This window comes from Nostoc paludosum FACHB-159 (assembly GCF_014698835.1).
Lineage (GTDB): Bacteria > Cyanobacteriota > Cyanobacteriia > Cyanobacteriales > Nostocaceae > Nostoc > Nostoc paludosum.
In genome coordinates this window covers 1-42,847 of sequence record NZ_JACJTU010000057.1, presented here as the reverse complement: position 1 = coordinate 42,847, position 42,847 = coordinate 1, and the positions used below count along the sequence as shown (strand labels likewise).

At 40.8% G+C, this 42,847-nt stretch carries 37 protein-coding genes, 1 tRNA gene, 1 other RNA gene and 2 pseudogenes; 27 read left to right on the top strand and 14 right to left on the bottom strand.

The window, feature by feature from the left end:
- Nucleotides 1–42 precede the first annotated feature (42 nt).
- A complete protein-coding gene (locus H6H03_RS33145; protein ID WP_190959275.1) occupies nt 43–3,690 on the bottom strand; it encodes a response regulator in 3,648 nt (1,215 codons plus the stop codon).
- A gap of 346 nt (nt 3,691–4,036) precedes the next feature.
- Here H6H03_RS33145 and H6H03_RS33140 point away from each other — a divergent pair, with 346 nt between their 5' ends.
- Nucleotides 4,037–4,270: a hypothetical protein gene (locus tag H6H03_RS33140; protein WP_190959274.1), complete on the top strand. Its 234-nt coding sequence runs from the start codon at nt 4,037–4,039 to the stop codon at nt 4,268–4,270.
- Between the two features lie 91 nt (nt 4,271–4,361).
- On the opposite strand, the gene H6H03_RS33135 is transcribed toward H6H03_RS33140, so the two are convergent.
- Together H6H03_RS33135 and H6H03_RS33130 are read right to left on the bottom strand one after the other, a co-directional pair.
- Nucleotides 4,362–5,219 carry a hypothetical protein gene (locus tag H6H03_RS33135; protein WP_190959273.1) on the bottom strand — a complete coding sequence of 286 codons (858 nt, stop codon included), beginning with the start codon at nt 5,217–5,219 and terminating at the stop codon, nt 4,362–4,364.
- Nucleotides 5,220–5,273: 54 nt separating this feature from the next.
- Nucleotides 5,274–5,552 carry a GlsB/YeaQ/YmgE family stress response membrane protein gene (locus tag H6H03_RS33130; RefSeq protein ID WP_190959272.1) on the bottom strand — a complete coding sequence of 93 codons (279 nt, stop codon included), beginning with the start codon at nt 5,550–5,552 and terminating at the stop codon, nt 5,274–5,276.
- Between the two features lie 814 nt (nt 5,553–6,366).
- On the opposite strand from H6H03_RS33130, the gene H6H03_RS33125 reads away from it, so the two are divergent.
- A complete protein-coding gene (locus H6H03_RS33125; RefSeq protein WP_190959271.1) occupies nt 6,367–6,549 on the top strand; it encodes a CsbD family protein in 183 nt (60 codons plus the stop codon).
- 220 nt (nt 6,550–6,769) lie between these two features.
- Nucleotides 6,770–6,979 carry a photosystem II assembly protein Psb35 gene (gene psb35, locus H6H03_RS33120; protein WP_190959270.1) on the top strand — a complete coding sequence of 70 codons (210 nt, stop codon included), beginning with the start codon at nt 6,770–6,772 and terminating at the stop codon, nt 6,977–6,979.
- Nucleotides 6,980–7,342: 363 nt separating this feature from the next.
- On the opposite strand, the gene H6H03_RS33115 is transcribed toward psb35, so the two are convergent.
- Entirely contained in the window at nt 7,343–8,437 is a 1,095-nt protein-coding gene (locus H6H03_RS33115; protein WP_190959269.1) for a hybrid sensor histidine kinase/response regulator, read from the bottom strand.
- Nucleotides 8,438–9,030: 593 nt separating this feature from the next.
- On the opposite strand from H6H03_RS33115, the gene H6H03_RS33110 reads away from it, so the two are divergent.
- The 3 genes from H6H03_RS33110 to H6H03_RS33100 all read left to right on the top strand — a co-directional run bounded on the left by H6H03_RS33110 (nt 9,031) and on the right by H6H03_RS33100 (nt 11,008).
- On the top strand, nt 9,031–9,750 hold the full coding sequence (locus tag H6H03_RS33110) for a response regulator (protein WP_190959268.1): 720 nt from the start codon (nt 9,031–9,033) through the stop codon (nt 9,748–9,750).
- Between the two features lie 286 nt (nt 9,751–10,036).
- A tRNA-Leu gene (locus H6H03_RS33105) sits at nt 10,037–10,118 on the top strand.
- 110 nt (nt 10,119–10,228) lie between these two features.
- On the top strand, nt 10,229–11,008 hold the full coding sequence (locus H6H03_RS33100) for a TrmH family RNA methyltransferase (RefSeq protein WP_190959267.1): 780 nt from the start codon (nt 10,229–10,231) through the stop codon (nt 11,006–11,008).
- 65 nt (nt 11,009–11,073) lie between these two features.
- Here the strand turns inward: H6H03_RS33100 and H6H03_RS33095 are convergent, their stop codons facing one another.
- From H6H03_RS33095 to H6H03_RS33080, 4 genes are all read right to left on the bottom strand, one after another.
- Nucleotides 11,074–11,310, bottom strand: coding sequence for a hypothetical protein (locus tag H6H03_RS33095; RefSeq protein WP_190959266.1), 237 nt, complete (start codon nt 11,308–11,310; stop codon nt 11,074–11,076).
- Between the two features lie 567 nt (nt 11,311–11,877).
- Nucleotides 11,878–14,511, bottom strand: coding sequence for a serine protease (locus H6H03_RS33090; protein WP_190959265.1), 2,634 nt, complete (start codon nt 14,509–14,511; stop codon nt 11,878–11,880).
- Between the two features lie 307 nt (nt 14,512–14,818).
- A complete protein-coding gene (locus H6H03_RS33085) occupies nt 14,819–16,222 on the bottom strand; it encodes a tyrosine phenol-lyase (RefSeq protein ID WP_190959264.1) in 1,404 nt (467 codons plus the stop codon).
- A 262-nt stretch (nt 16,223–16,484) separates the two neighbouring features.
- Nucleotides 16,485–16,721: a hypothetical protein gene (locus tag H6H03_RS33080; RefSeq protein WP_190959263.1), complete on the bottom strand. Its 237-nt coding sequence runs from the start codon at nt 16,719–16,721 to the stop codon at nt 16,485–16,487.
- Between the two features lie 534 nt (nt 16,722–17,255).
- On the opposite strand from H6H03_RS33080, the gene H6H03_RS33075 reads away from it, so the two are divergent.
- Complete coding sequence (locus H6H03_RS33075) at nt 17,256–17,570, top strand: S-layer protein (protein ID WP_190959262.1); 315 nt, start codon at nt 17,256–17,258, stop codon at nt 17,568–17,570.
- Nucleotides 17,571–17,714: 144 nt separating this feature from the next.
- On the opposite strand, the pseudogene H6H03_RS40775 reads toward H6H03_RS33075, so the two are convergent.
- Together H6H03_RS40775 and H6H03_RS33070 are read right to left on the bottom strand one after the other, a co-directional pair.
- Nucleotides 17,715–17,795, bottom strand: a pseudogene (locus H6H03_RS40775) (DNA-binding response regulator); the annotation flags it as partial.
- A complete protein-coding gene (locus tag H6H03_RS33070) occupies nt 17,792–18,340 on the bottom strand; it encodes a 2'-5' RNA ligase family protein (RefSeq protein ID WP_190959261.1) in 549 nt (182 codons plus the stop codon). The pseudogene H6H03_RS40775 and the gene H6H03_RS33070, both read right to left, overlap by 4 nt.
- 391 nt (nt 18,341–18,731) lie before the next feature.
- On the opposite strand from H6H03_RS33070, the gene H6H03_RS33065 reads away from it, so the two are divergent.
- The 6 genes from H6H03_RS33065 (at nt 18,732) to H6H03_RS33040 (ending at nt 21,064) form a co-directional block, all read left to right on the top strand.
- Nucleotides 18,732–18,998 (top strand): YciI family protein, encoded by a 267-nt coding sequence (locus H6H03_RS33065; protein WP_190959260.1) that lies wholly within the window; start codon nt 18,732–18,734, stop codon nt 18,996–18,998.
- Between the two features lie 37 nt (nt 18,999–19,035).
- Nucleotides 19,036–19,132: signal recognition particle sRNA small type (gene ffs, locus H6H03_RS33060), an RNA gene on the top strand.
- A gap of 25 nt (nt 19,133–19,157) precedes the next feature.
- Nucleotides 19,158–19,541: a phasin family protein gene (locus tag H6H03_RS33055; protein WP_190959259.1), complete on the top strand. Its 384-nt coding sequence runs from the start codon at nt 19,158–19,160 to the stop codon at nt 19,539–19,541.
- Nucleotides 19,542–19,700: 159 nt separating this feature from the next.
- A complete protein-coding gene (locus tag H6H03_RS33050) occupies nt 19,701–20,102 on the top strand; it encodes a hypothetical protein (protein ID WP_190959258.1) in 402 nt (133 codons plus the stop codon).
- 77 nt (nt 20,103–20,179) lie between these two features.
- Nucleotides 20,180–20,599, top strand: coding sequence for a preQ(1) synthase (queF, locus tag H6H03_RS33045; protein WP_190959257.1), 420 nt, complete (start codon nt 20,180–20,182; stop codon nt 20,597–20,599).
- 216 nt (nt 20,600–20,815) lie between these two features.
- Entirely contained in the window at nt 20,816–21,064 is a 249-nt protein-coding gene (locus tag H6H03_RS33040; RefSeq protein ID WP_190959256.1) for a hypothetical protein, read from the top strand.
- Nucleotides 21,065–21,263: 199 nt separating this feature from the next.
- Here H6H03_RS33040 and H6H03_RS33035 read toward each other — a convergent pair whose 3' ends face one another.
- Both H6H03_RS33035 and H6H03_RS33030 read right to left on the bottom strand, forming a co-directional pair.
- Nucleotides 21,264–21,974 carry a GDYXXLXY domain-containing protein gene (locus H6H03_RS33035; RefSeq protein WP_190959255.1) on the bottom strand — a complete coding sequence of 237 codons (711 nt, stop codon included), beginning with the start codon at nt 21,972–21,974 and terminating at the stop codon, nt 21,264–21,266.
- A gap of 209 nt (nt 21,975–22,183) precedes the next feature.
- On the bottom strand, nt 22,184–23,605 hold the full coding sequence (locus H6H03_RS33030; protein ID WP_190959254.1) for a DUF2157 domain-containing protein: 1,422 nt from the start codon (nt 23,603–23,605) through the stop codon (nt 22,184–22,186).
- Between the two features lie 222 nt (nt 23,606–23,827).
- Here H6H03_RS33030 and H6H03_RS33025 point away from each other — a divergent pair, with 222 nt between their 5' ends.
- Both H6H03_RS33025 and H6H03_RS33020 read left to right on the top strand, forming a co-directional pair.
- Nucleotides 23,828–24,787 (top strand): RsmB/NOP family class I SAM-dependent RNA methyltransferase, encoded by a 960-nt coding sequence (locus tag H6H03_RS33025; protein WP_190959253.1) that lies wholly within the window; start codon nt 23,828–23,830, stop codon nt 24,785–24,787.
- A gap of 205 nt (nt 24,788–24,992) precedes the next feature.
- The gene (locus H6H03_RS33020) at nt 24,993–30,476 is read left to right on the top strand and encodes a trifunctional serine/threonine-protein kinase/ATP-binding protein/sensor histidine kinase (protein WP_190959252.1); all 5,484 of its coding nucleotides are present in this window, start codon (nt 24,993–24,995) and stop codon (nt 30,474–30,476) included.
- Between the two features lie 149 nt (nt 30,477–30,625).
- Here the strand turns inward: H6H03_RS33020 and H6H03_RS33015 are convergent, their stop codons facing one another.
- Entirely contained in the window at nt 30,626–31,381 is a 756-nt protein-coding gene (locus tag H6H03_RS33015; protein ID WP_190959251.1) for a DeoR/GlpR family DNA-binding transcription regulator, read from the bottom strand.
- Between the two features lie 274 nt (nt 31,382–31,655).
- On the opposite strand from H6H03_RS33015, the gene H6H03_RS33010 reads away from it, so the two are divergent.
- The 5 genes from H6H03_RS33010 to hetL all read left to right on the top strand — a co-directional run bounded on the left by H6H03_RS33010 (nt 31,656) and on the right by hetL (nt 36,819).
- The gene (locus tag H6H03_RS33010) at nt 31,656–33,569 is read left to right on the top strand and encodes a transketolase C-terminal domain-containing protein (protein ID WP_190959250.1); all 1,914 of its coding nucleotides are present in this window, start codon (nt 31,656–31,658) and stop codon (nt 33,567–33,569) included.
- Between the two features lie 127 nt (nt 33,570–33,696).
- Nucleotides 33,697–34,122, top strand: coding sequence for a hypothetical protein (locus H6H03_RS33005; RefSeq protein ID WP_190959249.1), 426 nt, complete (start codon nt 33,697–33,699; stop codon nt 34,120–34,122).
- Between the two features lie 243 nt (nt 34,123–34,365).
- On the top strand, nt 34,366–34,728 hold the full coding sequence (locus tag H6H03_RS33000; RefSeq protein ID WP_190959248.1) for an ArsR/SmtB family transcription factor: 363 nt from the start codon (nt 34,366–34,368) through the stop codon (nt 34,726–34,728).
- Between the two features lie 223 nt (nt 34,729–34,951).
- Entirely contained in the window at nt 34,952–36,091 is a 1,140-nt protein-coding gene (locus H6H03_RS32995) for an NAD(P)H-dependent flavin oxidoreductase (protein ID WP_190959247.1), read from the top strand.
- Between the two features lie 14 nt (nt 36,092–36,105).
- The gene (gene hetL, locus H6H03_RS32990) at nt 36,106–36,819 is read left to right on the top strand and encodes a heterocyst differentiation pentapeptide repeat protein HetL (RefSeq protein WP_190959246.1); all 714 of its coding nucleotides are present in this window, start codon (nt 36,106–36,108) and stop codon (nt 36,817–36,819) included.
- A gap of 296 nt (nt 36,820–37,115) precedes the next feature.
- On the opposite strand, the gene acsF is transcribed toward hetL, so the two are convergent.
- Entirely contained in the window at nt 37,116–38,192 is a 1,077-nt protein-coding gene (gene acsF, locus H6H03_RS32985) for a magnesium-protoporphyrin IX monomethyl ester (oxidative) cyclase (RefSeq protein WP_190959245.1), read from the bottom strand.
- A gap of 311 nt (nt 38,193–38,503) precedes the next feature.
- Here acsF and H6H03_RS32980 point away from each other — a divergent pair.
- From H6H03_RS32980 to cobJ, 7 genes and pseudogenes are all read left to right on the top strand, one after another.
- A pseudogene (locus tag H6H03_RS32980) lies at nt 38,504–38,779 on the top strand (coproporphyrinogen III oxidase); the annotation flags it as partial.
- A gap of 29 nt (nt 38,780–38,808) precedes the next feature.
- The gene (locus tag H6H03_RS32975; protein ID WP_390842913.1) at nt 38,809–39,129 is read left to right on the top strand and encodes a biliverdin-producing heme oxygenase; all 321 of its coding nucleotides are present in this window, start codon (nt 38,809–38,811) and stop codon (nt 39,127–39,129) included.
- Nucleotides 39,113–39,361: a hypothetical protein gene (locus H6H03_RS40770; protein WP_242057886.1), complete on the top strand. Its 249-nt coding sequence runs from the start codon at nt 39,113–39,115 to the stop codon at nt 39,359–39,361. The genes H6H03_RS32975 and H6H03_RS40770 overlap by 17 nt, the downstream gene beginning before the upstream one ends.
- Nucleotides 39,362–39,372: 11 nt before the next feature.
- Entirely contained in the window at nt 39,373–39,552 is a 180-nt protein-coding gene (locus H6H03_RS40765; RefSeq protein ID WP_242057887.1) for a hypothetical protein, read from the top strand.
- Nucleotides 39,553–39,636: 84 nt separating this feature from the next.
- Nucleotides 39,637–39,765 carry a hypothetical protein gene (locus H6H03_RS41590; protein ID WP_277926159.1) on the top strand — a complete coding sequence of 43 codons (129 nt, stop codon included), beginning with the start codon at nt 39,637–39,639 and terminating at the stop codon, nt 39,763–39,765.
- A gap of 454 nt (nt 39,766–40,219) precedes the next feature.
- A complete protein-coding gene (locus tag H6H03_RS32965) occupies nt 40,220–40,609 on the top strand; it encodes a hypothetical protein (protein ID WP_190959244.1) in 390 nt (129 codons plus the stop codon).
- 143 nt (nt 40,610–40,752) lie between these two features.
- Nucleotides 40,753–42,483 carry a precorrin-3B C(17)-methyltransferase gene (cobJ, locus tag H6H03_RS32960; protein ID WP_190959243.1) on the top strand — a complete coding sequence of 577 codons (1,731 nt, stop codon included), beginning with the start codon at nt 40,753–40,755 and terminating at the stop codon, nt 42,481–42,483.
- Nucleotides 42,484–42,847 lie beyond the last annotated feature (364 nt).

Here is a 42,847-nt window from a genome sequence, read left to right as displayed (position 1 = left end):
AGTCCCCAGTCCCCAGTCCCCAGTCCCCAGTCCCCAGTCCCCTTACCTATACAGCCAAACCCGGAGCAGTGAAAGCAGTTGTTCGGTATCCACGGGTTTGGTGATATAGTCGGAAGCTCCGGCTTCGATGCATTTTTCGCGATCGCCTGGCATGGCTTTGGCGGTTAAAGCAATGATTGGTAGCGAGCGAAATTGGGGTTGCTGGCGGATGGCCTGGGTGGTTTCGTAACCGTCCATTTCTGGCATCATGATGTCCATCAAAACTATGTTGATGTCGGGATTCGCTTGCAGTTTCTCAATGCCATCTGTGCCATTTTCGGCAAACAGTACTTCCATGTGATAACTTTCTAAAAAGCTGGTGATGGCAAAGATGTTTCTGAGGTCATCATCGACAATCAAAATTTTCCGATTGGCCAGCACTGGGTCGGTTTGGTGTAGCTGTTCGAGTATTTGCCGCTTTGGTGCTGGCAGATTTGCCTGGACGCGATGCAAAAACAAGGCAGTTTCGTCTAATAACCGTTCTGGCGATCGCACGTTTTTAATGATAATTGTCTCTGCTAGCCCTCGTAGTTGGGTTTCTTCTTGGCGGCTGAGTTCTTTGCCTGTGTAAATAATTATTGGCAGTTTCATCAGCCTGGGTTCTAGCTTGATTTGCTCAATCAGTGCAAATCCGGTCATGTCGGGCAGACCTAAGTCCAGTACCATACAATCAAAGTGCTGCGATCGCAATATCTGGAGTGCTTCTTTTCCCGTACCTACTGCTGTACTGTGGACATCGCCATTACCAATGAGTTCGATAATACTTTGGGCTTGTCTGGGGTCATCTTCTACGATTAAAAGATTTTTTACCTGACGTTCAACAAAACTTTTAATCTCGGTCAAGACTTCATTTAGGGCTTCTGGAGAAACAGGTTTTTGCAAGTAGGTAATTGCTCCTAGCTTTAATCCCCGTTGCTGTCTTTCATCCACAGAAAGTATATGCACTGGGATGTGTCTGGTGCTTGGGTTATGCTTGAGACGATCCAGCACTGTCCAACCATCCATCTCTGGCATGTGGATATCCAGCATAATGGCGTTCGGCTCGAATTGTTGCGCTAGTGCTAGACCTTGTTTGCTTTGTAAGGCAACGATTCCTTTAAAGCCCTGCTGACGTGCCATGTCTAGTAAGATGCGGGCGAATTTATCGTCATCTTCGATAATCAACAAAACGCGATCGCCTGATTCAATTGTTAGCCGATCGTCTGGGATTTCGTTGACGCTGGAAACCATTTTTGGTGCTGGAGAAATGTCCCCAGACGTATTTCGGCTTTCAACCGTCAGCACTTTTGAGATGGGGGGCGTAAATTTAGTTGGAACATTTTTCGCCCTTTCCCCATTGACTTCAAAGCTTTTTTGTGGTAATACAGGCTTTAATGTTAACGGTAAGTAGAGAGTAAAAGTACTTCCCAGATCTGGTTGGCTGATTAGTTCAATCCTTCCGCCTAAAAGTTGAGCTAGTTCGCGGCTGATGGATAAGCCCAAGCCAGTGCCGCCATACCTGCGGCTAGTTGTGCCGTCTGCTTGCTGAAATGCCTCGAAAATAATTTTCTGCTTTTCGGGTGGAATGCCAATGCCGGTATCGCTGACTGCAAAAGCGATCGTTGGCTGTTCGGCTGGGGCTGTTTCAGTTACCATGCTAATTTGTAACTTCACGCCTCCCTGTTCGGTAAATTTAAAGGCGTTAGCTAAAAGATTTTTTAATACTTGTTGCAGACGCTTGGAGTCGGTAGAAATTACTGGGGGTAATTTATTATCTAGTTCAATGGCGAAACTGAGTTTTTGATTTTCGGCAACTTGACGGAAAGTTTGCTCTATAGATGTCCGCAAATCCACAAAGGCAATTTGCTCAATATCTAAAGACATTGTACCGGACTCAATTTTTGCCAAATCTAAAATGTCATTAATTAGTTCCAGCAAATCAGTTCCAGCAGAGTAGATGGTGCGGCTGTACTCTACCTGTTTCTCGGTTAAGTTGTTCAGAGAATTATCTGATAGCAGTCTTGCTAAAATTAACAAGCTATTTAGCGGTGTCCGTAACTCGTGGGACATGTTCGCCAAAAATTCTGATTTATATTTGGAAGATAGTGCCAGCTGCTCGGCTTTTTCTTCTAATGACTGCCTAGATTGCTCGATTTCCCGGTTTTTGCGGGCAACTTCCTGATTTTGGATTTCTAAAAGTTCTGCTTTTTCTTCTAATTCTTCGTTGAGTTGCTGCAATTCTTCGTTAGACTGCTTGATCGTGAATTGTGATTCTTGCAATTCGTGGGCTTGTTCTTCTAGCAGTTGATTGCTTTTTTGTAGTTCTTCTTGCTGGCTTTGCAGTTGTTCTGTTAAAGCAACAGATTGGGCAAGGAGTTGCTGAGTTTGCAATTGTGAGGCGATGTTATTTAAAAATACACCCAAAATGTCACTTAATTGCTCTAGAAATGTCAGGTGTAAGTCCTTAAAAGCTGTAAAAGAAGCAAGTTCAATTACGGCGGTGACTTTATTTTCAAATACTATAGGCAATACAAGAATATTTAGCGGTGGAGCTTCTCCCAAGCCAGAACTTATGCGGATATAGTCGCTGGGAACTCCAGTTAAGAGGATTCTTTGTTTTTCTAGGGCGCATTGTCCCACTAATCCCTCGCCCAAGCGAAACTGATTTGCCAAGTTTTTACGCTCTTTGTAAGCATAACCACCCAACAACTTCAGCACTGGCTCGTCGTTCATTGAGTCCATGAGATAAAAAACGCCAGCAGACGCCCCAACCAAGGGTGCTAGATTTGACAAGATCGTGCGAGACACACTTTCTAAATTTCGCTGCCCTTGGAGCATTTGAGTAAATTCAGCCAAATTGGACTTGAGCCAGTTTTCCTCGTCATTTTTTTGAGTTGTGTAGCGCAGATTGACAATCATCTGGTTGAAGGTTCGCTTCAGGACGCCAATTTCGTCTTGGCGATCGGTATCTGGTAAATTGACCGATAAATCCCCATCTGCCACTTTTTGAACTAAATCAGAAACTCGCTTAAGCGGTAGTGAAATGTGCCTGGTGAGGATAATTCCAATCAAAACCAAGATCGCACCAAATAGAGGAATACTATAAACAATAGTGGCGAGTGTTTGCCGTGCAGCTACCTGTGCCCGCTCAGAACGCTGCTTGAGAAGTAGATTTTCCTCATTTTTCATCGCTTGGAGCAGTTTCTGGATCTGATCCATTAGCCGCTTACCCTCGTCTGTCTTGACGCCTTGCTGGGCAACCTCTAAACCCTGGGTCTGCCGTAGTTCGATGACATTTTTCATTACAGCCATTCTCTGGATTACCAGTGGCTCTAACATCTCAAGCCGATTTTGTTGGTTGGGGTTATCTGCTGTTAAGCTTTGAAGTTCCTTGATTTTTTGATTAAGTAATTGGGCGGCAGTGTTGTAAGGTTCTAAATAACGCTGTTCTCCAGTAATAATGTAACCACGTTGCCCAGTCTCAGCATTTGTCAATTGCAAGTTGAGGTCTTCAATCTCACGTAATACCTCATAGGTGTGGCTTTCTTGGCGCGAACTTTCAATTAGCTCATTGGTACTTTGGTAGGAGATTAAACCAATTGAGGTCAGAATTGCTAGGCTTAAGGTAAAACCTGCCCCAATTTTGGTTCCAATCTTCAAACGGTTCAACATTTTTAATTGACAGTATAATAATTAGAGTTTTTTCTTATCGTTATAAATATTTCGCTCATCTTTCGACTATTTAAATAGTGAAAGCATCTCTCGATTGATTAAATTAAAATGTACGGAATTTTGAGAAAAAATAACACATATTAAATAATTTTTCTAATTATATACTTATGTTAATAACATCTTGTCCCATTTTTTACATAACAGTTAAATTAACTCTGGAGATAGTATAACTTATTTCAAAAGAAGCAACCACTTAATTTTCTAATTAAATCTCGCGGTGGAGAATGAAATGACGATTTGCAAGTATAAATTAAATATCTAATTTTAATCTAAAAAGGTGGCTTTTATGAGTGCAGTTATTGAGCTAGCAAGACCAAAATTTTGTCAAGGACAAAAGGTTGAATTTATTGGTGGATTAGGAACTATAATACAATGTTGCCGTAGCTCTGGAAATTGGGCTTATCTTGTAGAAATGGAAATGGGTGCAGAACCAGAAATGGGCAGAATTGGTTATGAAACTACTATTTTACTATTTGAAACAGATATTATCTTACTCGAAGACTATCCTCTTGTGGCTTAGGATTTTAGCATGGCATTATTGTTTTGCAAGGTTTAAATCCCCGACTTACTTTAAAAGTCGGGGATTTAAATAGATTAGATTTGACATTTAGCTAGAGGTTATTAATCACCTGGCGATCGCTTTTAATTGGATTAACTACGGATTGGTTATAAATCCGAAAATTTTGAATCTTGTGACTCTCTAAAATAGCTCTTGCACCTGCCATATAGATATCAGTAGCATTTAGAAATACAATAAAGTTGCCAAGATTCAGTTGATGTTCATAATATGTGGCTAAATCTTCAGGAACTTCTAAAGGATGATAGTTACCTTTAGTAATTACTGAAACCTGACTCATAGGAAAGCCAGCTTTTTGGAGTTCTGTAAGTGCTGTGTCTACATGTTGACGCTGACAAAAAACACCAATTCCATGTTTATAGCGACTTTTAGGTGATAAATAGGGCTGATAAATACCCCTGTATTGAATGCTATGACGATTAAAAATCCTCTGAGCAAAACGGATTTCAATTTCTATACCGGTTACGATCGCCAAATAGTAACCTTGGAAAACTAAATCGCTATAAACCTGTGCTTGTTCTTGAGGAATTCCTAAAGGTAGCAACGCGCCAGCCAAATTACCTGGGGGTACACCGATCGCACCACCTGCGATCGTGGTAGCGATCGCTGTTGCTTCTGCTCCCGCTAGCATGACTTGGCCCATACCAGGAATTGCCAACTGAGTTATACAGCTAACACCACCTAAAGCGCCACCACTGAATTCTTCAGATATATTGCTAGTGTTCTCTTGAGCCTTAACACCAGCAATATCACTTTGTTCTTCTGCCTTGCGTGCAATTACAGAAACTTTGTGCATTGGGAAGTTTGCAGCCCGTAGTTCCTGAAGCGCCAATTCTGCTTCTGAACATTTAGCGAAAATCACGATAAATTTTCGCTCTTTTTCTAATGTCATTTTATCTGTTTTGACTCAAAATGATTCCCAAAATTGTTAACTAACTTCAGACAATTAAGCAGCACTACGAGTTAGTAATCCCCAAAGGAAAATCAATAGCATTGCGCCAAGAACAGCAAATAAAATGCTTCCAAATGATAAAGCTCCTACAGATGCCGCTGCCGCTGAACCACTTCCTAACAATACTTGACCTAAATAACCACCAACTACCGCTCCGAGAATCCCTAACACAATGGTGGAAAGAATACCACCACCTTGGGTTCCCGGATAGAAGAATTTAGCTAAAGCACCTGCAATTAAACCCAAAACCAACCAAGCAATGATATTACCCATAATCTTTCTCCTTGTGAAAATGTTGTTTTTTTTGACAATTTCATATTAAATTTTTTCTGATAAATTACCGCTCTATCTGGAGAACTAATATGAAAAATCTTCAGACATTATTTGATGTTCCCAAGGCTCACATACCCGACTTATCTAAGAAGTCGGGTATCTAGTTGTTAGTGAATAAAGGCGTCCTTACTCATTTGTGAAAAACTAGCTCCTCAGGTTAGATTGAGAAACCTAGACGCACACACAACAGGTTAAGACATGACTTTTTACATCATTTGCAAAGGTTAACGCCAAACCTAACCCTGCGGTCTGCTTCGGTAATTACTACGCTAGGGAGTAGAGATAATTCAAAGCTCCTCAAAAAGCACAAGACAAATTTTGTTGATAACAGTGAAAAATCAGCCTGAAAACAGGGTAACCCAACATTGAACCTTAGTTATTGGCTTTTAACAGCATAAAGCGAATCCAGAATTTATAGCAGTTCAAGCATGGTTGAAGACATAAAGCGATCGTAATTTGACATCAACAGACTTTTAAGCCTATTGCCTATTGCCTGTTCCCTGCGATAAAGTCCTATAATTTCATCTTTAGATAGAGTAATAGAAGCATTCTTTTCTATCTTTCGGGTATTACTTTAATTTTCTTCAGATGAACTCAACTTTTAAATAAGTCTACAGAACGGATAAAAATATTTTGAATAAAAACATCTAGAGATAGAAGTATTTCTTTTTTAGAAAAACTATTCTATAAACATTGCAGCCCAAGTTTGGGAAGCAAAAACGAATAAATAGTTAGTGAATTTTAGGAGTAAATTATGAGTCTCGAAGATAGAGCAAAAGCTGTTGCTAAAAACATTGAAGGTAAAGCTCAAGAAGTAATTGGCGATATCACCGGCAACCCTGATGATAAAGCTCAAGGTCAAGCTAAGCAAGCAGAATCACAAGTTCGTCATACAGTTGAAAATGTCAAAGATGAAGTTAAGAAAGCTGTAGAATAAACTTAAGTTTATCTTTGCAGAAAGTTAAAGTAAAATCATAATTTACTAAATTTTCTGCTTAGTTCTAGTTTTTCTGTATCTGTGTTGAACTCAGTTGTAATGCAGTGGCTTGCAACTGAGCCAACTAAAAAATCGAAAACTCAAAACCAGATTTTGATAATACGACTGCCAAAATAATTTTTTAAGCCATCCCTGAATTTTTGCCCAAAGGTGCTAACTCATGATTAATCTATTATTTACTTATCTTTTAACAGACATATCTGTTGCATCAGAAGCTAGTTCTAGTTACTCTGCTGTACTGACTGGATTATTTGTAGTCGGCTTTATTGCTGCTGTAAGTATAGGATCTATTGCTTGGTACAATTCAAAACGTCCTGTAGGTTGGGAAGATAAAGAGCGTCCTGATATTGTTCCAGAAGTAGATAAATAATCAAATTATTGCCTACCTCCTCCTAAGTCTAAGTGTTTTTTAGTGTTCGTCGGTTTTGCCAATGAACACTATTTTTTTTGATAATACTTTGCTCAGACAATGAATTTACCTCTATATTTTGAGAGGGGTAGACACCTTATCGCATCTCAGGTTTGGTTAGTTTATTGGTAAGCGATCGCCACTTTTATCCTGTGCTCAACGCCTTACGGCATCAAAGGTTTGCTCAGTTCAAGAATTTGCATATATGTCTGTAAGGTAATTGTGTTTTAGCGCCTTACGACATCAGAGGAAATGAAATTTTAGGGAATTAACCCAGCTTGTTGAAAGATTGCGTTAGGGGTAAATTCCAATTGTGGTAGTAAATCAGTTTTCGTCAGCCAGAGGTAAACGTATTGTAAATGTACTACCTTGCCCTGGCTCAGATATTACATCAATTGTGCCTTGATGTGCTTCGATAATGCAGCGAGATAAATATAATCCTAAACCACTACCAGAACGTTGGTGTTTACCTTGGCGAAATCGCTCGAATAATATTGCTTGGTCTTGTTTAGAAATTCCTGGCCCTGTATCTTGGATACTAATAATTACCTCTGGCAGATTAACATCGCAGTGAATATTTACAGAACCTTTGTCTGTAAATTTGATGGCGTTACCGATGATGTTTGTTAAAACTCGCCGCAGTTCTACGCGATCGCCCATCACTGTACTTATACTTTCTCCTCTATCAATGTTGACAGCTAATCCTTTTTCTTCAGCTAAAGGAGTTAATTCTTGGGCAACTTCACTAACTAATTCCTGAATATTACAAGGAGCAATTTTTAATGTTTTACAGCCTGCTTCATGGCGATAAACTTCTAACAACGTATTTACCATTTCTAGCAAGTCTTGGTTACTGCCAATCATGGTATTAATTATTTCTTGTAATTGTGGCGAAACGTCGCAAAACCTACCTTCGAGCAATAATTTTAAAATCCGGTTAGAGGCTACTAGCGGTATGCGTAAATCGTGGGTAAAACGCGAGACAAAATCTGCCCGCAAATTAGCCATTTGGTCTCGTTCGTCAATGCTATGCTTGAGGCGCAGGAGCGATCGCACTCGTGCATGTAGTTCATCTGGATCGAATGGTTTACGAATAAAGTCATCTGCACCAGCATCAAGTCCTTGCACAACGCTGGATTCATAATGAGCTGTAATCAACAAAATTGGGATAAATGGCAACGCTTGATTTTGTCGGATACGTCGAGTGAATTCATACCCATCTATCCCTGGCATCATCACATCTAGCAGAATTAAATCTGGCGGTGACTGCTCAACCATATTTAGAGCAATTTTACTATCTTCCACCAAGCTAAGTTCATAGTCCTTATCTTGTAGGACTGCTTCTAAGATCAGTAAATTGTCAAAAATGTCATCGACAACGAGAATTTTATCTTTTTTAACAGTTTTAGTTAAAGACATGGCTAAATAAAAAAAGAAGTGCTTGGCTATCCCTCGCAAATCTAGTAATAGCTTACTCCAATAGCGTTGAGATGATTAAAATTTCACATTTTCCTTTCAAGTTTCCTGAATTTGGGGCATCTTTTTTCAGGAATTATAGTGTTTTTTCTGTTTACCTCAGTAATAATAGTGCTAAATATAACTTATTTATCAGCATATTGTCTGCCTAACTGATTATCCATAATCTCTGAGTAGAGTGTGACGGTGAAGTAGCTTAGTGATTAATTTTATCTGCATCATCCGTGCTACAGCAAGGGGAAGTGATTGAACATTCAACGATTCCTAGTTGCTATCAAATTTTGATAATCAGTTGTAGCGTATAAAACATATATCTTGGCAATAACGTATAAAATTAGTTTTTTGATTGAATTGTATTATTCAGATGAAACTCTTGCCTCTTGAAAAACTTACAATATAAGGTTATTTAATGTCTAATGGTAGATGCACTCATGGTAACAATAGCAAACATATTGCTTTTTGTATAAAATCCTGAATTTGAGAACAGGATTATTTTAATGTGTACTTTAGATAGATAACAGTAAACTTAAGCAACTATGGATGAAATCAAGATCCTCGTGATTGAAGATCATAACCTTACAAGAATTGGTTTGCGGGCTGCCTTACAAACTCAGCCAGAAGTAAACATTGTCGGTGAAGCCGCTAATGCCGCAGACGGAATCGAGCTTGTGAAAACTCTCAAGCCTGATGTTGCTACTATTGACATTGGTTTGCCTGATATGGATGGTATCGAGCTAACACGGAAAATTAGGCAATATCAAGGAGAGACTGAAGATTATACAACAAAGCTGCTGATTTTAACAATGCAGAATAGCGAGCAGGCAGTCTTAGCTGCATTTGCAGCGGGCGCTGATTCCTATTGCATGAAGGATATCGAAAGTGAGAGACTAATCGAGGCTGTGCGAACAACCCATGCAGGTAGCTCATGGATCGATCCAACGATCGCAGACCTTGTACTCCAGCAAATACGTCAAGATTTCCCCGATGGCAGCAGAGGATCGGCCACAAAAAGAGTGTTGATTGAAGGCATTGACCCAGATATCGAAAAAACTATCGTCACCTATCCTTTAACTCAACGGGAAATGGATGTTTTAGAGTTGATTGTCGCTGGCTGTGACAATGCAGAAATCGCCAAAAGACTCTATCTCACAGTTGGCACTGTTAAAACTCATGTTCGAGGTATTCTCAATAAACTCTGTGTTGCTGACCGTACACAAGCCGCTGTGCGTGCTTTGCGTGCAGGGTTAGTGCCTTAAAAATATAGCAGGGAACAGGCAACTTGTACTGAGCGACTTGTGCCGAGCGTTCGCGTAGCGTCTCGCAGAGAAGTCGAGGTAAGTCGAAGTATAGGCAATAGGCAATGGGCAATAGACTTAAAAGTCTCTTTGTATCAGAGTTTTATTGGCAACTGCTATAAAAAGATAAAAGTAAAAAGAAATATTCAATTATTCTTTCTTTTGCCTTTTAACTTTTGCCTTTTTACGCTTGACAAAGGTAACAAAATACGTAACAATGAGAAATTGTGAATAAAGATAATTGCCAGCGGAACTGGCGGAATTGGCAGACGCGCTAGATTCAGGTTCTAGTGCCGCAAGGCTTCCGGGTTCAAGTCCCGGGTTCCGCATATTTTAAGTTAGGAGTTAGGAGTTGAGAGTTAGGAGTTTATTTAGTTTGTTTTAACTCCTAACTTATCGCTCCTAACTCCTAACTTTAGTTATCACTCCTAAGTTTTCGATGTTGACCAGCTTACAAAATCCTCTAGTCAAGCAAATCCGCAAGTTACACTCTACCAAAGAACGGCACAAGCAGGAGTTATTTTTGCTGGAAGGAACGCACCTGTTAGAGGAAGCTTGTGCGGTGAATTATCCATTAGAGACAGTGTGTTGTACCCCAGATTGGCAAGCAACCCACCCGTCATTGTGGGAGGAAGCTTGTAGGCGATGCGATCGCGCCGAAATTGTGAGTAAAGAAGTTTTAGATGCGATCGCCACAACAGTCCAACCAGATGGTGTAGTAGCAACAGCAAAACGCAGCGATGGTCAAACTCAAGTACCATTTACTGGTTTAGTCCTAGCTTTAGAAACAGTACAAGATCCCGGTAACCTGGGTACGATGATTCGTACTGCCGCAGCGGCTGGGGCGTCGGGGTTGTGGCTAAGTGGAGATAGCGTAGATTTAGACAACCCCAAAGTTCTACGTGCTTCAGCGGGGCAATGGTTTCGCCTAGCAACCGCAGTAACCGAAGATTTAAAAGCCACAGTCCAACAAAGTCAGCAAGCAGGAATGCAGGTAATAGCAACATTGCCGAATGCAAGCTTAACTTATTGGCAAGTGGACTGGCGAAAACCGAGTTTGATATTACTGGGAAACGAAGGTGCTGGTTTGTCAGCAGATTTAGCAGCAATGGCAGACAAGCAAGTAAGAATTCCTCTAAGTCCTGGGGTAGAGTCTTTGAATGTAGCGATCGCAGCTGCTTTAATGTTGTACGAAGCTCAGCGGCAGATGAGTCAATAGTTAGGAGTTATGAGTTATGAATTTTAACTCCTAACTCCTAATTCCTAACTCCTAACTCCTAACTTTTATTTCGTTTTTTGCTCCAAATATTGTTCAATATCGGCAACAGCGTCTTCAAAAGCCGCTAAATCAATATCTGTCGAATCATTAGCGAGTTCGAGTTCATTAGCACTCTCAGTATGCAATTTTGCTGTATCTTCATCCTCACTAGGATTTTCTTGTAAGATATCCTCCAATTGTTCGAGGGCTTCTTCAAACTCTTGCTCAGCGTTGTAGTGCAGTGGTCGGTGGCTTGGCTCCATAAGTTTGACTTAAAAATCCTGATTTACTAGCGTAATTTTTATTGTAATTTTGCATATATAACATGATATTTGTGCTTATCTGCTTTATCAACTTGACAGCGATCGCTATTTTTGGCTAGTTGCTGGGATCGAAGGACACAGAGGAAGGCATAAGCACTCGAAAGCACGATGCAACGCACCTAGTAGCCAACAAGGACGAGTGCGATGGCTTTTGTATTACCTTTATCTAGCAAAGTAAGCACATCTCAAATGCTATCGACAAGGGGTTTAGAACCATCATTCTCTTAAGAGAACCAAGCGCCAAAAATGGTCAGGATATAGTCACAGCGTATTTTAAGGAAAGTGAAGTACACAACTATTCATCTTCAAGTTTTGATTTTTGAGGACACCATTAACTTAAGTTTGGCTCAAATGCGATCGCTTGACTAACTTTTCCCATTTCACGGTTAACTACACAGTCAGCATTTTTTCATATTTCTAAGTGAATATTTAATCACCAGTTATTACACTAGGGTTCACATACCCGACTTCTGTGAGAAGTCGGGTATCTTGTCTGTCACGCAGTGGTTAAGGTTGCTTAACTCGCAATGCTTGAATTTGAGGATGAGACATAAGTTTTTGCGCCTCTACAATCAAGGTTTTTCCCCAGAGATTTTGTTTGAGAATCTCAACATCACTCCAACTATTATCTAAACTTAAGGCAGATTGCGCCATATCTAAACCTTTTTGTTGTTCGCCTATGGCGTATAAAGCCACAGCTAGTGATAATTTTGGTTCTGCGGCTTGCCCATTAATTTGTACTGCTTGTTGCCATTGTTGAATTGCTCCTGCTATATCTCCTTTTTCGTATTTGATATAGCCAATATTGGTCATTACTTCCCAAAATTGTGGTTCTTTTGTGAGTGCCTGATTATATTCTGTGAGTGCAGCGTTGTTATTCCCTTGTTTGTGATAAACAACTCCACGTACAAAGTAGCCAATAGCATTATTAGGTTCAAATTGAATAAATTGACTATAATCTGCTAGCGCACCTTGATAATCTTTCATCTGAGAACGCACAACACCCCGCCAGTAGTAAGCACTAGCATTATTAGGGTTGAGTTTAATGATTTGATTAAAATCTGCTAGTGCTGCTGGATAATCTTTTAACTGAACGTAAACATCACTCCGCGCAGAATAGGTACTGGCACTATTAGGGTTGAGTTTAATCGCTTGATTAAAATCTGCTAATGCTGCTGGATAGTCTTCTAACCTAACGTAAACATTACCACGTCTACGGTAAGTAGAGGCATTATTAGGGCTTAATTTTATCGCTTGATTATAATCAGCCAGCGCAGCTTGGTAATCTTTTAACTCAACGTAAATATTCCCTCTTTCTACATAGGCTATTGGAGAATTATTTTGCAATTTAATTGCTTTACTGTAATCCGCTAATGCTCCTTGATAATCTTTTAACTCAAAACGTACTATACCGCGTAGAACGTAATCTGGTGCATCTTTAGGTTTTTTGACTATTTGGTTGATATAATCAGGTAGTTTTCCCTGATTGTCTTTAAGAGACAAGCGAACACCAAGGCGGAAATCTGCAACACCTCCGTAAATATCATTCAAAAAAAAGCGTCCAGTACTCCGCATAACGTAAGCAACAGCAAAGTCTGGTTGAAGTTTAATCGCCTGATTCATATCAGCGACTATGCCCTTATAATCTTGTAAATAAAACCCAATCACACCGCGAAATCCATAGAGAAAAGATAGCGGTTGAATTTCAATCGCTTTGTCAAGTGTTGCTAAGGCCTCTGGATAACGTTGTAACTTAAACAATATAGAAGCGCGTTGGTAATAAAGACCTAAGTCACTATCATTATATTCAATAGCTTTGTCAATTGCTGCTACAGCTAAGGAATATCTTTTTAAATTTGTTAATACAATACTTTTAAATTTCCAAGCTTCATAGTAGTCAGGTCTGAGTTTAATAGCTAGATCGAGAGCAATTAAAGATTTTTCAGGTTCTCCACCTCCCTCTCCTAACACTAATCCAAGGGCATAATAGACTTCAGAAAAATCAGGTTTATATCTGACAATTTTTTGGAGAACAGCAATAGTTTCTGAATATCTTTTAAGACGCCACAATTGATTGGCATATTCCAGCCAGTCATATTCATTAGCATCTGCTGAAGGTCTTTTAATAGTAACTAATGGATGGTCTGTCAATAAAGCAAGTTCTGAATTACTAATGCTTGGTGGTTTGTTATTATCCACTTTTAATAGATTTCCTAGTCCTGCTTTTGTCGCTAAACGGAGAATACTACTACTAGGCACTCCATAGGTAAAACCGATTTGAATTTGTTTCAGTCTAGGAGTCTCAACTCCGGCATTAATCCCAATGACTTGTCCTTTAACGTTTAACACTGGCCCACCACTCATTCCTGGTAGGGACAAATTAGAATATGCTAGCCTATACCCTCCCTCTACCAATGACTGCGACAGATAATTACTTTCTGCACGAAAAAGCAATGCTTCTGCTATGTGAAGAAATCCAGGAGATGATCTTCGCTTACCTCGATCTGATACTGGAAATCCAGATACAATAAGCCAGACTGTATCTTCATAAGAAGATGAAGAAATGAAGGAAAGATTATATGTTGAAATTGTAGCGATCGCATAAGTTTCATTACTAGTAAATTTAACCAAAGCTACATCTATTCCTTCTGGCTGAAATATGTCTTCTGGTTGTAGTAGATACCTCTTACCATCAGGAGCAGTAATTTCATAATTATCAGGCTTCTGCACCACATGACGTGCCGTGGCTACGTAATAAGTATTTCCCTGTTTGGCAATAATCACTCCTGAACCATTACCATGATTTTTAGAATCAATTCTCACAGTAATCTGTTGAGCAATGTTATCAACTTTATCAATGACTGTATTCCCGGCTCCTGGTCGTTGTGCTTGTTGTTGATTCTGCCATTCTTTAGGCAAAATTTCTAAGTTAGGAGCAACTTCAAGTAGAGTTCGGATGGGAACTGTAAAACTCAATTTTCGTAAATTCTGTATTTGTTTTGCAATGACATTTGAAGAGGGGTTGTCTGGATTCTGTGAAGATTCATAATTAAGTATTTGTTGAGATTTAGCAATGTGTGGGTTGAAAGCGATTAATAATCCACTCAGGCTGGCGTTAATTGCAAGGTTAAATGATTTCATTTTTGAGTGATGATCGGATGGTTAGTTAAAATAAAGTTTTGCCGAGGTTCCCAAAGTTTTAGATTGAAGTTGGGTTAGAGTTCGGTTGTTGAATTGTACTGCTGGTTTGATTTGTTAACTTAGTAATTGATTTTAAAATGACATGAAAAGACAAGGCGATATGTGAAGAAAATTTCACCAGGTTATAGCATTCAAGGAATACAAAAATGAATCATCGCAAATTTTTGTAGGGTAACATCGCTGTGTTACCCTACGATGGGATGTTTTTTTATTGGAAGTCCGTTTGTACCACCAAACATTGCCAACTCTACAGCAACTCGAACCGTGCTTGAAAGAACCGCAGATATTTTGGTTCGTAAATCATCTTCAGTCCGCGTAGGCGATCGCGATTATAATAAACTTCTTCAACTGCTTCAGCAGTCAAATCCATGTGAGCTTGGGTATACACTCGCCGGGGAATAGTCAGCCGCACTAGTTCTAAGTCTGGATAATAATTATCCCCTGTTTCTTTACTGCGCCCGGCGGAAACGATACCGCGTTCCATTGCCCGAATACCTGCTTCTACATATAGTTCGGCTGCTAGGCGTTGTGCTGGAAATTGCTCTTGAGGAATTTGCGGTAAAAAGCGTTTGGCATCCAAATAAATCGCATGTCCACCAATGGGCACAACAATTGGAATACCCCAATCTAATAGCTTTTGTCCCAGGTATTCAACTTGACCGATACGGGCACGAATATGATCGTCTTTAACTGACTCTTCGATACCGCGTGCCATAGCTTCCATATCTCGGCCAGCCATACCACCGTAAGTATGCAGCCCTTCATATATTACTATTAAATTACGCGCTTCTTCGTAGAGGTTATAGTCATTGAGAGCCAGCCAACCACCTATGTTTACTAGTGCATCCTTTTTACCGCTCATGGTGCAGCCGTCGGTATAGGAGCAAAATTCATGTAAGATGGTGGCGATCGCCTGATTTCTATAATCTTCTTCTCGCTGCTGGATAAAGTAAGCATTTTCCACGGCGCGGGTAGCATCAAGAATTATGCGGATACCGTGGGTTTGGGCTAACTGATGTACCTCCCGCAAATTAGCCATTGATATCGGCTGTCCACCAGCCATGTTCACGGTTCCGGCGACGCTGATGTAGGGAATGCGTTCTGCCCCAACTCGCTCAATGAGATCTGTGAGTTTTTGCAGGTCTATATTACCCTTAAATGGATGCAATGATTGGGCATCGTGGGCTTCGTCAATAATTACATCGACAAATGTACCGCCAGCCAACTCTTGATGCAGCCTGGTTGTGGTGAAATACATATTGCCAGGTATGTAATCGCCTGGTTTAATCAATATTTGAGAAAGGATATTTTCGGCACCACGTCCTTGGTGGGTGGGCACTATATAGCGGTAGCCGTAATATTTCTGGATGTTTGCTTCTAAATTATAGAAATTCTTGCTGCCAGCGTAAGCCTCATCACCCAGCATCATCCCTGCCCACTGATAATCGCTCATCGCTGCGGTGCCACTATCAGTCAACAAATCAATGTAGACATCTTCAGAACGTAACAAAAAAGTATTGTAACCCGCTGCGGCGATCGCTTGTTCCCGTTCAGCGCGAGTAGTCATTTTTAATGGCTCAACCACCTTGATTTTATACGGCTCTGCCCAAGAGCGACGGCGGCGCGGGGAAGTATGCTTGGCGTCGGTCATAGATTGATGCTCCTTGATACCGATTAGCTAAATATTTGCACCATTGTGGTTGCTAAAACCTGCTGTTGCCAAGACCTCAAACTCAAGTACGGCTAAATATTTATCGTTAGCACTTACACGGCTATTCTGGCGATTTTTTATACAGCGTATTTAAAGTTGTAAAGTACACAATCTAAGTCTCAAACTACAGCTTCAGCGTCTTTTACTTCTAAATTCTGAATTCTGCTTGAGTAATTAATCGGAGTTAATATGACAACTCATTTTAGTGCTTAGGGGCACACCACTGAGCTATTGTTTCAATTCGCGCTTGCTGCATCAATTCCCGAACTTGCGATTGATTACAACCATAGGTAGATGCTAATAATTCTTCGCCTTGATTTTTTGCCTCATCGGCAGATGCACCAAAGCTCATGATTTCTTCGTCTTGGTTACCTGTAATTTTATCAACTGGAATGATACAGAGATATTGAGGTTCGTTTTGCCTGATTTCTTGCACCATTACTTAATAACCTCACTGTTAATAGGTGTCTATTTTTAATATATTTCTAACTCCAGATAAACAGTAGTCAAAGAGAAACATAGCCAATATTCCCGTGCTTGAGATTTTAAAAATACAGTTTTTTATACATGGTTAAGGGAGTGTTAAGAATTCTCTCAAAATCCTGTTTATCTGGAGTGTAAACAGTTACCTATGTGAGAATTAAGTTAAGCATCAATAAATATCTTTTTGTAAAGTTTTGTTTTGAGCTAGTAATACATTCTGAGTTCTGAATTGACTCAGTAAAAACATCATAAAAATTGGAGGTTATAAAATGGCATTTCGGAATAACTCAGTCACTAATTTATGGCAGAGATTACAACAAGATTCAGTGGTTTGGGGATCGTTAGGTCTTTGGATTACTGCATTAGTTGTAGTGTTACTAATGCTGACAATGTTTTCTAACGCTTAATAAGGGCAAAATTATTCTAGTTCTAGTTCCTGGGCAGCAGTCTGGGAACTAAGATAGGGTAAAGAGTCATCTAAACTTAAATTATGAATTGCAAAATTCTGGCTACAGTCATAGTGCTAGCTACTACTAGCTTTGTGACTCCAGTGAAATCTCAAGAACCTGCAACTAAAACTCCAGCAACATCAAATGAAGTTGTGAATGCTTGTATTCAAAATCAAGCCCAAAATTTACCAAATCCTTTTACTGATGTTCCGTCAGATCATTGGGCTTTCAAAGCAGTTATGACTATGCACTATTGTGGTGCATTTCGCCAAGCTACACCACCAGCTTTATTTGAAAAACTCCAACCAACTGAACCCCAACAGCAACCGCAGCAAGAACAGCAGTTTGAAAAATAATAAATATAAATCAGAATTCAGAACTCAGGAATCAGAATTCAGCATAAATTCTGTAGACTGGGTATTATTTTATGGGTAAATTATTCTGATTTCTGTTAGTGCAGCAGGGCGTAGCCCATTCTGAATTCTGACTCCTTTTTATGATTATTTCAACAAAAAATAATTAGCGAAAATAGCAGCTTGAGTACGATCGCGCAAATTTAACCGAGTTAAAATACTCATTACCCACCAGAATAAAAATTAAACTCCGATTTAATATTCCATCGCTTGCCGTCGTGCAGCAATAGGGTTAATTTGTCAGCCGTAAATTCAAAATACAACTGACGTTTTTCAAATTCTGGCCAAGCAGCTTTAAAATTTTGCTTTGTTAAATCCCGAAACGCAACTGTCATGTGAGGTGCAAAAGGTCGGGTTTTAGAAACTTTGTCAACAATTTGCAAATTGCTTTCCACATAAGCCATTAAATCAGCTTGCAAAGTCAAAAGTTCTTGACTTCTCACCACATCTATATATATAACGCGGGGTGGAAAGGCAGCAAAACCGCTGAGTGTAATTGGTATTGACTTTTGTTTGCTAGCAAATTCCCTCAAAGATGTCTCTAGCAATAAAACGTTAGTATCTGCCCATTCAAAGGGCGGTTGCAGGGTAATATGAGGCGGAGAATTTTGTGCCCCACGACTGGCATAATTATCAGCAAAATACTGCCTAATCTGATTAGCGTAGTCCTGAATGTCTTGCGGTGGTAGAAGCGCAATGAAAAAACGGCTCATATATCTATGATTAATTATTTTTATTCCTTAGTAATTAAATAAAACCAGAAAATAAATTATCGGATATTGTGGGATGGGCATCTTGCCATTGGTGTCAACTTAAGGTGAAAGCTATGTCCTGCAAGGAACTGAAGTTCCTTGCTCATAGCAAAAGTCATCTCAAGATGACTAAGATATCCACAAAAATCTTGAGTCTACTTCTGTAGACTTTAGCTATTAGCCTTGAACTTTAGTTCAAGGGGAGTGACAAAGCCAACAATGAAGCTATTTCTAGCTTAAGTTGACACCACTGGCATCTTACCCGTCCTTTAGTATTAGTGCTACTAAATTGCTACCCAAAAATAGTAATAACTTAAGCAGGATGTCTGTTGCAACTGGAGTTCAGAAGCTTATGCCAATATTTGTAAAGATTGAACAAGGACAAGTCGATAAATCTACCTTTGACCAATATGTACCAGCCCATAAAGCCTACGTTCAAGAGCTGATTGCAAAAGGACACAAAGCCCGAACAGGCTATTGGGCAGAAGCGCGAGGCGGAATGTTGCTGTTTGAGGCAGCCTCAAGGGCTGAGGCAGAAGCGATTGTAGCTAGCGATCCCTTGGTACAACACGGTTGTGTCAACTACCAACTATATGAATGGCGGATTGTTATGGAATAAGACACATTTACTGAATTTTAATGTTATGCTTTTATAAGACCTGGATCTATGCGACTGCAACACCCAAACCTTGTCAGAACCGGAAGGTAGCAGCAACACGGGAGGCTTGTGGTAGGCGTAGTCTCCGGGTCGCCCTATTTTTAGGAGCGTTCAGGAGAAATGCCTGGTTTTGGAGATATTGTTCAAAAAGCTTTTTACCTTGGTGTAGGACTAGCTTCTTACGCTGGCGAAAAAGCAGGGGGAAAATTAGCCGAACTGCGATCGCAAGTCCAAAAACTGGCAGACGAAATGGTGGCCAAGGGCGAAATGTCCACAGAAGAAGCGCGCCGCTTTGTCGAAGATATGATGAAGCAAGCCCAACAACCGCAAGCATCTGGTGAAAACCCTGAAAAAACACCTCCTTCAGAACCTCGCCGCATCGAAATTTTAGAGGAAGATGAAGAACCAACGGTGAAAGAGGCATCAACTGACAACAACGTAGATGAATTACGCCAACAAGTGCTAGAACTGCAAGATGAGTTAAAACGATTGCAACGCGATTAGTAAAAAGCATTGTTTTAGTTCTAAATTTAGTAATAACTGGCAGTTTGACATAGCGCTATATATATAAAATTGATATGATACATTGCCTAATGTGTACTTTAGTACATCAAATTAGACACCACCAACGTCCTGTTTATAGCCTGTAAAGGCGTCAAGTTTATGGAACAGTGGCAAAAAGATTTAATAGAAATAGTAGAAACAGTAGCAGATGAAGTAGAGCGTTTCTTCCTGGGAATGGGTGAAATGGTAGACGCCTTTTTTGAGTTAACGGAAGAAATTACTGAGCAAGTACACAGTAACATTATCACTGAAGTCGATCAGTATTTACAAGATTTAGCTGAACCGATGATGGAAGCTTACTGGGACTTGGAAGATGTTGTGGCAGATATAGATCCAGGTTTTCCGTATTCAGTGGAACCCACAGCCGAAAAAAATCCAGCTTGCATCGGTTGTACTCACTACCACGGTCAAGTTTATGGTGGTAACTTGTTAGTTTGTGCCATGCATCCCCACGGTTATGAAGATGAAAGTTGTCCAGACTGGGAGAAGGAGGAGTGTTGAGTGGAGACTGGGGACTGAAACAGACGCGGGGACGCTCTGACGTGGGGAAAAATTAATGATTAATGACTAAGTAACAAATGACAACTAACAATTTACCTGAAAGTGCATCTGGGCTAAGCGAAGAAATGAAGTATGGCGAGCGTAATATAGCAGAAGGCGAACTAATTACCTTTCCTAATCCGCGGGTTGGAAGGCGATATGACATTAGCATTAGTTTGCCGGAATTTACTTGCAAATGCCCATTTTCCGGGTATCCTGATTTTGCGACTATTTATATTACCTATGTGCCTGACGAACGAGTAGTAGAGTTGAAGGCACTCAAACTTTATATTAATAGTTACCGCGATCGCTATATTTCTCACGAAGAATCTGCTAACCAAATTTTGGATGATTTTGTCGCAGCTTGTAACCCCTTAGAGGTCACTGTAAAAGCAGATTTTAGCCCTCGTGGCAATGTTCATACTGTAGTTGAAGTACGTCACCAAAAGAATCATTAATTATTGGGTATGGGGCATAGGGCATTGGGCACTTGTACTGAGCGCAGCCGTTGGCGCAGCCTCTCGTAGAGAAGTATTGGGCATTAGTTTTAGACTAATGACTAATGACTATTGTACAGACGGGATTAATCGCGTCTCTACTAATGACATTAACAGCCAAGATGTGTAAAGTAGTTGAAGATCAGTTAGCAAATCTCATCTTTAACGCATCCATCTATGGATAGAAAAAGTAGAAAAACCCAACGCCTTTTGCTGCTAGTTGTTTCTTGTAGTATAACTGGCGTAATTTTAGGAGGTACTGCCAGTTGGGCAGAAAGCAATCTGTGTTTGCAAGATAACAAGGTTACAAGTGATTGCGTAACCCAAGATCCAATCGAAAAAACTATCCAAGGAATGAGTACAGGATTGTTAGCTGGGGCTGGAGCAGCTTTTGGTGCAGCATGGCAGTTACGCCATGAAGACTAATACCAATTCAAATAATGTTTGCGATACATCAATTATTTGTCAGGGCACAACAATGTTGTGCCCCTATCCATCTGTCGCATTCTTTTTTTAAATTGGTATAAGTAATTACAGAAAGAGAAGTCTGAGCCAAGGCTTCCTTGGCTCAGAACTTCGGTGATAAATCTTGCGATTGGACATCCAAGTTTATTCGCGTAAGAACTTAAAAGCGATAGTTGCGATCGCGTACCCACATACTAATTGGTAGTGCGTTTCCCTGAGGATCGACTTTCGCCTTCACCACGATGGGTGGTACTTGTCCTCTCCTGGCGCGTTGGGCTTGCAAGTCGTTTCTAATCTGCTGCCGTTGGTTTTCTGGGATGTAATATGTTTCTAAGCCGTAGTTGACGGAACCATCTTGATAGACACCTCTTAAGGCAACTTGATTAGCTCTTAGGGAAGTGGGGCGATCGCTGCTGACTCGTAACGGTCTCCAAGCTGTAGGGACACCACGACCAGAAGATACTTGCTCTTGTAAAGTCACGTAGATGTTGGTTCCCTCAGGCAATCTTCTGCCACTTCCACGCCCTTTGCTAACTATAGTCTGCCAACCAGGCAGTCTGCTCAAATTAGCAGTCCGGGAGATGTTATAGTCTAACTCTAGAGCGTTTCCTTGGAGAACATTATTAGGATTTACAGGCGCGGTTTGCAAAATCACCGTCTTGCCTGTCATATCTGTATAAAGCGCTTGGGCTGGTACTGCCATAATTAACGCTGTTTGCACCGCCAATGGTGCTATTAACCGCCAAACTGGTAAAGGCTTATTCGATTTTTGTTCAGTAGCAATCAAGTAATCCCGAAAAGTCACTGTCTTGGAAAATTCAGCTTCGGGAGACAAGGATTTATTTTTAGATTCAGAAGAATTACTGGTCATGAGCGTAGTCCTAAAAAGCAGGGGGTATTGAGGAGGACAAAATTAACGAGATTAGGACTGACGCAGAGAAATTTTAACAATTTTAGATTTTAGATTTTGGACTTCGACTTCGCTCAGTCGAACGATTTTGGATTGAAGAAAAAATCTCAAATCTAAAGTTCCAAATTTTTACTGAATTCTGAATTCTGAATTCTGAATTCTTTCTTCCACTACTTCTGACTTGTAGACTTAGATGTACCTGTTTGGCGACGTTCAAACCAAAGTCCAGCACTAATTAAAGCTGAACCGCACAAAACAAAGACCAGAGACTTAAATAGTAAGTCGGTATCATACTCTTGTACCCGACTGATAACTTGGAGTGTGAATAACAGCATACCGCCCCAAAAGGAACTTCTGTTGTTTAATTTCAATCCTTCTTGAATTAGTCCCCAGGCTAATGTTGCTAGAAGTACATTGAAAATAAAAATCCCAAGTTCATCAATTCGGCTAATAGTTTGATGCCAAAAAGGTGCTAAGGCAATAAACACAAGAAAAGTAGTAATGACAGCAGTCGTAAAAATCACTTCGCGACGGGGAGGATTATTCCTTTGACGCAACAGAAACAACCATTGCAACACCGCTAAGCCGCTGAGAATCCCTAAATCAATTATCGGCAGAGACTCGAACAAATTTGTCAAAGTCGTTGGCTGATTAGAGCTATAATCTGGAGAATCCCAGACCCAACGAAAAGACAGGACATAGAAGACCACACCAAAGCTTACCAACGCTAAATTACGAGCCAGGGATTGAAACAATCTGTAATTTATGGTTGGAAACAGCAGATCGTCATAACTCCAGAATAATGCAGGTGGGAGTGCAAAAGCAAAAGAAGCCACCCAAGGGGCTATATCAGCATAATTTAGCAGTGGGAGAGGATTGAGGTTAGCTTGCAAGGAACTAGCAAACACAAAGGCTGCTAGGACGAAAATCCAACGCGATCGACAGAAGTAAGCCAAGGGTACAAATACCAGCCATGCCAACAGAGGCATATGCTGTACCACTAGTCGCGACCAAGTTACTTCACTTGAAGAGTACCACAAATCTTCTAGCCCCGTCCAATAGCCAATTTCCACAAGGATAATTGACAGAATTCCTAAAGAATTTAAGAACAGACTATAGGCTAGAACTGCAACACCAAACCCCCAAGCGAGAAACAATTGGGAAATTGAACCGCTAATATTGAACATCTGGGCCATCAGCAGTAGATTTGCGCCTAAAATGAAAGCACTTAAAATTAGCAAGCACTCTCCCAGTAAGCGTTTGCTTTGTTGTGGCTTCTTGGCTTCACGTTGTCTCCAAGTGTAAAAACCAGTTATGGCTGTGGCAAAAAACAAACTCATCAGCAGAATAAACTTGACTTCTCGCGAGCCTGACTGCCAGTTTGCTGCTACAAAGGTAATTATGCCTAAGCATAAGAGTATGCTGCCTATAGCAACCACTATTGCAACAAAGCGATCGCGTGCAGCAGCCTCCAGGTTTTTAAATTGGTAACGTTCTGCTATTTGTTCATACTGCGAAGAACTAATTATTCCTTCATCCCTCCATAATTGTGCTTCTTTGCGTAATTTTTGCGGAAAATTATCTAAAAACATGACCTTCTCCGGTGCAGTGGGGTAGCTTGGCCATTGCATTCCCAATGGCGGTCATTATATTTTGAGTATGAAGCCAAAAGCCTTAATTACACTGTTCTTGTGTAACAGTTTTAGTTGTATTCTGATACAGCCAAATTAGTAAGAATTCAGAATTCAGGAATCAGAATTCAGAAGTCAGAATTCAGAAGCCAGAATTTTAACGGCAATTATTTATATATCTACATGGAAAAACCTTCTAATTTATTACTTAAACTCTCGCGGCGTTTGTTTACAAATCTAGATGAACAAGAAAAATTTATTGAGGCGTTAATAAATCCTCAACTGTTTACATCTAGCATTGTTTGGTGTCATGAAAAACCAGAAAATTCACCTTTTGCTGTGGAAAAACCTATTAATTGGCAACCACAATTTATAGACCGTTTACAGTTGGGAGAAAAACCCGGTCAACATTCACTGCATGAAAAAGGATATTTTTATTGTTTGGATTTTTCTTCAGTGTTTGCAGCTTCTACTTTGTTAACGATTCCTCAGCCAGTAGATTTAATTTTTGATATGTGTGCTGCACCGGGAGGAAAAAGTATCTTTGCTTGGAAAGTTTTGCAACCTGATTTACTCATTAGTAATGAAGTGATTGGCAAACGTCTAGGAATGCTAATTTCTAATTTAAAGCGTTGCAATATCAGTCCTAGTGCTGTAGTTAATAGAGATTCGAGTATATTTGCCGAAATGATTCCAGCTTCTAGTAACTTGGTAATAGTTGATGCTCCTTGTACCGGACAATCACTACTTGCTAAAGGCGAAAAAGCACCTGGTTGTTTTCATCCAACTGCTATTAATAAAAGTGCAAATCGACAAAAACGCATTATAGCTAATTCTGCTAAATTGGTTGCACCACAAGGATATCTTGCTTATATGACTTGCACCTATTCACCAGAAGAAAATGAGCAAGTTTGTGAGTGGCTTTTGGAAAGGTTTCCTCATTTCCAAGCAATGGAAATTAGCCATTTAGCTAAATATCAATCTCATTTAACTACGATGCCTTGTTATAGGATGTTTCCTCAAGATAGGTTAGGTGCAGGTGCATTTACAATACTGTTTAAAAATACTAATGAAAATGAAGATCGGGAAATTAATTTAGATGCTATTTCTTCGCTATATATCTACCACAATATCAAAAAATAAACCCAATCACTGATGTGACAGCGATCGCCGAAGTCGCAAATGTAGTGTCAGAACTCTAATTAATTTGGCAATATCAGTAGTTTTAGCCTTAATTATGGTATCAGCAATAGTGATGAACTCAGTGTAATCTCTATTGGCTACTTTTATACCACACAAGGTAATACTGACTCATAGAATATTAAAATTTGGTATGGAGTCAGTTGCAATGAACGCAGTATTAGATTTTACCTTTTCAATTCCCGGATATAATCTGGTCGAGCAACTGTATTGTGGTTCTAGAACAATAGTATACCGGGGGATACGAGAGTTAGATGGCCAACCAGTAGTTATCAAACTCCTGAAACGAGAGTATCCCACTTTCAATGAACTATTGCAGTTTCGCAATCAATACAGCATCGCCAACAATTTAGAAATTCCGGGAATTGTGCGTTTCTTGTGCTTGGAACCATACCGCAATAGTTACGCCCTAGTAATGGAGGACTTTGGTGGCGTTTCCTTAAAACTATATGCTCAAGACCAATTACTTTCGATAACTGAAATTTTGGAAATTGCTCTACAACTAGCAGATATTCTTCACGGTCTGTACTGTCATCGTGTCATTCACAAAGACATCAAACCTGCCAATATTCTGATTCATCCCCACACAAAACAAGTGAAGGTGATAGATTTTAGTATTGCTTCCCTGCTACCCAAAGAAACCACTGAAATCAAAAGTATTAATGGGTTAGAAGGAACATTAAGCTATCTATCACCAGAACAAACAGGAAGAATGAACCGGGGTATCGACTACCGCAGCGACTTCTACTCTTTGGGTGTCACTCTTTATGAACTCCTAACTGGGGAACTTCCTTTTGAATCTAACGAACCAATGGAATTGGTGCATTGTCATATTGCAAAACTGCCAAATCAATTAGGAGAAAAAAGGGAAGAAATTCCTGAAGTTTTGTCAGATATTGTGATGAAATTGATGGCAAAAAATCCAGAAGACCGCTATCAAAGTGCCCTGGGGCTAAAATTTGATTTAGAAAATTGCTTAGTGCAATTACAGCAAACAGGAAAGATCGATCATTTCATTATTGGTCAAAGGGACTTGTGCGATCGCTTTATCATTCCGGAAAAATTATATGGCAGAGAAAACGAAGTCGAACAACTACTAGCAGCCTTTGAACGAGTCACTAACCCCCCTATCTCCCCCCTTAGCAAGGGGGGAGATAGGGGGGTAGAACTAATGTTAGTTGCGGGTTTTTCTGGAATTGGTAAAACTGCCGTTGTTAACGAAGTTCACAAACCAATTGTCAGAAAACAGGGATATTTCATTAAAGGTAAATTTGACCAATTTAATCGCAGTATTCCCCTATCTGCCTTCGTGCAAGCGTTTCGGAATTTAGTCGAGCAAATTTTAACACAAAGCGATGCTCAAATTGCACAATGGAAAGATAAAATCCTTGGCGAACTAGGTGAAAACGCACAGGTAATCATAGAAGTTATTCCCGCATTAGAAATAATTATAGGTAAACAAGCAGGGATACCAGAGCTATCAGGAACTGCCGCCCAAAACAGATTTAATTTAATATTGACAAAATTTATTCAAATATTTGCCAGCCAAGAACATCCGCTAGTAATCTTCTTGGATGATTTGCAGTGGGCAGATGCGACTTCATTGAAATTTTTGCAATTATTAATGAATCAAACAAGTTTGGGATATTTATTATTAATTGGAGCTTATAGGGATAATGAGGTATCGCTAGCACATCCTTTAATTTTGGTATTGGATGAAGTTCGCAAAGCTGGTGCAAAAATTAACGCAATTACCTTGCAACCGCTAAGTCATTTGAAATTAAATCATTTAGTTGCTGATACCCTTGCGTGTCTAGAAGAGGTGGCATTTCCACTATCACAACTGGTATATCAAAAAACTAAAGGTAACCCGTTTTTTAGTACGCAGTTCCTCAAAGCATTACACCAAGAAGGGTTGATTGAGTTCAGCTTAGAGTCAGGCTGTTGGCAATGTGACATCGCGCAGATAAATCAGCAAGCTCTCACAGAAGATGTGGTGGAATTCATGACATGGCAATTACAAAAGTTACCTGAATCTACTCAATTTGTGTTGCAGTTAGCTGCTTGTATTGGAAATAAGTTTGATTTAAAAACATTAGCGATCATTTGTCAATTATCAGAGGTAGAAACCGCTGCTGCTTTGTGGAAGCCATTACAAGAAGGTTTAATTTTACCCCAAAGTGAGGTTTATAAATTTTATCAAGAGTCAGAATCCAGAATTGAGGATTCACAAGAGCAAAGAAATTCTCCTGATTTTTCGCTCCTAAGTTCTGATTCCTGTTGTTATAAATTTTTGCACGATCGCGTCCAACAAGCTGCCTATTCTTTAATTCCAGATGACCAAAAACAAGCAACGCACCTAAAAATTGGGCAACTGTTACTCCAAAATACAAAAGCAGCAGAACAAGAACAAAACTTGTTTGAAATTGTCAATCAACTCAACATTGGTAAATCTCTAATTCTCGAACGTTCGCAGCAAATACAACTCGCCAAACTCAATCTCAAAGCAGGACAAAAAGCCAGAATCGCAACAGCCTACACCGCAGCTTTGGAGTATTCCACCACAGGGATTTGTTTGTTGAACCTTGGTGAAGAGGATTCTTGCTGGCAAACACAATATGATCTCACCTTACCACTGTATGAACTAGCAACAGAAACCGCCTACCTCAGTGGTAATTTTCAACAGATGGAGCAATTTGCAGATATTGTTCTACAACAAGCTAAGACTGCGATCGACAAAATGAAAGTTTATGCTGTTAAAATCCAAGCTGAAATGGCCCAAGCAAAAAAGCTGCAAGCGGTTAAAATTGGGTTAGAAGCTTTGGAATTAGTAGGAGCCAGTATACCCGAATCGCCTGATTCCTCAGATACTCAACAAGCAATTACTGAAACTACAAATAATCTAAATGGCAAGAATATCGAAGATTTGATTAACTTGCCTTTGATGACAGATATTGAAAAACTAGCAGCTGCAAGGATATTAAACAGTATTGGTACTGCTACCTATCAAGCTGCGCCCGAAATTTTTCCTTTGGTGATTTGCAAACTCGTGAACTTATCAATCAATTATGGCAATTCGCTTTTCTCCAGCTATGGTTACGCTTGTTACAGTATTCTCTTAAATGAAAAATTTCAAGATATTGACTTAGCTTATCAATCCAGCAAATTAGCTTTAAAGTTAGCAGAAAATTTCAATATTCCAGACATGAAAGCATCTGCATTTATGGTGGCTGGATGTTCGACAATTTTTGGCAAAGCTCATTTGAGAGAAACATTGCCAATTTTGTGGGAGAGCTATCAAAGTGCAGTAGAAAGTGGCAACTTAGAATTTGTTGGTTATGCTGCCTTAACGAAATACCAAAATTCATATTTAGTCGGGAATGAGTTAAGTGTATTGCAAGAAGAAATAGCAACTATAAGTGATGTCTTGACTCAACTCAAGCAAGAAAATATCTTATATATACTAGGCATTTATCAACAGTCAGTTCTGAATTTGTTAAATCCCTCTGGGGAACCATCCAGTTTTCGGGGTGAAATCTGCGATGAAAAAACTTGTTTACAACTGTTGAATCATGCTAGCGATCGCACTGCGCTTTTTCAGTTTTATTTTAACAAAATGATTCTTTGTTATGTGTTTTGCGAATACCAAAACGCCTGTCAAAATGCATTGCTAGCCCAAGCGTATTTAGATGCAATACAAGGAACTATCTTCGTCCTAGTATTCAATTTTTATGATTCTTTGGCACACTTAGCAATCTATTCATCAGTGCCATCAGAACAAGAATCTATCTTAAATCGAGTGGCAAACAATCAGCAAAAGATTCAGCTATGGGCAAGCCACGCACCAATGAATTTTTTGCACAAGTTTTATCTAGTGGAGGCAGAACGAGAGCGAGTACAAGGTAATAAAGCCAAAGCTATAGAATTCTACGATCGCGCCATCAAAGAAGCTCACGAAAATGATTATATCCAAGAAGAAGCGATCGCTAACGAACTGGCTGCTAAATTTTACCTGGACTGGGGCAAAGAGCGCATCGCTCAAGATTATTTAATTGCAGCCTACTATGGCTATGCCCATTGGGGTGCAAAAGCTAAAGTTGCCGACTTAGAACAACACTATCCCCAATTGTTAACAACAATTTTGCAACAGTCTGCTAGAGGATACACGCCGAATGAAACTGTCTATGCAAATGAAAGCCGATTTATCTCTCAAACCTCCTCATCCGGAAACAGTGGTAGTGTATCCACAGCTCTAGACTTGAGTGCCATCCTCAAAGCCTCTCAAAAGCTATCGAGCGAAATTCAACTCGACAAGCTACTGTCAGCACTGCTAGAAATTGTTACCGCAACCGCAGGCGCAGATAAATGTGTGTTGATGTTGCTCAATCAAAATCAACTTAGTATTGAGGGAGTGGCTCAAGTTGGGCAACCTGCGGTGGTTTTGCAGTCCATACTGCTGTCAGAAAGTAAGGATGTGCCTGTGAGTCTAGTTAACACAGTCAAACGCAGCTTAAAAACGACTGCGATCGTCAATACAATGGAGCATCCATTGTTGTTAACCGAGGCTTACATTTTACGCCAACAACCCAAGAGTCTGCTGTGTACGCCAATTTTGCATCAAGGCAAACTCCTTGGCGTGCTGTATCTAGAAAACAACTTAACAACTGGAGCATTTACCCATGAGCGCGTCGAACTGCTGAATCTACTTTGCACTCAAGCCGCCATCTCTTTGGAAAATGCCAAACTCTATCAACAAGCACAACAAGCAATCCAAGATTTACAACAAGCACAGTTACAAATCGTGCAAAGTGAGAAAATGTCTGCACTGGGTAACTTGGTTGCTGGGGTAGCTCATGAAATGAATAATCCTCTCGGTTTTATTGCTGCCAGTCTTAAACAAGCTAAACCCACTCTTGCTGATATTGTTGAACATTTAAAACTATATCAAGAAAATCTACCCAATCCAGCGGATAAAATTATAGATCATGCCGAAGAAATTGACTTGGATTATAGTTTGGCAGACTTACCCAAGATGATTGATTCCATGACTATCGCCTGCGATCGCTTGAAAAATATCAGTACTAGTTTAAGAACTTTCTCCCGTGCAGATCGAGATTACAAAGTACGTTTCAATATTCATGAGGGTCTAGATAGCACAATTTTAATTTTAAAACATCGTCTGAAGGGAAATGAACAACGTCCAGCAATTGAAGTTACCATAAACTATGGCAATTTACCACAAGTTGAATGTTTTCCGGGTCAATTAAATCAAGTATTTATGAATATCTTGGCTAATGCCATTGATGCATTAGAAGAAGCAAACCACGGACGCAGCTTTGAGGAAATTAAAGCCAATCCTAACCAAATTACAATTACAACTTCAGTAGTAGATAAAAATGTGAAAATTGCCATTGCTGATAATGGTCAAGGGATGAGTGAGTCAGTCAAAGAAAAAATATTTGACCATTTATTTACTACTAAAGGTGTTGGCAAAGGTACAGGTTTAGGTCTGGCGATCGCCCATCAGATTGTCGTAGAAAAACATGGCGGCACTTTGGATGTGAATTCTACACCAGGTGAGGGGACTGAATTTACCATTTTCATACCGATTCACGAGCAAACTAAGAGTTAACTCAATACTGCTGGGGTTTTACATTTTGAACTCGGAATTTGGTTTGGGGAAAAGGGTAAAGGGTAAAGGTTTTTTCTTTCCCCTTTTCCCCAAAACCCGACAAGTATTGAGAGTTAACCCCTGTTTTCTCTGCATCTAACTTGTGTTATTTATTCACGAACGATGGTTAAACCTAAAGCTTTGTAAGAAGTTAGCATCCGATCGGATACAGTTGGTGCAGTTACAAGGTAAGTAACTGCATGAATCGATTCCACAACATAAGGAGCAGCAGTATCTAACTTTTCCTCTGTGGCTAATGCAACTACCTCAGCGGCTCCAGCAATCATAGCTCGTTTGACATGTGCTTCGTCCAAGTTCTGTACGCTAATTCCAAATTCTGGATGTAGACTACACACACCCAACATGCACAAATCTGCACGAATCATCCGTAATGCCTCAACTGTAGTAGCCCCAACATTTACCAAAGCTTTTTTGTAGAGTTGTCCGCCTAACATTACAACTTCTATATGGGGATGTTCTGCTAAGGCAACAGCAATGGGAGGGCTATTTGTGACAATTGTCGCTTGCAAATCTAAAGGCAAATGACGGGCTACTTGAAGAGTTGTAGTGCCTCCATTTAAAATTACCACCTGTCCAGTAGAAACCAATTTGGCAGCTGCACGGGCGATCGCTTCTTTTTCTTTGGGAGCCTGTTTTTGGCGATCGGCATAAGAAGCGATCGCTGGCGAAATCAAAAGTGCCCCCCCATGAACCCGCTGCAATAAACCGGATTCCGCTAATTCCCGCAAATCCCGGCGAATCGTATCCTCAGAAACCTTTAAAACCGCACTCAATTCCGATGACAGCACCTTTTTGTCACGCCGCAGAATCTCTAAGATAAATTGTCGTCGCTCCGCAGTTAGCATAATTGATTTTCCGGAAATTGCATATTTTATCTTGAAATTGCACGTTTGTGAGTTTATACTCATAGGTATGCAGGTTAGTGCATGTTTCCCCCGAATTTTAAATAAATTCAAGCGCATTCGTGCAAGCGAGATTTAACAATCTTAGCTGCATTTTCAATGACTTTTCATAGCCTGCTTTGTTGAGCAAAAGCGATCGGATTGCTATTGCCTGAATTTCTTTTTTTTTGCAAGTTTCCAAATGCCATTGTCCTTTGTTAATTCCCAGGAATAAATTATGACTGTTACTAACGTTCAATTTCCCATTGATTTGAGTGCTTATAAGCCAGTGGTTCTCGATGTGGCAAATCCAACTCTTACCTTGGAGCAACGAGAAAACCTAAAAGCAAATATTCAACTGTGCCGTGATGCGATCGTCTTTTTCACAGCCACCGGAGCTGCTAGAGGGGTGGGCGGCCATACTGGGGGGCCTTATGACACAGTACCAGAGGCGATCGTACTTGATGCCTTGTTTAATTCAGTACCCGATAAGTTTGTGCCGATTTTCTTTGATGAGGCTGGACATCGAGTCGCAACTCAGTATCTAATGGCAGCTTTACACGGACACTTACCAAGCGAGCAACTCCTACACTATCGCCAAGCACACTCGCGCTTACCAGGACACCCGGAATTAGGGCTAACTCCCGGCGTCAAGTTTAGTTCTGGACGACTAGGACACATGTGGCCTTACGTCAATGGTGTGGCAATGGCAAATCCAGGTAAAGTGGTTTTCTGCCTTGGTTCCGATGGTTCCCAGCAAGAAGGCAACGACGCTGAAGCCGCACGCTTGGCTGTCGCTCAACATCTTAACGTCAAACTCATCATTGATGATAACGATGTGACCATCGCCGGACATCCTTCAAAATATCTGTTTGGTTACAGCGTTGCCAAAACCTTACAAGGACATGGATTGAGGATACTCGAAGGAAATGGGGAAGACATAGACGACCTATACCATCGTATTTACGAGGCTGTAAATACTCCAGGGCCAATTGCGATCGTCAATAAACGCCCCATGTGCCCTGGTATTGCAGGGTTAGAAGGTTCTACTCACGGTCATGATGTGATTTCTGTAGAGTTAGCAATTCAATATCTCGAATCACGGGGACAAACTGCTGCTGTCGAATACATCAAGAGTATTCAAAAACCGAAACAAACCTACACTTTTCTTGGCTCCAGTAATAAATGGGATGCTAATCGCAACGTGTTCGGTGATGCGATGGTTGCTGTCTTAAGTCGCCTCAGTGAAGTAGAGCGCAAGGAAAATGTCAGAGTCATCGATAGCGATCTTGAAGGTTCGTGTGGCCTGAAGAAAATTCACGATGCATACCCAGAAATTTTTATCTCGTCTGGCATTATGGAGCGCGGTAACTTTTCTGCTGCTGCTGGATTTGGAATGGAATCAGGAAAACAAGGTATTTTTGCAACCTTTAGCGCTTTCTTAGAAATGTGTATTTCAGAGATTACAATGGCGCGGTTGAACTACTCGAATGTACTTTGTCACTTTTCTCATGCAGGTATCGATGATATGGCAGATAACACCTGCCACTTCGGTTTAAATAATATGTTCGCTGACAATGGTTTGGATGATGGCTATCAAACACGTCTTTATTTTCCATCTGATGCTAATCAGATGAAAGCCTGTGTAGAATCAGCGTTCTTTGAGCCTGGGCTGCGGTTTATTTTCTCCACCCGTTCTAAAGTACCATTAATTCTCGACAATAATGGTCATGAGTTTTTTGGTAGTGACTATAAATTTGTTCCTGGTAAAGATGAAGTAATTCGAGAAGGAACGCAAGGCTACATTGTTAGCTTTGGTGATGCTTTATATCGTGCCCTCGATGCAGTTGAGCGCCTCAAACAAGAAGGTTTAGATATAGGTTTAATCAACAAACCAACTTTAAACGTTATTGACGAAGAAATGATGGCAAAAATTGGTAATGCTCCCTTTGTACTTGTGGTCGAGTCCTTTAATCGTCGAACTGGATTAGGCAGCCGTTTTGGTAGTTGGTTATTAGAGCGTGGCTTGACTCCCAAATACGCTTATCTTGGCACTCATAAAGAAGGCTGTGGCGGTTTGTGGGAGCAATTTCCACATCAAGGAATTGACCCAGTGAGTATTATCAAGAAGGTGAAGGATTTAGTGAAATAATTTGCGATCGCCAAAAGTCAGAGATACCCGACTTCTTTAAAAATTCGGGTATCTTGCCTCTCACGAATTCCTTAGAATTGTTATATCATGATTAATAATTAAAATATCTTAATACCTATAAATTTTAATGATAGAAACTGTACTATTAAAACTTTCTCAAGCACCCACCCCTGAACAAAAATTTCTCGATTTGAAAAATCAATTAGAAAAATTTGGGTTTCAGGTAATAATTCAGCTACCGCCTAAACGGGGTGCCTATGGATTATTACAGGAAGCTAGCAAAAAAATTTGGATTAATCCAGTAGTATTTGACCTACAAATTGGTACTCAAACCATAATTCACGAAGCTGTTCATGCCGCACAAGTATGTGCGGGGAAAGGGAAAATAAAAACTTTAGGTTTAGATATTCAGCCTATCAATTATGCGCGACCGTTTTTTATGCACTATAGCGATATCCACAGGCAAGATTTAGAAAGAGAAGCTTATGCAGTACAAACTCAACCTAATAGTTTTGAACTGGCTACATCTCTTCTTCAAAAACACTGTAAATAATCTACGAGCAAAAATTAGTATAAATACTTATTTAACTGCCGATGCAGCGACCAAATTACAATTCTGGTTGATCTCCATTAGAGTTGGTGGAGGGCGATCGCACTAACAGGTATTTCGTGAAATGGTATGAAAGGCGATGGGATTTAGCCTTAGCCGTTGAGGGTTTTATTAAATTTAATTAGCAATTAGCTATATTACTAATAAACTATTAAATAACTATTGTGCTGACCATTAAATTATCCTATGCCAAAAACTAAGCCACCCAAGGCCGATCCAGTTGTTCTCGTGGCGGTTGCTGACTACTTCAAGGTTTTATCAGAAGCAAGTCGCTTACAAATTTTGACCTGTTTGAAGTCAGGTGCAATGAATGTGATGGAAATTGCCGAGGCTACTGCCTTAGGGCAGGCAAATCTATCTAAGCATTTAAAAGTTTTAACTCAGGCAGGAATTTTATCTCGTCAGCCTAAAGGCACCAGTGCCTATTACGAGATTGTCGATCCGATGATTTTTGAGCTTTGTGAGCTAGCGTGCGATCGCATTAGCGAACGCGTCCAACAGCAGGCCGAAAGCCTAAAAACTCTCCGGGGCAAAACAGCAATTTTTTGAACGAGAAAACACCCTCATTTTGAGGGTGGTAGTAGGGTTATGAGCCATTGAGCCAAAAGCTAGCTAATTACAGGAGCTACAAGGGCGATCGGTTGAGGGTCGCCAGAGGCCAAATCTAATTTCTTTAGTTAAAAGCTCCTAAAACTCCATCTCAACCAACAATTAACACTGAGGTGCTAAAATTACTCAACAGTTATTTAGTTAAACAAGGAACAAGATTTTAATGGCCTCTATCTTACATCCCCTGCGGATTGGCAAACACATTGCCCAGTATCCCATTATTCAAGGTGCAATGGCAGTAGGGGTATCTGGTGCGAAGCTTGCTGGAGCGGTTGCCAAAGCAGGTGGAGTAGGTACGATCGCTTCACTGGGGCTGGGGTTGCATTCTCCTTACTTTCACCAACGCAAACGCGGGAGCTTTTTTGAAGCTAATCGACTTGCTTTGATAGATGAACTCACCAAAGCCCGCAGCATTAGCCCGGATGGAGCGATCGCGGTAAATATTCTTGTTGCTACTAAAGATTATTCTGTGTTGGCTCAGATAGCAGCAGCCCAAGGAGCAAATCTGATTATCACTGGAGCAGGACTGCCTCTAACTTTACCACAGTACACCGCAGACTATCCCGATGTGGCATTGGTGCCGAGCGTATCTAACTTTTTTTCAGCCCAGCTAATCTGCCAAACTTGGCAACGTCAATATAATCGGCTACCCGATGCCTTGATTGTGGAAAATTGTCAGCGAGTCGGAGGGCATTTCAGCCAGTGCGAAGATGCGAACTCTTCAGGATTTTCCATAGAGTCTGTGATTTCTCAGTTGCGGGAGTATTTCGAGCAATACCTGGGCGTCAAGATGCCGCTGATTGTTAGTGGGGGAATTAGCGATCGCACCGACATCGATCGCATATTGGAAATTGGGGCAGATGGCGTCCAAATCGGTACTCGCTTCATTACCACAGAAGAATGCGATGCCGATGAACGTTATAAAGATTATCATCTCCAAGCCTCTGCCGCAGATATTGTGACTGTGCCCAGTCCTGTAGGCAAACCCAGTCGTGCTTTACGTAATTTCTTTGCAGAACAGGCAATTACTGACTCATCAACAAAACTGGAACGGCGATGTATTGCCAATTGTTTAGAAACGTGCTTGTGTCGAGACACTGGTAAAACTTATTGTCTTCTGCAAGCCCTGTCTAAAGCTGCTCTTGGGGACGTAGAACATGGTCTAATTTTTTCTGGAGCCAATGTTAGGTACACTGAAAGAATCATGTCCGTCACAGAACTGATGGCAGAGTTAACCCAACCTCACAAGCCAATGGTGTCAAACGTTGTTGTCCAGAGGAAAAACCCGCTTCAGGTAAATTAAAGGTTGTAATAATTATGGACGTGGATGAAATTCTCAAACGCTATACTGCTGGAGAACGAAGCTTTCAGGGAGTAAATCTCCAAGAAGCAGAGTTAACCAATGCCAATCTCAGAGGTGCAGATTTTAGCAATGCCGATTTACGTCAGACACGGCTGGGTAAAACTAACTTCAACCAAGCATGTCTGCGGGAAGCAAACCTGAGTGAAGCGATCCTCTGGGGAATAGACTTAAGTGAAGCCGATTTGTATGGCGCCATTCTGCGTGAGGCTGATTTGACTGGTGCAAAGCTGGTTCAGACATGCCTAGACAAAGCCAACTTAATCAAAGCTAGTTTAGGCGGTGCGAATTTGAATCGTGCAAAGCTCTCTGGTTGTCTGTTAATTCAAGCAGACTTTCGTCCTAGTTCCAATCAACGGACAGATTTAGGATACGCGGTTTTGACTGGGGCAGACTTGAGCTACGCTGACTTGAGAGCGGTTTCACTGCATCACGCCAACTTAGATGGAGCAAAGTTGTGTCGGGCAAATTTGAGCCACACAACATTGTGGGGAGATTTGGCAACAGATCTCAGTCAAGCGAGTTTGCAAAAAGCAGACTTGAGCTATGCAGATCTCAATGGTGCAATTCTGCGAAAGGCTAATCTGCAAGGAGCAGACTTAACAGGAGCCATTCTCACTGATGTTGATTTCCAAGGTGCGATTATGCCTGATGGTACAGTTCACGATTGAGAATGAGCGATCGCAAAGCTGACGCATACCCCTAAGGCGGAACCTGTAGGGTAGACACAAAGAAACTTCCAAGTAAAAAATATTCCATTGTTATTGTTGACAGTTGACTGTTAACTGTCAACGAACAAGAACTTTAAGGGGAATAATTTATTTTTTGGAGTTTCCTATAATGATATCAGGTTCGTCTAATTAGTTACGATAAAAACTTTGCAGACTTCTTTGCGTCTTTGCGTCTTTGCGTGAGATTTAATCATAACTATTTTGCCGAACATGATATGAGCGATCGCCTCAAAAATCTAACGTACCGTTTCCCGCAAAGCCTCAGCATTAATGGGTTTGATCAGGTAAAGTAACAGCAGATTCCAAACAATTGCTGCAATCAAGGGTAGTTTGCGAATCAGCTTCACCAATTTTGGTGTAGAACTGCGCTCAATCTCTGCAATTTTCAAGTTGTAGTCCGAGCATTTTTGCAGACGCGGGAAAAATTGGGGATGTTCGGTATCCAACATTACAGGAAAAGCCCGTCCCGCAGTTTCGTTAGTCTTGCGAACTACTTGGCGATCGAATTCCGTTGCTTCGAGTCCGAGAGAATCGTAAAAACTAGCCCGTTCGTGAACTGTTAGTGTGTGGGTGGCAAATACTGATAACAGGAAAAAGCGACTCCACAGTCTAGCTTTCCAGGTTTTCCACAGTTGTGGTTGAGAACGTAAAAGTGCTTTGAATATATCCCCATGACGGTTTTCGTCCTGACACCAACTTTCAAATTTACGGAAGATAGGATAAAACTGGTTTTCTGGATGCTTTTGTAAATGTCGGTAAATAATAATGTAACGCCAGTAACCGATTTTTTCTGATAGGTAGACTGTATAAATCACCCACTCAAGGGGAAAAAACGTATAAGTGCGAGTTTTCGTCACAGTCCCTAAGTCGAGGGAAACTTTGAAGTCTCCCATTGCTTTGTTGAGAAATCCAGCGTGGCGGGCTTCATCACGCGCCATTAACTGAAATATTTCTGCCAAAAGCGGATTGCGGGCTTTAAGTTTTCGGGATAGTTCTTTAAACAGCAAAAACCCAGAAAACTCTGAAATACACGAGCGTTCTAGATATTCAATAAAGGCGCGGCGTGATTCTCCGTCAATATGTTCCCACGACTGCTCAAACGCCTCATCCCGAACGAAATGGTGACGGTTGTAGTCTGCTCGCATTTCTTCTAGCATCGCTGTTAACTCAGTTTCTTGAGCAGACAAATCCAGATTGGCAGCGGTTTCAAAGTCTGTGGTGTAAAACCGGGGAGTAAGTATAGTTTCTTGGCTTGGCTCTTTGATTCCGGCTTTTGGTTGCTTGGGGGCAGACTGAGGTAGGGTATTAACCATGATTGCGCTGTTTTTCTACTATTGATTTCTATAACTATAAAGTTATGCTACATATAGTTTTTTGACTAGACCCACAATAGAAATTTCTAAATTTCTTCAGCAAAGTTCACATTTATCAGCTACAAATCATGTGTTACGGGGAAAAGCTAAAAAAACCAGTTTATTAAGTTTTGAAAAATTTTCAATTTTATTAGTTTAATAACTATACAGTGATTTAGTAAATTATCCTTAAAGATGAAGAGGTATCGATTATGGGCCGTCATTGTGAGAATCAAGCACAATTACTTACACCTTTAGACAATACACTTCCTGTGGAACGGCGACAGCACACAGAGTATAGCGATCGCCAGCGCCAATTTCAACTATATCGTCGGGGTCGTTACGCAGAGTTTAATCTGGTCTATGACAGAGGAACAGTTTTTGGTCTGCAAACCCAGGGACGGGCAGAATCTATTCTCATGTCTCTACCACCTCTAGCACGGTGGGAATATTGCTACGAGCCACAACCAGGTACACCAGAAGCAAGACTCAGCGAAATGTTTCTCCAACCTCACGATTGGTTGAATGGGACTTTTGCCCAAAAATAACAACATTTTTCAGCAATGAGCTATTAATTATGAGCAGTCATTTAGATATTCGTTTGCGAGAAGGGACTAAACATTCCCATACAATGGCAGAAAACACCGCCTTTATGAAATGCTTTCTCAAAGGGGTAGTAGAAAAGAGCTTTTTTCGTAAGTTGTTGGCGGATCTCTACTTTGTGTACAGCGTTTTGGAAGAAGAACTACAGCGCTATCAGCATCATCCGATAGTTGAGATGATGTACTTTCCCGAACTACATCGTCAGGCAAATTTAGAGAAAGATTTAGCTTTTTATTACGGTGAAGACTGGCGATCGCAAATTATTCCTTCCCCCGGAGGTGACAAGTTTTATTGATGGCGATCGCACCGTTGGGCAAATGTATTGGGGCGGAGGTACTCCCAATTATTTATCCCTCAGTCAAGTTGAGATGCTGTGGAATACCCTTTGTAATCATTTCCAGTTTGATGAAAATGCAGAAATCTCCATTGAAGTGAATCCGCGATCGCTCAACGTAACGGACAACTGCACCGCAACTTTCAAGGATACACCACTAAACCAGAGTCTGATTTATTTGGATTTGGTATAAGCTCGATTAGTATGCTGCATGATGTATACGTGCAGAATCATAAATCTTTGAAAAATTATTTTCGGGCGATAGATAGTGGCGAATTGCCAATTGAAAGGGCAGTCATACTCGATAGCGATGACATCATTCGCCGCACAGTGATTATGGAATTGATGTGTCAGTTTCAACTATCACCAGATGAGATTCAATAAAAATATCATCTAAGCTTTGATTGTGATTTTGCAAAATATTTTTCCCAAGAATAATTTGAACTGCGACAGTTAGAAACCGACGGCTTGATTAAATTTTCTCCCAATTATATCGAAGTTACGCCTGCTGGACGATTACTCATCCGCAATATCGCTGCTGTATTCGATCGCTATCTTCGCCATCGGGCATTTAGTGGCTTTTCCAGGGCAATTTAAAGTTGTAGAGGGCATTGGGAATCAGAAGACAAGGGGAAAGTTTTTCTGTTTGCGTCTTCTATTCTCAATACCATAAAAGTAGATAAACTTATATCAATTGAAAATTAAGAAAGCTAAATTTTATCTGGATTTATAGGCTTGGATCTATAACATTTTTTTAAATTGGTATTATCTTCAAAGCCAGCCAGGTATAAATACTGCTTTAATTATGGATTCTGAATTCGGAACTCTACTATATTTTCTGAAAATTAGTAATAAAGAAGGTGCGATCGCCGTGTTTAATCAATGAACCATTTCAGATACACAGGCCGCAAAGAGACGAGAAATATAAAACATTATGCATCAATTTTTTATTTAGAAATCTATCAGTAGTTATTTAACGAATTATGACAATATTATCTTGAGAAACTTGGAATAAGCGATACACTAAGAAAAATTCCTTGAGGAAACGTTAATGGCACGGGCAAACGGGGTTAAAAGTGAAACTTCTGCACAGGAATTACCTACAATTTCAGACAAAGATACTCTAACAAGTGAAGAAGAACTTGAGTCAGTGGAGGGTGGCCAGGATATTGATGATATATTGAATTCCCTAAAAACCTTACTCAGTTCTGTAGAAAAGCTCCAAAAAGTCCGCCAAGAAGTGGGGGACATCAAACCCTTGATTGGGCGGATGCTCGATGGAGAACTGGTTACTGGTGAAGAACTTGAACAACTTAAAACAGGCGTGAGCAGTCTTTTTCGCCTTGTTCGCGCTCATAGTGACCATCAAGCAGCCTTGGCTAAAGCCCAACCTGCAAGAGACTTACTAGATCGGGTACTCAAAGAGCGTAAAGCTAATTGATATTGGGCATTGGGCATTGAGCATGGGGCATGGGGCGTTGAAAGTTATTTTCCTTGTCCCCCTTGTCTCCTTCATCGTTTAAATATTTAGCCAGCTATGAATTTAAAGTACTAATTGAAGAATTCGTAATCTGTAATTTATTGATGATGAACGTTGCACCCGCCATTATAGTATTAGGTCAAAATAGCGTGGCAGTAGCACGCAAAATAATCAGCGTTCTACCAGGCTCGACATTATATGGTTTAGAGGGTCGCACGTCTGGGGTTGATGTCAGCTTCACGAATTTTGGTGAGACGCTAAGAGAGTTATTTGGTCAGGGAACGCCAGTGATTGGCATTTGTGCTGCTGGTATTTTGATTAGGACGCTAGCTCCGATCCTCTGTGACAAACGACAGGAACCACCAGTGTTAGCTGTGGCTGAAGATGGTAGCGCTGTTGTCCCCCTTTTGGGTGGACTTGGTGGGGTAAATGATTTGGCACGCCGCATTGCCCAAGCTCTTGATGTCAAACCTGCAATTACTACTACGGGGGATTTACGTTTGGGCACAGCGCTGTTGTCTCCTCCCCCCGGATACCATTTAGCAAACCCAGACGATGCCAAAAAATTTATCTCAGATTTGCTTGCTGGGGCACAAGTCAAGCTAGAAGGCACAGCACCTTGGTTGAGCGATAGCAAACTGCCCATTAATGCAAATGGAGATTTGACAATTCAGGTTACAGAACGTCTGGTGACTCCTGCGCTCAACTGCCTTGTCTACCATCCTGCAACTATAGCGATCGCCATTGATGCCACTGTTAATTATACAGACCAAACACTAGCTCTAATACATCAACTATTAGCTGATGCCGCACTCACACCTGCATCAATCGCGGGCATATTTGCACCCATCACCACCGCTGCCGATCCCGCGATACACGCGGTAGCTAAAGCCTTGAAAGTGCCTGTTCGGTTTTTCACCTCAAATCAGCTAGAAAATCTGCTTTCACAAGGTTATAGTCCCGCAGAAGCCGTAGTAATCGCCGCCACAGGGGCATCTCCTATATCTTCCTCTGCTCACATTGCGATCGCCATTGCCCAGCAGCCCATCGACCCCAACACCATTGGTCAGGCACGCGGACGGTTAGCGATTATTGGCACAGGCCCCGGTGGTCAAGAGTGGATGTCTGGGGAAGTGAAGGAAATACTCAAGTCGGCAACTGATTTGGTAGGTTACAAAACTTACTTAGATTTAATCGGTTCTCTTGGTGATGGCAAGCAACGTCATGAATCCGACAACCGCCAAGAAGAATCACGGGCAAAGATGGCGCTGGATTTAGCTGCATCTGGGCGATATGTAGCCGTGGTTTCATCTGGCGATCCTGGTATCTATGCAATGGCAACAGCGGTTTTTGAAGTATGCGATCGCTATGCTAAACCGGAATGGGAAAGCATCGACATTCATGTGGCACCAGGCATCTCAGCGATGCAGGCCGCTGCTGCCGCCATTGGTGCGCCTCTTGGGCATGACTTCTGTGCAATTTCCCTTTCTGACATCTTAAAGCCTTGGTCAGCGATCGCCCAACGAATTGCCGCTGCTGCCGAAGCTGATTTCGTAATTGCTTTCTACAACCCTGTTTCCAAAGACCGTACTTGGCAACTGGCAGAAGCAAGAAATATTTTGTTGCAACACCGAACACCGGATACACCAGTAGTCTTAGGACGGAATCTCGGCAGACCAGGACAGACTGTAAAGGTGATAACACTTGAGGAATTAGCACCAGCTACCGCCGATATGCGGACTGTTATTCTTGTAGGTTCCACAAAAACCCGAATTATCAAGCGCAGGGATGGTAATGTTTGGGTTTATACACCACGTCGTTATACCGAAGAATAATAAGCTGCCAAAAGCATTTTGTGTTGACTGTTGACTGTTAACCGTCAGCGGTCAACAGCATGAGCAATCGTGCAATTTAAAAGCGTAATAGCTTATCAGGTTCGGATGAATATTTGTAGTTAGGTCTGATATTATGTCCGGTTGATTAGTTATGATTAAATCTCACGCAAAGGCGCAAAGGCGCAAAGAAGTCTGCAAAGTTTTTATCGTAAGTAATTAGACGAACCTGATATGATTCTTGGGAAAAAGCTAAGGACCTTAGTGGTGCAGAAAAGTCCTGAAGAGTTGATATATGGGGGATATCACAGTGAGACAAGAGTGACAGAATGGGGGACGACATGGGATGCTCAAGTTTCCACACAAA

What these genes read in the sequence shown, in the direction of transcription:
- H6H03_RS33095 (WP_190959266.1), bottom strand. Translation starts at nt 11,310, where the DNA reads ATGGAGCCAAGCCACCGACCACTGCACTACAACGCTGAGCAAGAGTTT.
- psb35 (WP_190959270.1), top strand. Translation starts at nt 6,770, where the DNA reads ATGATTAATCTATTATTTACTTATCTTTTAACAGACATATCTGTTGCA.
- H6H03_RS32965 (WP_190959244.1), top strand. Translation starts at nt 40,220, where the DNA reads ATGGCACGGGCAAACGGGGTTAAAAGTGAAACTTCTGCACAGGAATTA.
- H6H03_RS33010 (WP_190959250.1), top strand. Translation starts at nt 31,656, where the DNA reads ATGACTGTTACTAACGTTCAATTTCCCATTGATTTGAGTGCTTATAAG.
- H6H03_RS33035 (WP_190959255.1), bottom strand. Translation starts at nt 21,974, where the DNA reads ATGACCAGTAATTCTTCTGAATCTAAAAATAAATCCTTGTCTCCCGAA.
- queF (WP_190959257.1), top strand. Translation starts at nt 20,180, where the DNA reads ATGACAACTAACAATTTACCTGAAAGTGCATCTGGGCTAAGCGAAGAA.
- cobJ (WP_190959243.1), top strand. Translation starts at nt 40,753, where the DNA reads ATGATGAACGTTGCACCCGCCATTATAGTATTAGGTCAAAATAGCGTG.
- H6H03_RS33015 (WP_190959251.1), bottom strand. Translation starts at nt 31,381, where the DNA reads ATGCTAACTGCGGAGCGACGACAATTTATCTTAGAGATTCTGCGGCGT.
- H6H03_RS33000 (WP_190959248.1), top strand. Translation starts at nt 34,366, where the DNA reads ATGCCAAAAACTAAGCCACCCAAGGCCGATCCAGTTGTTCTCGTGGCG.
- H6H03_RS33100 (WP_190959267.1), top strand. Translation starts at nt 10,229, where the DNA reads ATGTTGACCAGCTTACAAAATCCTCTAGTCAAGCAAATCCGCAAGTTA.
- H6H03_RS33085 (WP_190959264.1), bottom strand. Translation starts at nt 16,222, where the DNA reads ATGACCGACGCCAAGCATACTTCCCCGCGCCGCCGTCGCTCTTGGGCA.
- H6H03_RS33145 (WP_190959275.1), bottom strand. Translation starts at nt 3,690, where the DNA reads ATGTTGAACCGTTTGAAGATTGGAACCAAAATTGGGGCAGGTTTTACC.
- H6H03_RS33065 (WP_190959260.1), top strand. Translation starts at nt 18,732, where the DNA reads ATGCCAATATTTGTAAAGATTGAACAAGGACAAGTCGATAAATCTACC.
- H6H03_RS33030 (WP_190959254.1), bottom strand. Translation starts at nt 23,605, where the DNA reads ATGTTTTTAGATAATTTTCCGCAAAAATTACGCAAAGAAGCACAATTA.
- H6H03_RS40765 (WP_242057887.1), top strand. Translation starts at nt 39,373, where the DNA reads ATGCTGCATGATGTATACGTGCAGAATCATAAATCTTTGAAAAATTAT.
- H6H03_RS33110 (WP_190959268.1), top strand. Translation starts at nt 9,031, where the DNA reads ATGGATGAAATCAAGATCCTCGTGATTGAAGATCATAACCTTACAAGA.
- hetL (WP_190959246.1), top strand. Translation starts at nt 36,106, where the DNA reads ATGGACGTGGATGAAATTCTCAAACGCTATACTGCTGGAGAACGAAGC.
- acsF (WP_190959245.1), bottom strand. Translation starts at nt 38,192, where the DNA reads ATGGTTAATACCCTACCTCAGTCTGCCCCCAAGCAACCAAAAGCCGGA.
- H6H03_RS33050 (WP_190959258.1), top strand. Translation starts at nt 19,701, where the DNA reads ATGGAACAGTGGCAAAAAGATTTAATAGAAATAGTAGAAACAGTAGCA.
- H6H03_RS33005 (WP_190959249.1), top strand. Translation starts at nt 33,697, where the DNA reads ATGATAGAAACTGTACTATTAAAACTTTCTCAAGCACCCACCCCTGAA.
- H6H03_RS33020 (WP_190959252.1), top strand. Translation starts at nt 24,993, where the DNA reads ATGAACGCAGTATTAGATTTTACCTTTTCAATTCCCGGATATAATCTG.
- H6H03_RS33135 (WP_190959273.1), bottom strand. Translation starts at nt 5,219, where the DNA reads ATGACATTAGAAAAAGAGCGAAAATTTATCGTGATTTTCGCTAAATGT.
- H6H03_RS32995 (WP_190959247.1), top strand. Translation starts at nt 34,952, where the DNA reads ATGGCCTCTATCTTACATCCCCTGCGGATTGGCAAACACATTGCCCAG.
- H6H03_RS32975 (WP_390842913.1), top strand. Translation starts at nt 38,809, where the DNA reads ATGAGCAGTCATTTAGATATTCGTTTGCGAGAAGGGACTAAACATTCC.
- H6H03_RS33055 (WP_190959259.1), top strand. Translation starts at nt 19,158, where the DNA reads ATGCCTGGTTTTGGAGATATTGTTCAAAAAGCTTTTTACCTTGGTGTA.
- H6H03_RS33125 (WP_190959271.1), top strand. Translation starts at nt 6,367, where the DNA reads ATGAGTCTCGAAGATAGAGCAAAAGCTGTTGCTAAAAACATTGAAGGT.
- H6H03_RS33090 (WP_190959265.1), bottom strand. Translation starts at nt 14,511, where the DNA reads ATGAAATCATTTAACCTTGCAATTAACGCCAGCCTGAGTGGATTATTA.
- H6H03_RS33080 (WP_190959263.1), bottom strand. Translation starts at nt 16,721, where the DNA reads ATGGTGCAAGAAATCAGGCAAAACGAACCTCAATATCTCTGTATCATT.
- H6H03_RS33075 (WP_190959262.1), top strand. Translation starts at nt 17,256, where the DNA reads ATGAATTGCAAAATTCTGGCTACAGTCATAGTGCTAGCTACTACTAGC.
- H6H03_RS33130 (WP_190959272.1), bottom strand. Translation starts at nt 5,552, where the DNA reads ATGGGTAATATCATTGCTTGGTTGGTTTTGGGTTTAATTGCAGGTGCT.
- H6H03_RS33140 (WP_190959274.1), top strand. Translation starts at nt 4,037, where the DNA reads ATGAGTGCAGTTATTGAGCTAGCAAGACCAAAATTTTGTCAAGGACAA.
- H6H03_RS33040 (WP_190959256.1), top strand. Translation starts at nt 20,816, where the DNA reads ATGGATAGAAAAAGTAGAAAAACCCAACGCCTTTTGCTGCTAGTTGTT.
- H6H03_RS33115 (WP_190959269.1), bottom strand. Translation starts at nt 8,437, where the DNA reads ATGTCTTTAACTAAAACTGTTAAAAAAGATAAAATTCTCGTTGTCGAT.
- H6H03_RS33070 (WP_190959261.1), bottom strand. Translation starts at nt 18,340, where the DNA reads ATGAGCCGTTTTTTCATTGCGCTTCTACCACCGCAAGACATTCAGGAC.
- H6H03_RS33025 (WP_190959253.1), top strand. Translation starts at nt 23,828, where the DNA reads ATGGAAAAACCTTCTAATTTATTACTTAAACTCTCGCGGCGTTTGTTT.